Origin of the sequence: Aquimonas voraii, from assembly GCF_900101825.1 — a bacterium.
Classification (GTDB): Bacteria; Pseudomonadota; Gammaproteobacteria; order Xanthomonadales; family Xanthomonadaceae; genus Aquimonas; species Aquimonas voraii.
In genome coordinates this window covers 57,672-114,678 of the sequence record NZ_FNAG01000004.1, presented here as the reverse complement: position 1 = coordinate 114,678, position 57,007 = coordinate 57,672, and the positions used below count along the sequence as shown (strand labels likewise).

Genomic DNA, 57,007 nt, shown 5'->3' with positions numbered 1-57,007 from the left:
GTGGCTGACCGCGAGTACTTCCGGGTCGCCTGGTTCGAGCGTCGGCCCTATCTCAGCGATGTCTTCATCGGCCGCGGCCTGTGGAGCGAGCCGGTGGTCGCCCTCTCGGCGCCGATCCTCGACGGCGGGGGCGAGCCGATCGGCGTGCTCCAAGCCACCCTCGACCTCGAGGTGATCCAGCGCCGGCTGGGCGCGCTGGTCGATCGCCAGCGCCTCGGCCTGCTGCTCGACCGCAGCGGCCAGGTGGTGTTCGCCAGCGCCGGGCTTGGCCTCAAGCCCGGGATCGCCGCCGAGGCCGGCCTGCGCGAGGCGCTGGCCACCCTGCAGGACCGGGAGGAGCCCGGCGGCCTCGAGATCGGTGAGGTGCGCTACTTCGCCATGGCTGCCGCCACCGAGTTCGGCTGGACCGCAGTCGCCCTGCTTCCGGAGCACGCCCTCGAGAGCGCACTTGGCCAGGGCTTGCGCGTTGCCCTGCCGGTGCTGTTGCTGTCGCTACTGGGCGTGTGGATGGCCGCGCACCACGGGGGCGTCTGGCTGACCCGTCCGGTGTTGTCGCTCAGCCGTGGAATCCGCGGCCTGCAGCCCGGGCAATCGGCAGATGCCGGCGAGGCCCTGACCCGCTCGCTGCCACGCGAGCTGCAGCCGATCGCCAACGAAGTCGCGGCCCTGTGGCGGCGCGAGCGCGAGGCTTTCGCCCAGCTCGACGCGGCCCTGCGCGAGCGCGAGCACGAGATCGAGCGGCGCACCTCGGCCTTGCGCCGCGCCGTCGCCGCCCTGCGCGACGAAAGCCGCACGGACTCATTGACCGGCATCGGCAACTACCGCGCCTACCGCCAGGCCATCGAAGAGAGCTGGCAGCGCATCAGCGGCACCCGCGAGGCGATGGCGGTGCTGCAGATCGATGTCGATCACTTCAAGCAGTACAACGACAGCTACGGCCATCCCGCCGGCGACCTCTGCCTGCGCCGGGTGGCGGAGGTGCTGCAGGCGGTCGCCCGCGAATGCGGCGCCCAGCTGGCGCGCAGCGGCGGCGAAGAGTTCTCGATGGTGGTTGCGGGCGGCGCCATCGAGCGTTTCATCGCCACCGCGCGCGAACTGCTCGCGCGCGTCGAGGCGCTGGACCTGCCGCATGCGCGGGCGCCCTCGGGCCGGGTCACGCTGAGCGCCGGCCTCGCCTGGGGCTGGTGGCAGCCGGGCACGGGCCCGGAGGACATCGTTTCGGCCGCCGACCGCGCGCTCTACGTCGCCAAGAACAGCGGCCGTAACCGCTTGGAGCTGGCGCCGGGCCCGGTCTGGCAGCTGCAGCCGCGCCCCCCTCGAAGTGCCGATGAACGCCCGCTGGCAGGCTGTTGAAATGCAGCCTGCTAGACCGGCCATGGATGGCCGTAGCGAGGAATCGAGCGTGTAAGCGCTTGATTCGTGGCGCGGCGGCACCGACCTGCGCCGGACCGCCGACTCGAAGCACGCCCGGCATGGGCGTTTTTCGACAAGCGGCCAGAGCCGGGCGCGGCCGCCAGTCCACCCAACGCCGCCGCGCTGCCGGATGCGTGAAAGGACGGTGACGCGTACATTAGCGGCCTAGCATATGAGCACCCGCCATGTCCGCCCTGCCCCACGCCCACGCCGCGCCCGGCGCGCTTGAAGCCCATTTCGCTCCGTTCCGCGAACGCACGCTGGGCAGCGCCCAGCGTCTGCGTACGCCGTATGGCGAGATGCCGATCGTGTACGCCGACTGGATCGCCAGCGGCCGGCTCTACGCGCCGATCGAACAGCGCATGAGCGCGGTGATCGGCCCCTTCGTGGCCAACACCCACACCGAGACCTCGACCACCGGCACGCTGATGACCCGCGCCTACCACCAGGCGCTGAAGAAGATCAAAGCCCACGTCGGCGCCTCGCCCGAGGACGCGATCATCTGCTACGGCTCGGGCATGACCGCCGTGGTCAACAAGTTCCAGCGCATCCTCGGCCTGCGCGTGCACGAGAGCTACCTCGAGCGGGTCAGCCCGGCACCGGACCAGCGACCGATCGTGTTCGTCACCCACATGGAACACCACAGCAACCAGACCTCATGGCTGGAAACGCTGTGCGACGTCGAGGTGATCCCGCCGGATGCCAACGGCGAAGTCGATCTGGCCGCGCTCGACGCGCTGCTGGCGAAGTACGCGCAGCGGCCGGTCAAGATCGCCAGCATCACCAGCTGCTCGAACGTCACCGGCCTGTTCACGCCCTACCACGACATCGCCGAGCGCATGCATGCCGCCGGCGGCCTGTGCTTCGTCGATTTCGCCTGCAGCGCGCCCTACATCGACATCGTCATGCACCCGCCGGGGCGGCCGCAGGCCGGGCTGGACGCGATCTATTTCAGCCCGCACAAGTTCCTCGGCGGCCCCGGCACTTCGGGCGTACTGGTGTTCAACACCCGGCTGTACCGCAACCGCGTGCCGGACAACCCCGGCGGCGGCACGGTCGATTGGACCAACCCCTGGGGCCAGCACAAGTACGTCGACGACATCGAGGCCCGCGAGGACGGCGGCACGCCGGGCTTCCTGCAGGCGATCCGCACCGCGCTCGCCATCCAGCTGAAGGAACAGATGGGCGTGGCCAACATCCTCGCCCGCGAGCACGAACTGCTGGACATCGTCTGGCCCGCGCTGTCGGCCATCCCCGGCTTGCACCTGCTCGCCGCCGACCACCCGGACCGGCTCGGCGTGCTGAGCTTCTACATCGAGGACCTGCACTACAACCTCGCGGTGCGCCTGCTCAACGACCGCTACGGCATCCAGGTGCGCGGCGGCTGCTCCTGCGCCGGCACCTATGGGCATTACCTGCTGCAGGTCAGCTACGAGCGCTCGAAGTCGATCACCGACAAGATCAACGCCGGCATCCTCTGCGACAAGCCCGGCTGGGTGAGGCTGTCCCTGCACCCCACCATGACCGACGCCGAAGCAAGGTTCATTGTCCACGCGATTCGCGAACTGGCTGCCCACCATCGCGCGTGGGCGCAGGACTACCGTTACTGCGAGCGCCGCAACGAGTGGTTCCATCGCGACGACTGCGACTTCGTCGACAGCACCGCGGCGGGTTTCTTCGCACCGCTGTAAGCGAAGCTCAGTAGCGCTCGACGCGCAGTTCGACGCGCCCATCCGCTTCGATGCGGATGAGGCTCAAGCGGTCGTACTCGGTCTCCGGCATGGCTTCGGCTTCCTCGCCGGACAGCGCCTCGACGATCGCCGGCACGGTATTGCTGTGGCCGACCACCAGCACCGCCTCGCCGCGGTGCTCGCGCAGCAGGGTCTCGCGCAAGGCCAGCGCATCCTCGTCGGGATCGCGACTGACGAACTCGCGCACCTCGATCTCCAGACCCTGAGCCGCGGCGCTGGGCTGGGCGGTGAGCTGCGTGCGCCGGAACGGCGTGGCGTAGACCGCCGCCAGCGGCAGCTCGTGCAGGCGCTCGGCAAGCGCTGCGGCGCGCGCCAACCCGGCATCGCTGAGGCCGGGATCGCGCGGATCGTCCTGCGCCTTCTCGGCATGGCGCACTACAACCACCAGCAGGCCATCGGCAGGCACCTGCGGGGCCTGCGACCACGCGGCGGTGGGCAGGGCCAGCGCCGCCAGCAGCATCCATCGTCCGCTCATCGACACCTTCCTTTGCTCGTCCGAAGGCGACAGCCTGGGCCATCCTTCGGCGAGGTCAAGCCCGCAGGTGTCGGCCGGCGCCGGCATCGGTATCCTTGCGCGCCCCTCCATAACCCCGGAACCCCCATGAGCGACCAGCCCCCCGACCGCATGTGCGCCGATCCGCGCAGCCGCTTCCACAACGCCGAGGCGCTGGAGCGCGGCATCGGCGTGCGCTTCAAGGGCGTCGAGCGCACCGACGTCGAGGAGTATTGCGTCAGCGAGGGCTGGGTGCGCCTGCCGGTGGGCCGCAGCCTGGACCGCCGCGGCCGGCCGATGTGTTTCAAGCACAGCGGCGAGGTGCAGGTGTGGTTCCTCGACCAGGACGCGCCGGCCTGAGGCCGATCGGGGAGCCTCGCTGACGCCACAGCGCGTCCGCCATCGACATCGCCGGGCCCGGTGCCTGCTAGTCTCGCCCGCAGGGGTCGCTCTCCGGGCGACCAGGAGTGCTCGCCATGGCCTGCCTCGCGCGTCTGCTGGTGCAGTTCCTGTGTTGCGTCCTTGCGTCAGTCGCCAACGCCGGCGCCCAGCCAACCGTGCCGGCGCGGCTCGCAGCGACTGAAGAACAGTCTGCCGATGCCCAGCTGTTGCAGGTGCCCGAGGCCCTGCGCCAGCAGCTGCAGGCGAGCGTACGACCCAACCCCGACCCGGCGCGAAGCCTGCAGGCGCTGGCGGATTTCCTGCTCAAGCCCGAAGGCCTCGGCCTGCGCTACCGGCATGACGCCACCCTGAGCGTGGCCGAGGCCTTCGAGCGGCGCGAGGGCAACTGCCTGACCTTCACCCTGGTCACCGTGGCGCTGGCCCGCGAGTTGGGCCTGCAGGCCTACGGCCAGGACGCCGATGCGGTCAGCTGGTACCAGGAAGGCGGCAGCGTCTACCGAACCCTTCACGTGAATGCGGGCGTGCGCATCGATGGCCGCCGCTTCACCATCGATATCGCCTCGAACCAGGTCATTACCCGCGAGCCGCCGCGGCCGATCGACGACGCCCGCCTGTTGGCCCACTTCCACAGCAACCGCGCCGCCGAACTGCTCGCGCTGGGCGCTGCGGGGGCAGCGCTGACACACGCACGCCAGGCCATCGCGATTGACCCGCGGCACGCCGCCGCCCACAGCAATGCAGGCGTGATCGAAGGCCGCCTTGGCAACCCGAACGCCGCCGAGCGCGCCTACCTGGCGGCGCTCGCCATCGAGCCCGACCACGCGGGCGCGCTGTTCAACCTCGGCGAACTGTATGCGCGCGAGCAGCGCGGCGGACTGGCCAGCGATATGCGTCGTCGCCTTGCGCATGCCCAGCAGCGCGATCCCTTCCACCACTTCCTGCTCGGCCTGCAGAGCGAGGCGGCGGGCGATGCGGCCGGCGCCGTCGATCACCTGCGGCGCGCGATCCGCCTGCATCGCTACGACCACCGCTTCCATTTCGCGCTGGCGCGCGCCTGGGCCCAGCTGGGGCGTGTGGACCGTGCCGCACGTGCGCTGGAGGCCGCGCGCAGCACCAGCGAAGGCGCGGAGCACACGCGCTACCAGGCCAAGCTGGAGGGCCTGCGCCAGCGCGGCCATGGCACCGTATCTCTGCAGGCGCGGCGCTCGGGCTGAGGCTCAGGCCGCTTCGGCAAGCCGGTGCTCGTAGACGTCGTAGAGCCCGCTGCGATGGCGGACGCTGAACAGTTCGGTCTGCAGCCACAGGCTGGCGTGCACCGGCTTGAAGTACAGCACCAGGGCCCGTCGCGGGGCGGCGCGCAGGGACGCGGACAGCTGCGCCAGCACGCGGGCCATCACCACCTCGTCGAAGGGGTGGTACATGAACACCACCAGATCACCCGCGGGAAAGTCGTATTCGCCGGCATCGCCTGTGTGGACTTCGATGCGTCGCGCCTGGCGCGGGCCGCGGTAGCGGTCGAGGTTGGCGCGCGCGACCTCCGACAGCGCCGGCGAATACTCGACCCCGATGATCCGATCGAAGGGCAGCGCCGCGGCCATCAGCAGCACGCGCCCTTTGCCGCAGCCGAGGTCGACGAAGCTGCTGCGCTCCGGCGCGAGCGAGAATGGCGCCAGCACGGCGGCGAAGTCGACCGGGCTGGTGGCGACGTAGGCGGAGCCGTGGACCCAGCTGTCGCGCTCGACATCGAGATCCGCCTGCGGGATCACGCCTGCCGTGTCGACGCCGTAACGGCGATCGAAATCGTCATCGGCGGCAAACTCCTTGTCCGAGCGCGCCCCACCAAGGCGGGCGAGCAAGCTGCGAACCGCATGGCCCAGGCTTCCCCACAGGCCGCGGGTGCGCAGGCTGCGCTGGACTCTTCGCGAAAGGCGATGGACGACGGTCGGCACGACGACGAGCTCCCGCTGACGTTTCGAAACCGGCGCGGATGCTACCAGCCTGCTGGCGACCCCTCGGCGCGGCAGCGCATACGGAACCGCGATGCGCTGGCAGACATTTCCGATGTGTCGGTGCTCAGGCGACGTGTGGCAAGCCATTCGCCAGCTGAACGAGGCGCACAGGCCGGCGCGTGGGCCACCTCGCGTACAGCTTGCAGACTCGATGCTCTGCCTCGCGACGGTCGCTGCCGATCGTCGCCTCCCGGCCTCTGCGCCGGGGGCCGGGCGGGACGCCCGGCAGAGTTCAAGCCCGGCAGCGCGGTGCGAGGCCATCCCGCGGACGGGACCTCGACCCATCGACGGATACGAAGTCATGAGAACCCAGCTCAGCGGTCGCTTCCTCAGCCACGCCACCCTCCTGATCGGCCTTGCGCTGGCCGCCGGCAGCGCCCACGCCGAGCGTCCGGATCGCGGCGCCGACTATGGCGGTCGCGGCAGCGACAGCGGGGTCGAACGCGGCGATTCCGACAAGGGCCACGGCGATGGCGGCTGGGGTGAACGCGGCGGTGGCCGCGGCGAACGCGAGCAGAGCTGGCAGGCAGGCTCGCAGGACCGCCGCGACAGCTGGCAGGAGCGCGGCAGTTCGCGCAGCGAAGGCTGGCGCGGGGAGTCGCGCGGCGAATCGAGCCAGATGCAGCGCATCGCCGGCTGGCAGGGCGGCCATCGCGAGCCCGAGCATCGCGGTGGTCGCGAGCCGCAGTGGCAGGGCGACCGCTGGGGCCAGGATCGCCGCGATCACTGGAACTCCGGCACTCGACGCGACGACGCGAGGCACTGGCAGTCGGACCGCGACTGGCGTGAGGAACACCGCGGACGCGGCGACTGGCGCCGCGATGATTTTCGTCGCAACGATTGGCGCCACGATGATCGCCATCGCGGCGACTGGCGTGGTGACTGGCGCCACCCCGAGTGGCGCCGCCACTGGCAGCACGGCTGGGGTGGGCATCGCTACCGCGCCGAGGTGCGCTACGTCTATCCGCGCGGCTATCGCGCGCAGAGCTGGCGCATCGGCTATCGCCTGCCGCCGGTGTTCCTGGTCAACGACTGGTACGTGGACTGGCGCTACTACCGCCTGGCTGCGCCGCCTTGGGGCTGCCGCTGGCTGCGTGTCGACGGCGACCTGCTGCTGGTCGATGAGCGCAGCGGCGAGATCGTCGACGTGCTCTACGGCTTCTTCTACTACTGATCGGCGCGAGGCCGATCCCGCAGTCGCCTCCGGCCTCGCGCCGGAGGCGTGCTGCCCCGGCGATGCAGCCTGCTGCCCGCGTTTCGCCATCTCTGCCGGGCAGGCTCAAGCGCCCTGAACCAGAGCGCTTCCGAATGTCCCGACTTGGACTCCGCCGCCGCCTGCTGGGCGGCCTTGCCGCCGGTGGTGGCCTCGCCCTGCTGCCAGCAGCCGCCATCGCGACGCCAGCCACATCCACCCCCGCCTCCGCGCGGCTCAGCACCGAAGCCGCGAGCCTGCGCCTCGCCCAGCTGGAAAGCGCCCATGGTGGGCGCTTGGGCGTGGCCGTGCTCGACACCGGCAGCGGCCTGGGCTTCGGCTGGCGCGACGGCGAGCGCTTCGCGCTGTGTTCGACCTTCAAGCTGCCGCTGGCGGCGCTGGTGCTGCGCGAGCATGCGGACGGGCGCCTCGATGGCCATGCCCCGATCGCGCTTGACAGCCAGCCAGACGTACCGCACCAGCCCGCCGTCGACGCCGCGCGCGCCTCGGGACGCACGCACCTGAGCGCGCTCGAACTGGCGCGGGCGATCCAGACCACCAGCGACAACCTCGCCGCCAACCTGCTGCTTCGGCTGTTCGACGGCCCCCAAGGCTTCACTGCGCGCCTGCGCGCCCTCGGCGAGACCGATCTTCGCGTCGACCGCTGGGAGCCTGAGATGAACGAGGTGCCGACGGGCGAGCAGCGCGACACCGTCAGTCCGCGCGGCATGGCCAGACTGTGCGCGCGACTGTTCGGGCCCGGCCTTCTGGATGCCAGCAGCCAGCGCGTCCTTGCGCATTGGATGATCGAGACCCGCACGGGTCTGAAGCGCCTGCGCGCCGGCCTGCCGCCCGACTGGCGGATCGGCGACAAGACCGGCACCGCGATCGGCGAGGGCTTCGCCAACAAGCACAACGATGTCGCCATCGCCTGGCCGCCACGTCGGCCGCCGACCTTGATTGCGGCCTACTACGAAGCGGACGCGCCCTATCCGCACATGCGCCCACAGGACGATGCCGTGCTGGCTGAGGTCGGTCGCATCGTCGCCGCCTGGGTGGGGTAAGCCGCCGACGCCTGCGGCGGCCAATCGCGGCGAGTTCGGGTTTCCCGTTTCCCGACCCGGCCTGCGGTCAATCAGCGGTGTTCCGCGCGCAGCTCACGTGCGCTCCTGCCGCACCAGCGCCGCAGACAACGGCTGAAGTTGCTGGCGTCGGCATAGCCCAGTCGCTCCGCAATCCGCTCGACCGGCAGATCGGTCTCGCGCAGCAACTGCAGGGCGCGCGCGTAGCGCGCCTCATCCAGCAGGCTACGCCAGCGCAGTTCCTCGTCGGCCAGGCGGCGGAAGAAGCTGCGCAGCGAAAGGCCCAGCTCGGCGGCCATCTGTGGCGCGTCGGGATAGTCGCCTTCGCAGGCCTGCAGGCGACGGCGAATGGCCGCGACGAAATCGAGGCGCGGGCTGGCCGCGGCCAGCCGCCGCTCGCACTCGGCGCGCGCAAACGCCAAGGCGGCCGGATCGGCCGACAGGCAGGGTGCCTGCGCCAGCGTCTCCGGCAGCCACAGCCGTGCCGCGCGCGCATCGAAACGCAGCGGCGAGGCAAGGAAGGCCGCGTAGTGGCGCGCCCAAGTCGGGCGCGGCCACGGCAGCTCGATGCCCGCGGCGGCGAAGTCGCGCGCGCACAGGCCCTGCAGCAGGCGCTCCAGCATCACCAGCGCGGCTTCGAGCACGAACGTGCGCGCCTCGCCGAGATCCGCTTCGGTCTCGAAGCGGGCCCACAGCCCGCCCGCGGCCTGCGAGACCTCCAGCCGCAGCAGTGGCGCGCGCAGGGCGAGGAAGCGCGCGATCAGCGCCAGCGCTTCGCCCAGAGTGCCGCTGGCCGAGGCGGCCAGGCCCAGCGGCCCGTGGCTCAGCACCGGCACCGCGGCGCCGAACTCCAGCCCCAGCCAGGGCCGACCGCTGGCGCGCAACGCGCCGAGCACCAGCCGGCGCAGCCGCTCGCGGTCGAGCAGGCGCTCGTCACCCTCCAGCTCGGACATGACCAGGCCCGCCTGGGCGAGGACGGACTCGGCCTTCAGCCCGTGCCGGCGCAGCTGCAGCAGCAGCAGGCGTGCGTAGGCCGGATGCAGGGCGGGCGCGGACGATGGCGACATGCGCGGCATGCTGGCACGAATTGACGAGTGGCTGGCAGCTGTGACGCTGGAAGCCTGCCGCCCGGGGCGACACGCTGCACCGGACCCTCCGTTCGAGCCTTCCCCGTGTCCACACCCTGCGCCTCGACCCCGACGCTTGAAGCCCAGCCTTGGCACGACCGCAAGCGCCCGCTTTGGCTGCTGTCGCTGGCTGTGCCCAGCCTGATCGGCGCCGGCCCACTGCTGGCCGAAGCGCTGGACACACCTCTCGCGCTGTGGGCACCGCTGCTGCTGGTCTACGTCGCCCTGCCCCTGCTCGACTGGGCGGTCGGCGAGGACCGCGGCAATCCGCCGGAGGCACTGGTGCCGGCGCTGGAGGAGGACCGCTACTACCGCTGGATCACCTGGGCGGTGGTGCCCCTGCTCTGGTTCTGGTTCATCGTCGGTGCGTGGTACGCCACGCGCGCCGACCTGCCCTGGCACGGCTGGCTGGCGCTGGCGCTGTCCACCGGCGTGGTCGGCGGCTTCTGCATCAATGCGGGCCACGAGCTGGGCCACAAGAAGTCGCGCCTCGAACGCGCGCTGGCGCAATGGGTGCTGGCACCCACCGCATATGGCCACTTCGTGGTCGAGCACAACCGCGGCCATCACCGCGATGTCGCGACCTTCGAAGATCCGGCCTCGGCGCGCCTCGGCGAGTCGATCTGGCGTTTCGTGCTACGCGAATGGCCCGGCGCGTGGCGACGCGCATGGGGGCTGGAAGCCGGGCGACTGCAGCGCGCAGGCCGCAGCGCCTGGCATCACGACAACGAGATCCTGCAGACCGGCGCGATCACTCTGGCGCTATGGGCCGGGCTGGTGCTGTGGCTGGGCGCCGGCGTGCTGGGCTTCCTGCTGCTGGCCTCGGCCTGGGCCAACTTCCAACTGTCCTCGGCCAACTACATCGAGCACTACGGCCTGAAGCGGCGGATCGACGCCGAGGGCCGGCTGGAGCGCTGCACGCCGCGCCACTCCTGGAACAGCAACTCGCTGGTCTCGAACTGGGTGCTGTTCCACCTGCAGCGGCACGCCGACCACCACGCCCATGCCGCGCGCCGCTACCAGAGCCTCCGCCACTTCGAGGAGGCGCCGCAGCTGCCGACCGGCTACTTCGGCATGTTCCTGCTGGCCTATGTGCCGCCGCTGTGGTTCCGGGTGATGGACCGGCGGGTGATCACTGCGGCGGACGGCGACGCCGCGCGCGTCAACTTCGACCCGCGGCACGAGGCAAGGCTGCGCGATCGCTTCGGGATGGCGAGAAACGCCTAAGCTGCGAGTGGCGCGCTGTCCTGAGCGGGCGCGCGATTCGGGGCTTTGCTAAGGTCCGCGTCCCCTCGCCTGCGCTGGACACCGGCTTGACCCACTACCGCGGCCCACTGCTCACCCGATCCCTGGCCGAGGCCCTGCGCCGCGCGCAGGAGTCGGGCCAGTCGCGCCTGCGCGCCAGCTTCGACCTCGGCCGCAGCGAGGCCGAAGCTCTGCTCGACGCCGACGGCTGGACGCTTGATGGCGCGCACTATCCCTGGCCGGGCGAGCTCAAGGACCGCACGCTGTACTGGTTCGACGGGCAGGCGTTCAGCGTGGTGTCGCGCTTCGCCGGCGCGCTGATCAAGCTGGTGCCGACCGAGTGGGGCGCGCCGACCTTCGAGATCGATGGCATCAAGATGCTGCCGACCGCGAAGCTCTCGCCCTTCGAGGACGCGCGCCGCAAGGTCGAGCTGGTGCAGCCGCGCGGCAAGCGCCTGCTCGACACCTGCGGGGGCCTCGGCTACTTCGCCGCCTGCGCGCTGGCGCAGGGCGCCGCGCAGATCCTGAGCTTCGAGAAGAACCCTTCCGTGCACTGGCTGCGCAGCCTCAACCCATGGTCGCCGGACCCGTCGGCACCCGAGGCCGGCGGCCGGCTGGAGCTGCGTCAGGGCGACGTATCGCTGGCGATTACGGGACTGCCCGAATCCAGCTTCGACGCCGCCCTGCACGACCCGCCACGCTTCGGCATCGCCGGCGAACTCTACTCGCAGGCCTTCTACGACCAGCTGGAGCGGGTGCTGAAGCCCGGCGGCCGCCTGTTCCACTACACCGGCGCACCGAACCGCCTGACCAGCGGTCGCGACGTGCCGCGCGAGGTCGCCAAGCGTCTGGAGACTGCTGGCTTCAAGGCCGAACTGGCGCTGGACGGCGTGTTCGCGGTCAAGCGCACCGGCCGGGGACGCTGAGCCTCGCTGCGCTCAAGGCGCGAGGATCCACAGCAGGCCGCCGCCGATCAGCCCCACGCACAGCAGGCCCAAGGCCAACGCCCACAGCCGCTTGGTCTCGGTGCGCGTCAGCGCGCCGACCACCGCGCCGATCAGCAACAGCACCAGCAGCAGGGTGATCCACAGTCTCAGCATGGCGGGCACCTCGGGTGCGATTGGGGTGACAGCGGCGTCGATCCCGCGCGCCGCGGACGCTGATCCGTAGCCGGCATGCAGGCGAAAGCGCAGGGGCACGCCGACTGCAAGAGCGCGAACGTACTCGACTGCGAACCCGCCCGACGCGATGCGCGGCGGCACGTGACCCGCGCGCATGACTTTTGGCACTGATTGGTGTTGTAGTTATCTACAACACTAAATCCACCTGCTGCCCCGGACGCCCACCGCAACCGTTGCCGAGCAGGGCCTGCTGCGAGCGGATGACGGCATGCAGGACACTGACCCCCGGCCGGCAGGAGGCCAGCCGGGAGTCTCGATCGGGACACGCGGCCACGGCGATCCGCCCGGCGCCGCACAAGGAGGATGCCCATGCGCAGCACGATGCTCACCCTTTCACTGCTGGCCTGCCTGGGTCTGGCCCCGCAGACCCTGCCGGCACAGCCCCCCATGGCCGTCGCGACCGCCGCGGTCGCTGCGGCGGATCCCAGCCTTCAGCTGCAGGAACTGGTCAGGCACTTCCGCAGCAATGACCTTGTGGGTCTCGTTCGCGGCAGCGTTCCGCCAGCGCACTACCAGACGCTGTTGGACAAGTACGAGCAGGCTCGCCAGCGACCGACGACCGAGTCGCAGCGCGCCGAGTTTGCAGAGAGCGTTCAGAAGCTGATCGCACCTGACGCGGTCGACACCCTGATGGCGGAGATCGAGCCGAAGTTGACCGAGCGTGCCGCGCAATCGGAAGGCATGATTCTGCTGGGACTCGGCGCCCTGAACATGGCCGTCACCTCGCCCGACTCGGACCTGACCGAAGAACAACGCGCCATGCTCAAGGCGGCGTTGCCGGGCATTGAGGCCTGGGTGATCCAGACCGATTTCTTCAGCGTGGATACGCTCCGTCAGGCGCTGACCCTGGTGGCCGATGCCGCGCGGCGGACGGGCATCAGCGAACTGGAACAGTTCAAGATGCTGAGTTTCGAGCAGGTTCTGGGACACGGCGGACGAATGCTGGCCGCGGGCAAACAAGCGGTGAAGCTCTACGGCATTGATCTCGACGCCATCGCCTCGACGGCACGCATGGACGTGCTCGAGGTCGATGGGGATGAAGCACGTGTGCGCACCACCTTCACTGTCTTTGACGCCCCCTTGCATTTCGAGCAGACGCTGGTCCAGGTCGATGGTCGCTGGTACACGCGTGAGGCGGCGCGCGAGTGGAACGAGCACGTGCACATCGAGTTTGGCGACGAAGACTCAACCGGTCCCGCATCAGAAGGTTGAGTTCGTGCTGCGGCCCCGGCGGGCGCCCGGAACCCCGCCGGGGCCGCGCCGGCGGCAAGATCGGTGGGCCGGCCCACGCTCAGGGCGGTGATCCGGCGCCAGATCCCAGCCCATGCAAGGCCTCTCTTCGCGCTGAGCGCTACAGGGCGCTTGTCTTGCTCAGGGGCATAGCTCGGATAAACGCCGTCCAATTGACCGGGACTTTCGGGGCTGTCGGTGCGTCCTGCGGCGGACAAGACTGAGGGCGTGTTCCACTACTTTCTTCTTCCCCATGACCCGATCGCTGCGTGCCCCGCTGCTGGCTGTCTTGTGCCTTGCCACATCGCTGCCCTGCCTTGCGCGCGAAGCCCGCGACGTCGGGGAGAGCGAGGCCCGCAGCCTGCATTCGCGCGTACTCACGCTCGACACCCACGTCGATATCGGCCGCGGTTACGCCACCGAACAACTCGACCCCGGCCGCTTCACGCGCGCCCAGGTCGATCTGCCGAAGATGCGGGCGGGCGGCCTCGATGCGATGTTCCTGATCGTGTTCACCGGCCAGGGCGCGCGCGATGAAGCGGGCTATGCCAAAGCCGCGGCCAGCGCCGAAGACAGCTACCGCGCGATCCGCCGCGCCATCGAGGCCTATCCGGATCAGATCGCGCTGGCGAAGACGGCCGAGGAGGTCGAGGCCATCCATGCCAGCGGGCGCAAGGTCGCGCTGATCGGCATGGAGAACGCCTATCCGCTGGGGCCCTCGATCGAGAGCATTCCGCTCTGGGCCGAGCGCGGCGTGCGCTATGTCGGTCTCACCCATATGGGCCACAACCAGTTCGGCGGAAGCTCCAATCCGAATCCGGCGCTGGGCGATGCGCCCGAGGACGGCGGCCTCACCGAGCTGGGTCGCGATCTTGTCAAGGCACTCAACGATCACGGCATCCTGGTCGACATCAGCCACGTCGGCAAACGCTCGATGCTGGAAGCCGTCGCGCTGTCACGCGCGCCGGTCATCGCCTCGCACTCCGGCGCCGCCGGCCGCTATGAGAACGCCCGAAATCTCGATGACGAGCAATTGAAGGCGATCCGCGACAACGGCGGCGTCGCCCAGATGGTGGCTTTCCGTTCGTACGTGGCGGCGCTCGCGCCAGAGGTGGCCGCCGGCATCGCCGAACTGCGCGCCAAGCACGTCGCCAAGGGTTGGGATGCCGCCAGCGAAGCCGACATCGCCGCGTACAACCAGGGCGTGCTCGACCTGCGCGCGCGCTACGCCGACGTGGGCCTCGGCGCCTTCGTCGACCACATCGACTACGCCGTTGACCTGATCGGCGTTGACCACGTCGGCATCGCCTCGGATTTCGACGGCGGCGGCGGCGTGGTTGGCTGGGACAATGCCGCCGAGACGCTCAACGTCACCTGGGAGCTCATGCGCCGCGGCTATAGCGAAGAGGAAATTCGCAAGCTCTGGGGCGGCAACGTCTTGCGCATCCTGCGCGCAGCGCAGGATGCGGCCGAAGCGGACTGAGCCCGTCCCCGCCAACTCGCTGGCCCATCGGCTGGCGCGCCCTCACCCCAACCGCCTGATGCCCCCGCGGGTAGCGACACCGCGGGCAGACCTCGCCGCTGAGCGCCGGCGCTTCGCCTCTTCAGGCCGAGACATTATTGCGATCTATTCGCATTTGCATCTAAACTGAGCATCCGCCGCGACGCTCTGAAGCTCGCGGCCCCGCGGGTACCCAGCCGTTCGAGTGGGACTGTGCGGCGGGCTCCGGATCGACCGTACGTTCGTGTCATGCACGACCGATCGCGTCCGCTTCGGAAGCCAGTCTCCACGGTCCACAGCCAGGCCCTCACGACCACACGCCTGCCTTTCGACCGGAGTTCCGCAATGCCCTCCTCCACCCACAGTGCACCGCTGTATGCGGCGCTGCTCGCTGCGTTTGCCCTTCCCGCCCAGGCCGAATCGGTCCTTATCGAAACCGCCGACGGCGCCAGCGCCCACGCTGAACAGCTGGACCGCGTCGACGTGCAGGGCAGCGCGCCCGATCGCTACCGCGCGGAGGCCGGTGGCCTGAAGATGCCCGAGCCGCTGCGCGATGCCCCGCGCGCGGTCAGCGTGGTGCCGAATGCGGTGATCGAGACCCAGGGCGCGATCAACCTGGCCGATGCCTTGCGCAATGTGGCCGGCCTTACCCTGGCTTCGGGCGAAGGCGGGTTCAGAGGCGACAACATCAGCCTGCGCGGCTTCGGCGGGCGTACCGACATCTACCTCGACGGCGTGCGCGACAACGGCCAGTACGCCCGCGACACCTTTGCCACCGAACAGGTCGAAGTGCTGAAGGGTGCCGCCGCCATGCAGTTCGGTCGCGGCGCCGCCGGTGGCGTGGTCAACACCGCCTCGAAGCGCCCGCAGCCGGAGGACTTCCAGCGCATCGACCTCAGTCTCGGCGCGAACCGCCTGCAGCGCGCCGTGCTTGATGTGAACGAGAGCGTCAACGAGGCCGCGGGCTTGCGCGTGGCCGCGCTGTATCACGATGCCGACAGCTTCCGCGACGAGGTGTTCCTTGAGCGTCGCGGCGTGGCGCCCAGCCTGGGCCTGCGCCTTGGCGAAACCACGCGGCTGGACGCCAACCTGCTGTGGCAGACCGAAGACGGCGTGTCCGACTACGGCATTCCCTGGCACACGCCGTCGGGCACGCCGGTGGATGTGCCGCGCGGCAACCACTACGGCCTCGGCCGCGACTCCTTCGTCCAGTTCGACGTCCTCAGCAGCCGCGTGGCCCTGAGCCACGGCTTTGCGAATGGCGCCGAGCTGCGCCACACCCTGAGCTTCAGCGAAGTCGAGCGACTGCATCGGATGGTGCGGCCGAATGCGGTCACCGTCGCCAACCCGGACGCGAGCACGCTGGTGACCCGCAATCATTCGCTGTCCGGAACGACCCAGAATAATCTCTACAACCAGACCGATCTGGTCTTCAGCGCGAACACGGGAGCGGTCAGCCACGACTTCGCGCTCGGCCTCGAATTCGGCCGGGAGGACTTCAGCAACCGCTCGCGCGCGGGCCTGCCCGCGCTACCTCCGGTGCCGCTGCTGAACCCGGGCTCGGTCCGCGTCACCGAGCCGCTGCCCAGTTCGCTGGAGGGCGCCGCGCTGGCCGGCTACAGCAAGACGGCCACCGACACTCGCGCGCTCTATCTGCAGGACAACCTCAAGCTGAGCGAGCACTGGCGTCTGCTGGCCGGACTGCGCCACGACCGCTTCGAGGCTCGGGTCAGCAACCAGCTCACCGGTGCGGTGCTCGAGCGCGAGGACAACATGACTGCCTACACGCTGGGCGCGGTCTACCAGCCGAGCGAGAAGACCGCCTGGTATGCCAATGCTTCCAACGCCTTCAACCCCTCAGCAGAAACCTTCGGCTTGAGCGAGAGCTCGGCCCAGCTCGACCCGGAGGAGACGCGCAACCTCGAGCTCGGCTTCAAGTACACGCCCTTCGGCGATCGCCTGCTGGTCGATGTGGCGCTGTTCGCCCTCGACAAGTTCAACGCCCGCGATGTCGACCCGAGCAATACCGCCGTGCAGACCCTGGACGGTCGCCAGCGCAGCCGCGGCGTGGAGCTCGGCATCTCCGGTGCCATCACCGAGGCGTGGCACGTGTTTGGCGGTGTGGCCCTGATGGACCCGGAAATCGTCGAATCCAACCTCACCAACGGTGGGCTGCCGATCGAGGGCAACCGACCCTCGAACGCGCCGAAGCGCAGCGCCAGCCTGTGGACGGTCTACGAGTTCGGCCGGGGCTTTGAGCTGGGCGGCGGTGCCTTCCACGTCGGCGAACGCTTCGCCAACACGGCCAACACCCTGGCCGTGCCGGCGTACACGCGCTGGGATGCCTACGCCGGCTATCGCGCCAAGCAGTGGCGGATCGCTCTGAACGCCTACAACCTCGCCGACACCGAGTACTTCGAGTTCGCGCACCCGGTGTTCCTCACCCCGGGCGAAGGCCGCAGCTGGCGCCTGAGCTTCAGCTACGCGCTCTGATGCCCCGCGCAGCACGCCGGGGACGTGCCCGGCGTGCTGCGCCCCCTCCCTACGACAAAAGCCGGAGCCGCCATGCTGCTGCCCATCCCCGACGTGCTCACCGCTGATGAACTGACCCTCGCCCGCGAGCAGCTTGCGCGCGCGCCCTGGGCGGATGGGCGCATCACCGCCGGCCACCAGTCGGCCCAGGTGAAGCGCAACCAGCAGCTGCCCGAGGACTGCGAGGCCGCCCAGGTGCTGGGCGCGCTGATCCTGCGCAAGCTCTCGGCGCATCCGCTGTTCATTGCCGCAGCGCTTCCCCACGCCATTTTTCCGCCATTGTTCAACCGCTACGGCGAAGGCATGGACTTCGGCCACCACATCGACAATGCCATCCGCGGTGAGTCGCACAAGCTGCGCACGGACCTCTCCTGCACGCTGTTCCTGAATGCGCCCGAGGACTACGAGGGCGGCGAGCTGCTGATCGAGGACTACCAGGGCACCCAGCGCATCAAGCTGGCCGCCGGCGCGATGATCCTGTATCCGGCAACGACCCTGCATCGGGTGGCGCCGGTCACCCGCGGCGAGCGCATCGCCTCGTTCTTCTGGGTGCAGAGCCTGGTGCGCAGCGGCGAACAGCGCCGCCTGCTGCTGGATCTCGATCTCAACATCCAGGGCCTGCGCCGCCGCCACGGCGAAAGCGCGGAGCTGGTGCAGCTGTCGGGCGTCTATCACAACCTGTTGAGGCAGTGGGCGGAGCTGTGACGCGTAAGAGCGCGTCCGGACATGTGCCGGACTCGCGACCACTGATCAAGGCCAGGAGGGACTTGATCCTTGGTGCCCTAGGATTCGAAGCCGTCGCGGAACAAGCTGGCGCGTGGCAGCACCACCGCGGCGCCCTGCCAGCCCACGGCCTGCGCTGCGGTGAGCACCAGGCTCGGAGCGATCGCACTGCCGGTATCGCCCTGCGCATGCGCCAGCGCAAGGCAGGGCGTCCCACCGCTGGCGCAGATCGGTCCCAGCACGGCGAGATCGCCGGCCGCCGTCAACGCGCCCGGGCTCGACTCGAAGGCGAACACCGCCAGCGCGGCCTGGGCCACGGCAGGCGTCATGTTCACAAGGCCGAGGCTCGGCTGCGCGTCCTGTCCGTGCGCGGCGTTTGCCGCACGCAGGCTTCCCGGCACAGCCAGCAGATCGCCATAGCCCAAGGCCAGCACGCAGGCCCGGGTGTCGGTGACGAGGCTGTCCAGACGCAGCTGCAGGCGATCGCCCGCGCTCAGCCCCTGCTGTAGGCGACCGGCCCAGACCAGAGCGGCCGCATCGTGCTCGCGGCCACGGCTGGCCGCCAAGGGCAGATAGACATTGCCGCGGCTGTCGCCCAGGCTCAGCCCACTGACCAGGCCCGGCCCCACCGCAAGCGCGAGGCTCAGCGTCTGACCCGCGCTGACCGGCGCGGCGAGGGTGAACTCGAGGCGTCGCTCCTCATCGAAACTGCCGCAGCCGCCAAAGCCGGGGGTCACCACCTGCTGCGCCAGTGCGGGCGCACACGCCAGCAGCCAGCCGCAAGCGATACCGCGGAAGACGCGCACGCACGATCCGCTGACACGCATTACAGCCGGCCCAGTGTGCCGGTCGGCGCGCCATTGCTCAGGTTGCCGCTGACCCGGTTGTCGCCGTAGGAAAGCAGCTGTCCACCCGCCACCGATTGCAGGCCCAGCGCATTGCCGGTCACCGTGCTGCCCGAAAGCCGCAGCACGCCGCCGACGCCTTCCACGCGCACGCCGGCCTCCGCGCTGTCGATCACGCTGCAGTTGCCGATGTGCAGATCGACGGCGGCCGCGGCGCTGGCGAGCGCGTGCACGCCGTAGAAGGCAGCGCCCTGGATCGTCGAGTCGCGCACATCGCCGCTGACCGGCCCCTGCAGCAGCAGGCCGACCTCGGCCTCGGCGATCTGCAGGCGCTCCAGCTGGATCGCAGCCGAGCCCGCGACACCCGGCTTGATGTGCACGGCCGCGTCCGCGCCGGCGGTGCCGCCGACGCTACGGATCTGCACCTTGCGCATCACCAGACTGGCGGGGCCCGCAGGCTGGAAGTCCACCCCGTGGGTGGTCATCGACTCGATGCTCAGGTCTTCGATGATCAGCGCCTTGCCCGCGAGGAAACGGACGCCGCTGAGGCCCGTGCCGGCGCCGTTGAGGCTGAGCCCGCGCAGGCTGACGACGTCATTGGCGCCTGCGTTGATGACGATGCCATTGCTGCCCGAAAACAGCACGCCGGCGATGTCGCCCTCCGATTCGATGGTCATCGCCTTGGTGATGGTCACCGTGCCGTAGGCGCCCGGATCGAGCACCGAGATCAGGCCGCCCGCAGCCGTTTTGCCGATCGCGCCGGCGAAGGTACGGCAAGGCGCGGTACGGCTGCAGGGGTTGGCGTCGTCGCCCACGCCGGAGACCCAGGTGCGGGTGGCCTGGGCCTGCGCGAATGCCGGCAGCAGACACAGCAGGAGCAGGCCGAGCAGAACAGCCGGACGGACGGGAAGGCGCATGAGGGCAACTCCGATGGCGGTGGCGCATGCTAGCGCCGAAGTGCAGGCAGCGCTTGGCCTGAACGAATGTGACGATGCGCGGGTCGCGGCGCTCTGCTACGGTCCCGCGCCTGCCACCTTCCGAGGACCTCAACGATGAAGCTTCCGTGCCTGGCCCTGCTGCCCGCCCTGTGTCTGCTCACTGCCTGCGGCGGCGATGCCCCACCCGCCAGCACCGAAGCATCGCCGCCACCCGCTGCCTCCGGGCCGGTCGCAGCGGAAGCGCCGGTCGCGCAGGTCGTGCGTGCCGCGCCCGATGTCTTTCTCGATGCCCTGCGCCAGCACTGCGGCCAAGCCTTCGCCGGCCGCATCGTCGCCAACGTACCGGCCGAGCCGAACGATCCCTTCGCGGGCAAGGCGCTGGTGATGCATGTACGCGAGTGCGGCGACACCGAGGTCAAGCTGCCCTTCCATGTGGGCGACGACCATTCGCGCACCTGGGTCATCACCCGCACCGACACCGGCCTGCGCCTCAAGCACGACCATCGCCATGCCGACGGCAGCGAGGATGTGCTCACCCAGTACGGCGGCGACACCGCCGGCGAAGGCACGGCGCAGCGCCAGGAGTTCCCGGTCGACCCGTTCAGCATCGACCTGTTCAATGCGCAGGGCCGCTCGGTTTCGACGACCAATACCTGGGCGATCGAGATCGAGCCCGGCAAGCGTTACCTGTATGAACTGTCGCGACCCGGCGGCCGCCTGTTCCAGGTCGAGTTCGACCTGAGCACGCCCGTCGACCTTCCGCCCACGCCCTGGGGCCACCCGCCGCTGGAAGGTGATGGCGCGAGGATCGTGGAGAGCTGATCGCGTCGTCGATGTCTCGCGGCAGGCTCGCCCCCGCGCACACACCTCGCCTTGGCTGGGCCTGCGCCGCGAAGAGCGGCCCTGCAACATCAACACAGGCCTCGCCACTCGAACGCGCCGGTGCGCGTCGGCTTCAGCGTGGCCGCTTGGCCAGCAGAAGCACGCCCGCCACCGGCTCACCCTTCTCCAGCCGTATCTCGGACGGCTGCTCGGCGATGTCGATGAAGCCGCAGGCCGCCAGCTGCGCGCGCAGGGCCTGCGGCGCATGACGGTAGCGGCCGGTCTCGGCCGGCAGCTCGGTGGCATCGCTGGCGCTGCGCTCGATCGAGAAGGCGAGCACCCCGCCGGGGGGCAGGCGCTCGAAGGCTGCCGCGAACACCGGCGCAAGTTCAGCGATGTAGACGAACACGTCGGCGGCGGCGATCAGATCCCAGCGCTGGTCGAGCCCGCGCAGGAACTCCAGCACTTCGGACGCGTACAGCGAGCGATAGAGGCCCTTGTCGCGCGCCACATCGAGCATGCGCGTGGACAGGTCGACGCCATCGATGACGCGGCCCTCGGCCGCCAGTTCGACGGCCATGAGGCCCGTGCCGCAGCCGAGGTCGAGCACGCTCGCGAAGCGGTCGCCAGCGTGCTCGCGAATGAAGGCGGCGAGGCGCGCCGGCGTCGCATAGCCCAACTTGCCGACCAGGGTGCTCTCGAAATGGCCGGCGAAGTCATCGAACAGGCGACGGATGTAGTCGCTCTCGACGCCGCTCGGCAGCTCGCCGGTGAGCGCAGCGAGGAAGTGCGCCGCGACCTGGTCCTGCGGGTCGCGCTTCTGCGCTTCCACGAAGGCGGCGCGCGCAGCCTCGCGCTCGCCGCGCTTGAGCTGGGCGCGGCCCAACCAGGCCCAGGTCTGGGCATCGTCGTGGCCATCGGCGATCAGGGCCTCGATCGAGCGCACCGCGGCTTCCACCTGCTCGTGCAGCAACTGGGCGATGGCGTGTTCGAGCCGCAGTTCGGGATCGGCGGGCTGCAGCGACAGCGCGCGCGTCCGGCATTCCAGCGCGAGGTCGTGGCTGCCGAGGGCGGCGTTCACCATCGCCAGCCCGCGCCAGCCCTCCAGCAGGGTCGGGTCGGCCTGCAGCAGTTCAAAGAAGGCCTGTCCGGCCTCGTGGTAGCGCCCCAGTCGGCGCAGGCACTGGGCGCGGTGCAGGCACAGGGCCGGATGCCCTGGGCTGAGCTTCAAACCGCTTTCAAAGGCAGCCAGCGCCTCATCGAAGGCGGCGCTCTCCATCGCCGCCAAGCCCAGCGCATTCCAGGCCGACATCCGCTGTGGATCGGACGCCGTGGCGCAACGCGCGGCCAGCAGGGCGGGCTCGACCTGACCGCTGCGGCGCAGGGCCAGCGAGGCGTTCACCGCCAGCTCGGCGTCGCGCGGCTCGGCCTGCGACAGCGGCGCCAGCACAGCGGCGGCCTCGGTCCAGCGCTCGCGCTGCAGAAGCAGCACGCCAAGCAGACGCCCGGCGCTGGCCGGCTGGGTCGGCAGCAGGGCCCGATACGCCTGCTCGGCCTCGTCGAGGCGTCCGGCGCGGTGAAGGTTCAGGGCAGCTTCCAGCTGGGGGGTGCTCATGCGGCGACAGGTTCCTGGGCCAGGCGAAAGCCGGCGAGAATAGCCGGGATGCCGCATTGCCGCAGGCGGTCCGCGGGCCTACGCTATGCGGCCCGCGAGACCGGCTGCAGGCCGGCAGCCGCGCCTCCTCTCTTTCCCTGTTGATTGCGTCCGCGCCCGCCGCGGCGCCCCGGAGCTGCCATGCGTACCCATTTCTGCGGTCTCGTCGACGAGACCCTGCTCGGCCAGAGCGTCACCCTCTGCGGCTGGACCGATGTCGCCCGCAACCTGGGCGGCGTCTGCTTCATCGACCTGCGCGACCACGAGGGCGTGGTGCAGGTGGTGGTCGAGCCCGACCAGGCCGCGCTGTTCGAAGTGGCAGCCAGCCTGGGCTATGAGGACGTGCTGCGCGTGGTCGGCACCGTGCGGGCGCGCCACAGCGTCAACGAGCGCATCCGCTCGGGCCGCGTCGAGATCGTCGCCAGCGAAATCGAAATCTTGAACAAGGCCGGCAAGCTGCCCTTCTACGGGCATGAGAACCCGGGCGAGGATTCGCGTCTCAAGTACCGCCACCTCGACCTGCGCCGCCCGGAAATGCAGCGCATGATGCGCACCCGCATCAAGCTCGTGCAGGCCCTGCGCCGGCATCTGGATGCCGCCGGCTTCCAGGACATCGAAACGCCGATCCTGACCAAGGCCACGCCGGAAGGCGCGCGCGACTATCTGGTGCCCTCGCGCGTGCACGGCGGCCAGTTCTTCGCCCTGCCGCAGTCGCCGCAGCTGTTCAAGCAGCTGCTGATGATGGCCGGCTTCGATCGCTACTATCAGATCGCCCGCTGCTTCCGCGACGAGGACCTGCGCGCCGACCGCCAGCCCGAGTTCACCCAGCTCGACATGGAGTTCGCCTTCGTCCGCGAGCGCGACGTGCAGGACTTCGTCGAGGACATGATCCGCAAGGTCCTGCGCGAGGTCGACGGCATCGAGCTGGCCAATCCCTTCCCGCGCATGAGCTATGCCGAGGCCATGCGCCGCTACGGCTCGGACAAGCCCGATCTGCGCATCGACCTTGAGCTGGTCGACATCGCCGAGGCCGTGCGCGGCTGCGAGTTCAAGGTCTTCGCCGAATGGGCCGAGCACGCCGACGGCCGCGTGGTCGCGCTGCGCGCGCCGCAGGCCCAGCTTTCGCGCAAGCAGATCGACGACTACGCCGCCTTCGTCGCCCGCTACGGCGCCAAGGGCCTGGCCTGGATGCGGGTGGACGACATCGCCAAGGGCCGCGAGGGCATCAACTCGCCGATCGCCAAGTTCCTGGCCGATGACGCCATCGCCGCGATCCTCAAGCTCGCGGGTGCGGAGAATGGCGACCTGCTGTTCTTCGGCGCCGGCACCTACAAGGTCGTCAGCGACTTCATGGGCGCGCTGCGGCTGAAGCTCGGCCGCGATCTGGGCCGCGTCGAGAACGCCTGGAAGCCGCTGTGGGTCACCGACTTCCCCATGTTCGAGTGGGACGAAGAAGGTGGCCGCTACGTCGCCCTGCACCACCCCTTCACCGCGCCGGCGGTGGACGACATCGCCGACCTGCGCGCCAACGCGAAGATCGCGGTCAGCCGCGGCTACGACATGGTGCTGAACGGCAACGAGATCGGCGGCGGTTCGATCCGCATCCACCGCACCGACATGCAGGCGGCCGTGTTCGAGCTCTTGGGCATCGAAGCGGAAGAAGCCCAGCTGAAGTTCGGCTTCCTGTTGGAAGCGCTGAACCACGGCGCGCCGCCGCACGGCGGCATCGCGTTTGGCATTGATCGCATCGCCGCGCTGATCGCCGGCACCGAGTCGATCCGCGACGTCATTGCCTTCCCGAAAACCGCCAGCGCACAGTGCCTGCTGACCTCGGCGCCCTCGCCGATTCCGGCCGCACAGCTCAAGGAGCTGTCGGTCAAGGTCGACCTGCCGCAGGCCTGATCGACGATGACCGAGGCACCGCGCCCGCGCGTGCTGCTGCTGCACGGGCTGTGGCTGCGTGGAATCACCCTGCTGCCGCTGCGCGCGCGCCTGCGCGCAGCGGGCTTCGACGCGGAATGCTTCGACTACCGCTCGGTGTTCGCGAGCCCGCGCGAGCACCTGGCGCGACTTGAGCGACGCATCCGCGACTGGCCAGGCGAAGGTCCGATCCACCTGGTCGGCCACAGCATGGGCGGACTGCTTTCGGTGGAGTGCGCGCGCGCGCATCCCGAACTGCCGATCGGGCGGATCCTCTGCCTCGGCTCACCGCTGGCCGGCAGCAGCACGGCCGCCGGCGTCGCCGCACGCGGACCGCTGGGCCGCGTGCTCGGCCGCGCCGTGCACCTGCTGCGCGCGGGCGTGCTGCCCCTGCCCGAGGGCTTCGAGGTCGGTGTGATCGCTGGCACCATGCCCCTGGGGCTGGGCCACTGGTTCGGACGTTTCGAGGGCGCGCACGACGGCACGGTGACGGTCGCGGAAACGCGGGCGCCCGGCCTGATCGATCACCTGGAAGTGCGCACCAGCCATACCGGGCTGATCTACTCGCGAGGGGTGGCGCAGCAGACGGCACGCTTCCTGCGCGAAGGTCGGTTCGAGCGCCGGGGCTGATCGGAGTCACGCGGGGGGTCGGCAGACCGCAGCAGGTTCGAGGCCCTGGTGGGCCGGGGCCCAGCCTAAGCGAATCGACGCACTCCGCGCGTTCAAGCAGCAGCGTCGCGCGCCATCTTTGGATTCGCCCGTGGTGCGCCTGAGCTGAGATCGATGAGGCACCCAGCGCGCACGGATGGGTGGCTCGCGGCCTAGGCAGGCTCGACCCACACCAGGCTGGCCATGCGCCCACTGCGGCCATCGCGGCGGTGCGAGAAAAACCGGTCGGGCTCGCTGATCGTGCAGCGGCCGCCGCCGTGGATCGCCGTCACGCCGACGGCAGCGAGCCGCAGCCGCGCCAGCGAATACAGATCGCAGAGCCAGTGCCCCGGGCGCGTCGCGACGAAGGCGGAGGCCGCCGCGGCATCGCGCGCCACGAAGGCCGTGCGCACCTCATCGCCAACCTCGTAGGCCTCGGGACCGGCGGCCGGACCGAGCCAGGCGATCACATCGACCGGCGCGCTGCGCATCGCCGCCACCGTGTTTTCCAGCACGCCCGCGCACAGCCCGCGCCAGCCGGCGTGCGCAGCAGCCACTTCGCTCCCGTCTCGTGCCGCGAACAGCACGGGCAGGCAGTCGGCGGTGAGCACGGCCAGCACCACGCCGGGGGTCGAAGTCACCGCGGCATCGGCTTCGATCTCGACGGCACTCGGTGTCTCGAAACGCCAGACCCGCGTGCCGTGCACCTGCCGCAGCCAGCAGGGCGCCGAGGGCAAGGCGCCGGCCCAGCCCAGGGCCGCGCGATTGGTGGCCACCGCCTGCGGCTCATCGCCGCAGTGCGCGCCCAGGTTGAAGGTGTCGAACGGCGGCTTGGACACACCAACGTTCAGCCCGCGCCGCAGGCTGCAGAAGCCACGCACGCGGGCAGGCACGGGCCAGTCGGCGTCGAGCCGCACCGAAGCCCGCGCCTGCGCGTCGATCGCGCGTTCCAAGGGCTGGCCGATGCGCGGATCGATCACGCCCGCCTCAGCGCTTGACCGAGGCCTCGGCCAGATCGGCCGCCAGCGCCTCCAGCAGGGCCTGCAGATCTGCCGGTCGCGTCGCTTCCACGTCGACAGTCTCGCCGCTGCGCGGATGCGCGAAGGCGATGCGCTCGGCGTGCAAGGCCTGGCGCTTGAAGGCGCGCAGGGCCTCGACGAATTCGGGGGACGCCGCCTTGGGCAGCTTCAGGCCGCCGCCGTACAGCGGATCGCCCAGCAGCGGATGGCGGATATGCGCCATGTGCACGCGGATCTGGTGAGTGCGCCCGGTTTCGAGATTCACCTGCAGGTGGGTGTGCGCGCGGAAGCGCTGGCGCACGCGGTAGTGGGTGACCGCCGGCTTGCCATCCTCGACCACGGCGCGGCGCAGACGGTCGACCGGATGGCGGTCGAGCGGCGCGTCCACCGTGCCGCCGGCCACCAGCACGCCGTAGACCACGCATTCGTACTGCCGATGCACCTCGCGCGCGGCCAGCTGCTCGACCAGCCCGGCGTGGGCCTGCGGCGTGCGCGCGATCACCAGCGCACCGCTGGTCTCCTTGTCCAGACGATGGATGATGCCGGCGCGGGGCAGCGCGTTCAGGCGCTCGTCGAAGTGCAGCAGGGCATTAACCAGGGTACCGGCCGGGTTGCCGGCGCCCGGGTGCACCACGAGGCCAGCGGGCTTGTTGACCACCAGCAGGTCGGCGTCCTGGTAGAGGATGTCCAGCGCGATGTCCTGCGGTGCTGCGTGCTCGACCGTCTCCATGCGCACCGTGAGGCGCACCCGCTCGCCGCCGTTGACCGGCTCCTTCGGTTTCGCGGTGCGACCATCGATGAGCGCATCGCCGGCCTTGATCCAGGCAGCGAGGCGCGAGCGCGAGAATTCGGGCAGGGCCTCGGCCAGGGCCTGGTCGAAGCGCAGGCCGGCGGACTCGACCGGCAGCACGAGTTCACGGACCTCGATCGAGGGCTCAGCAGGTATTCCGGAGGGATTCATCGATTGCGCGCTTAAGTGGGCGCTTCGTGCGTATCGGACCAGACTCGGTCGCACCTGAAGCGGGCTGCTATGATGCCCGACTCGCCTTGGCCCCGAACAGGAACGCGTTCCGCATGACCCTGACCGCCGGACTGCCCCGCCTGCTGCTGCTCAGCCTGCTCGTTCTCCTGCTCGCCGCCTGTGGCCGCTTCGGCAAGGACGATCCGCTGGAAACGCTGCCGGTCGAAGGCCTGTATGCCGAGGCGAAGAACTCGCTGGAGCGCGGCAACCTGCCCAAGGCCGAGCGCTACTACAAGCGCCTGATCGCGCGCTTCCCGTTCGGGCCCTACACCGAGCAGTCGCAGCTCGAACTGGCCTATGTGTACTACCGCAACCGCCAGTCGGAAGAAGCCACCTCGGCGGTCGGCCGCTTCATCCGCACCTATCCGACCCACCCCAGCATCGAATACGCCTACTACCTGCGCGGTCTGATCAACTTCGATCGCGAGCGCAGCGTGTTCTCGCGCATTGGCGGCCTCGACATGACCCGCCGCGACCAGGGCGCGCCGCGTCAGGCCTTCAACGATTTCGCCGAGCTGATCCAGCGCTACCCCAACGGCCGCTACGCCGCCGACGCCCGCCAGCGCATGATCTTCCTGCGCAACCAGCTGGCCCGCTACGAGATCAACGTCGCCACCTACTACCTGAAGCGCCGCGCCTATGTCGGTGCGATCAACCGCGCCCAGTTCATCCTCGAGAACTATCCGCAGTCGGAGTTCACCGGCGACGCGGTCGCCGTGCTGGCCGAGAGCTACCGCCAGCTCGGCCAGACCACGCTGGAAGCCGATGCCCGCCGCGTGCTGGAGCTGAACCACCCGAACCACGCCTACTTCCAGGGCGGCTGGCCGCGAGAACAGGCCAAGTGGAAGCAGCTGATCCCGTTCATGGGTGAGACGCGCGGCTGAGGTTTCGACCTGCGATGGTGTTGAACAGGAGGGCCGCGCTTTGCGCGGCCTTCTTGCGTTGGGCCCCTCCCGTGCGCCTGGCTTAGACTCGGCGTCGCCCAACCGCCTCGGACGGACGATCCGCATCCATGAGAACGCATGCAGAAGCGATTGGGCGCCTGCTGACGGCTGTACTGCTGAGCGGCGGCGCGTTTGCGCCAGCGCAGGCAGCCGCGGACCTTCGCGGTGAGGTCTTCCTGCCCGGCGGAGCCTTGGTACCTCCCGGCGAGGTGGCGACGGTGGTCCTGACCGTGACGAACTTGGGGCCGGTTCCAAGCTCACGCAGCCCGGGCATGGCAGCAGTGTTTACTCCGAACGTCGGCTTCCGGAACTTTGCGGTGATCCCGCTGCCGGAAACCGCGCCCTGCACCGTCCGTTACCTCGATTTCGTGGCCCCGCCAGGCCAGCTTTCCTCGATAGGCGTCAGCATTTCGACAGAGCGTGTGCTGGCGCCGCTTGAGTCCACGTCCTGCATGGTCGGCCTGCTGACCTTCCCCGAATCCCCTTCACCGCAGGTCGTGACCTTCGGGTTCACGCCGGTCGTGGACGATCCCGACCCTTCGAACAACCTGGTGGAGACCGTCATCCGCACCGGCGTGCGTCCACCCGTGACGCGCCCAACCCCCATTCCCGTTTCTGCATCGCCCGCGCTGCTGCTGTTGGCTGGCGGGATGCTTGCGTTCGGCGCGGCGGCCTTGCGGCGCGTCGGATAGATCGAGCAAAGAACCGGACCCGTACCGCGTTCCGACGGTCAGCCCACGGATCCGCCCAGCTGCCGCACAGCGCACGGTGAAGTGCGCGACTCCCCGCTTGGCCCATGCATCGCAAATGCGATACCGTGGGGCCATGAAGACGGCAACCATCCCTTCGGTCCGCGTCGAGCCAGAGTTTCGGGCCGAAGTCGAATCTGTGCTCGCTGAAGGCGAGAGCCTGTCCGAGTTCGTCGAGGCCTCGGTGCGCGCCAGCGTCGAGCGCAGGCGCACGCAGGCCGAATTCATCGCTCGTGGCCTACGCTCGCGCGAAGAGGCAAATCGCACGCATGACTACGCCGATGCCGACGATGTCCTCGCAGGTCTGCAGCGCAAGCTCGAGGCTGCGCGCGAGCGCATACCCGAACGCCGCAAGTGAGCTTCAGGCTTAGGCTGACCCGAGGCGCTGAAGCCGACCTTGATCGCCTTTTCGACTTCGTACTTGAACGCGAGCTGGAGCGAGGCGGTGATCTGTCACTGGCCGAAAAGGCTCTGTCTGCGATTCATGCGGGTTTCGCGACGCTGAAGAGCTCGCCATTCACCTGTCGCAAGGCCGCACAGAGCCCGTTCCTGCGCGAACTGATTATCCCTTTCGGGCGAACCGGCTATGTCGCGCTGTTCGAGGTTGAATCGGCCAACGATGTGCTGATCCTGGCCGTCCGCCATCAGCGCGAGGACGACTACAGCTGAGAGCGACCGTCAGCGTCTAGCGCATCTCGCGTGTGCAGCATTGAACGGCAGCACTGCCGCTCACATCCACCCCGAACAAATCGGATACCGCCGCTCCCGTCCGAACGCGCGTCGCGACACCTTGGGGCCCGGTGCGGCCTGGCGGCGCTTGTACTCGCTGCGGAAGACCAGCCTGGCGACGCGCTCGACGGTGGCGGCCTCGAAGCCCTGGGCAGTGATCTCGGCCTGCGACTGCTCCAGATCGATGAAGCGGTAGAGGATGGCGTCCAGCAGGTCGTACGGGGGCAGCGAGTCCTGGTCGACCTGGCCGGGCTTGAGCTCAGCGGATGGCGCGCGCTCGATCACGCCGCGCGGAATCACTTCGCCATCGCGGTTGCGCCATTCGGCCAGCGCGTAGACCTCGGTCTTGTAGACGTCCAGCAGCGGCGCGTAGGCGCCGCACATGTCGCCGTAGATGGTGGCGTAGCCGACCGCGTACTCGCTCTTGTTGCCGGTGGTGAGCAGCAGGGCGCCCTCCAGATTCGACAGCGCCATCAGTAGCGCACCGCGCGAGCGCGACTGCAGGTTCTGTTCGGTGAGGTCGGAATCGCGGCCGTCCAGCAGGCCATCGAGGCTGCTCAAGAAGCCCGCAAACGGCGGCTCGATCGGCAGGGTCAAGAGACGCACGCCCTGGCGCTGTGCCTGGTCCGCGGCGAGGTCCTGGCTGAGCTCCGAGGTGTAGCGCGAGGGCAGGCGCACGGCGCTGACGTTCTCCGCACCGAGCGCATCGACAGCGATCGCCAGCACCAGGGCCGAGTCGATGCCGCCGGACAGGCCCAGCAGCACCTTCGAAAAGCCGCTCTTGCGCACGTAGTCGCGACTGCCGCGGACCAGCGCCCCCCAGGTCTGGGCGGCGCGCGAGGTCTCAGTGTTCTGCGGCCAAATCATGGGCACCAGCTGGCGCTTTGCCGGATCGAAGCCGGCCAGCAGCAGGTGCTCGGCGAAGCTCTCCGCCGGCGCGTGCACGCTGCCGTCGCCGTCGGCGAGCTGGCTGGCGCCGTCGAACACGACTGCATCCTGCCCACCCACCGCATTCGCATAGGCGATGGCGACGCCGCTCGCCGCCGACTGACGCGCCAAGAGCGCCGCGCGCTCGGCCAGCTTGTCGGCCTCATAAGGCGAAGCATTGGTGACCACGCACAGCTGCACGCCTTGGCGCGCGCGCTCCGCCAGCGGCGCGTCGTGCCAGACGTCCTCGCAGATCAGCAGGCCGACGCGCACGCCGGCGACCTCGAACACGCCGGCGCCCGCGGCGTCGTCACTGGCGTGCTCGAAGTAGCGCTTCTCGTCGAACACCGCGTAGTTCGGCAGACGTTGCTTGAGGTAACGGGTGATCAGCCGCCCCTCGCCGATCACGCTGGCGACGTTGTACAGCGCGCCGTCGATGCGCTGCGGGTGACCGACCACCGCGGCAATGCCCTGCACCTGCGGGATCAGCGTCTCGACGGCGGCCTCGCAGGCCTCCACGAAGCTGGGCCGCAGCAGCAGGTCCTCGGGCGGATAGCCGCAGATCGCAAGCTCGGGGAACACCACGAGATCCGCCGCCAGCTCGTCGCGCGCGCGCTGAATGAGCTCAAGGATGCGCGCGGCATTGGCGGCGACGGCGCCGACGGGGAAATCGTATTGGGCGATGGCGAGGCGCATGGAGTCGTGGGTTCTTCAGTAGGTTGCGGGCAGCGCCGCGCTTCGCCCGATCACAAGGTGTGGCGCGGCAGACAGGGTTGGCAGTAGGGCGGTGTGAGCACTCATCGCCACAGCCGCTCGAAGGCGAAGGACAGCTGGCGGTGGTGGCGGATGGACAGCAGATAGACGCAGCGGCGCTCAGTATCCAGGGTGTAGAGCAGCAGGTAGTCGCCATGGAGGTATTCACGCAGCGCGACCGCGGCTCCGGGGTTCAGCGCGGAAAGCAGCGCCAAGGCTTCCGCCGATTGCGGCGGATGATCGAGATAGCGGCGTCCGATCCGTGGAAACCGGGCGAGGTTGGGCAGCAGTGTCTGGCGCAGCTCGATCAGCAGCACGTCGAAGGCAGCCGTCGCATCGGCTTCGGCAGGAAAGGCCTCGATCGCGTGCAGGCGCTCCAGGAAACTGGCCGTCAGCTCGATGCGCCAGAGCAAGGCTTCCTGCGGATCCATCGCGCGGATCAGCCTGAAGCAGGGGCGGCGCGGCGGGCCTGCAGAGCGGCCAGCGCGATATCCGCGGGCTCGGTGCGGCCGGCTTCGATGTCCGCGAGGCCGCGGCGAGCGTCTTCCAGCAGCAGCAGGTGGATACGTTCGCGCTCCAGCCGGTGGTAGTAGTCGAGGCGCTCGGCGTCAATCAGGGCGACGTAGCTCTCGCCGTTCTTGGTGATGATCTTCTCGGCGCCGGCCTTGGCCTGGTCGGCCAGCTCGGACAGGCTGGCACGGGCCTGGGTGAGGGGAACGACGTCGGCGGAGGTGATACCCATCTGCGGCTCCCATCGGTTTGCTGCACAGAATTCTGCACAGGATACACCCGGCAGCCGGGCAGGCCGAGCCCGCGATTCGTCCCCGTCAGGGCCGGCACTCGGGTATCTGCGGAATCGTGGGGCCTTGCCAAACGCCCCGTCTGCCCGCCCGGAAAGACAAAGGCCGCCCGAAGGCGGCCTTTGCACGTCAGCGCGATGCAGACAGCGCTTACTTGTTCATCAGTTCGAACAGCGCCTTGCCGAGATCGGCCGGGCTGCGCACGGTCTTGACGCCCGCGGCTTCCAGCGCGGCGAACTTGCCGGCCGCGGTGCCCTTGCCGCCCGAGGCGATCGCACCGGCGTGGCCCATGCGCTTGCCGGCCGGGGCCGAGGCGCCGGCGATGAAGCCGACCACGGGCTTGGTGACATAGCTCTTGATGAACTCGGCGGCCTCTTCCTCGGCGCTGCCGCCGATCTCGCCGACCATGATGATGCCCTCGGTCTGCGGGTCGTCCTGGAACAGCTTCAGCGCATCGATGAAGTTGGTGCCGTTGATCGGGTCGCCGCCGATGCCGATGCAGGTCGACTGGCCCAGGCCCACGTCGGTGGTCTGCTTGACGGCTTCATAGGTCAGGGTGCCGGAGCGGCTGACGATGCCGACCTTGCCGGGCTTGTGGATGTGGCCGGGCATGATGCCGATCTTGCACTCGCCGGGGGTGATCACGCCGGGGCAGTTCGGGCCGATCAGCACGACGTCGTCGTAGCCGTTCAGCACGTTCTTGACCCGCAGCATGTCCAGCACCGGGATACCCTCGGTGATGCAGACGATGACGCGGATGCCGGCATCGGCCGCCTCAAGAATGGCGTCGGCCGCGAACGGCGGCGGCACGTAGATGACCGAAGCATCGGCGCCGGTGGCGTCGACCGCTTCCTGCACGGTGTTGAACACCGGCAGGCCGATGTGCTCGCTGCCGCCCTTGCCCGGGGTGACGCCGCCGACGACCTTGGTGCCGTAGTCCAGCATCTGCTGGGCGTGGAAGGTGCCCTGCTGGCCGGTGAAGCCCTGCACGATCACCTTGGTGTTGGAATTGACCAGAACGCTCATGGGTCTTGGATCCTTGGTGGTGGCCCGCGGCGCGCGGCGCGCCGTGCGGGCGCGCGATTACTTGCGGATGGCGGCGACGGCCTTGCTGGCGCCGTCGTTGAGGTCGTCGGCCGGAGTGATGGCAAGCCCGCTGTTGCGCAGCAGCTCCTTGCCCTTCTCCACGTTGGTGCCCTCAAGACGCACGATCACCGGCACCTTGACGTCGACTTCCTTGACCGCACCGATGATGCCCTCGGCGATCATGTCGCAGCGGACGATGCCGCCGAAGATGTTCACCAGGATCGCCTCGACCTTGGGCGAGGACAGGATCAGCTTGAAGGCCTCGGTGACGCGCTCCTTGGTGGCGCCGCCGCCGACGTCGAGGAAGTTGGCCGGCTCGCCGCCCGCCAGCTTGATCACGTCCATGGTCGCCATGGCGAGGCCCGCACCGTTGACCATGCAGGCGATGTTGCCGTCCATGGTCACGTAGTTGAGGTCGTACTTGCTGGCCAGCACCTCGGTCTCGTCTTCCTGGCGGATGTCGCGCATCGCCACCAGCTTGGGCTGGCGGAAGCTGGCGTTGTCATCCGAGTTGACCTTGCCGTCGAGCGCGACGAGGTCGCCCTTGGTGTCGATCGCCAGCGGGTTCAGCTCGACCAGCGACAGATCACGCTCGTTGAACAGCTTGTACAGGCCCAACATCAGCTTGGTCAGCTGGCCGACCTGCTTGGGGTTCAGGCCCAGCGCGAAGCCGAGCTTGCGGCAGTGGTAGGGCTGCACGCCTTCGACGAAATTGACGATCAGGGTCTGGATCGCTTCGGGGGTTTCTTCCGCGACCTTCTCGATCTCCACGCCGCCCTCGGAGGACGCGATGAAGGTGATCGCCTTGGCGCCGCGGTCCACCAGCACGGAGAGGTAGAGCTCCTTGGCGATGTCGGTGGCTTCGGTGATCAGCACGGTGTCGACCGGCAGGGCGACGCCGCCCGACTGGTAGGTTTCCATGCGGGTGCCGAGCATCTTCTTGGCGGCTTCGCGGACGTCGTCGTAGGTCTTGACCAGCTTGACGCCACCGGCCTTGCCGCGGCCGCCGGCGTGGATCTGCGCCTTCACCACCCAGTGGTCGCCGCCCAGTTTCTTGGCGGCATCGACGGCTTCTTCGGGGGTGCGGGCGATATAGCCAGCGGGGACGGCGATGCCGAATTCGGCGAACAGCTCTTTGGCCTGATACTCGTGGAAGTTCATGCTGCACCTGGCTTCGGGGGAGGGCCCGGCGCGCAGGATCTCAGCGCCGGAAGGGGCGACGCGCCGTGGGGCAACCGGCGCGAGTCAGCGCGACATTGTCGCCGTTCAGGCTGCCGATGCCAAGCAAACCATGGTCGGAGGGTTTCCGACGGCGGCGCGGAAAGCGCACGTGGACGGCGGATTGGGCCACGCATGCAGCGCCGGGAGGCCAGCTTGAATACCGCACGGCGCCCCCCTGCCGCACCGTTTCGAGACTTCATGGGGTAGGCCCTGACCCACCGTTCCAATGCCGCCGGGCTGCGTTTCAACGCGTATAGGGTGGGCCCTGGCATACCGTGGCCCCCACGCTTGCCCCGGTTGCGGCGCGTTGGACAGCCACGGAGTTCAAGGTCCACCACGGTGATGACCTGCCCGACCGGGGCGCGGGTGAAGCCCTAGGTGGGCCGGAGCCCACCCTATGCGAGCGTCGCTGTGTTGCCGCTGCCGCAAACGACAACGCCCGGCACAAGGCCGGGCGTTGTGGGAACTACAGGCTGGCGCTCGCCTCAGAAGGTGAAGCGCGGGCCGACGAAGTACTGCTCGGCGCCGTCACCGAAGCGAACGTCGGCCACCAGACCCCAGCTCGGGTTGAAGTTGTACTGGCCGCCGATGCGGCCGTAGTAGTCGCCACCACCGCCCTGCGGACGCTCGTAGCCGGCGTAGAGATAGCCCTCGAAGCTGGGCGCCAGCTGGCTGCGCACGCCGACTTCAGTGAAGTAGGACTCGCCGTCGAAGGACAGGTCGAACGGGCCGCTGAAGTCGAAGTTGCGGTAGCCGAGACGGGCCACGAGGTCGGTGCTCTGGCTCAGCTCCTGGTTGTAGCCGAAGCCCAGAGTCCAGCTGTCAACATCGGACTCCACGAGATCGATGTCCAGAGTCTCGTAGCCGCCGAACGCATGGAAACGCGAGCCGAGCGCAACCGAACCGTTGAGGGCGGCGCCGTCGACCTTCGCGCCGAGGCCGTTGACGCGGGTATAGCCGCCTTCAACGTAGCTGTAGGACAGATCGCTGGCGCTGGCGGCCACCGGCAGGAGAGCCAGCAGACCGAGGGTGACGAGGGAACGCTTCATGGGTGAAACCTCCGTGTGTTTGTCAGGTGGCCTCTGCGGGTGCAGAAGCACGGCCCGGATTCATTCCGGGCGCTGCGGGGATGGCGGGGACACTTGGCTCGCCGCCGTCCCGAGGGGCAGCGGGGCGGAGTCTTGCCATCGGCAATTGACGACCGGCTGAACACGCAGGCGCGCGCCTGATTCACGATCACTTCTGATTCAGACTGCCGCGCTGGGAACCGCACGACCGTTGCCTCGGGCCGCAGCGCGCTCCGAATCTTCGTGCCCCCAACAGGCAGCTGGCTGCCGCAGCCGGCAGAACACGCCGTCGCCGCCGCCGCAACGGGCCGGATCGGGCAGGATGCGTTCCCCACCTCCCAGCGCATGCGCCCCATGGAAAGCGAGGATTTCGCCGAGCGCCTGCAGACCCGCACAGCCGTGATGCTGGATCGCCGCTCCCCGCCCGGGCTGCTGCGCTCGACCTGCGAAGACCTGTTCAACGAATGCATGGCACTCGCCGGCGAGCTCTCGGAGCAGGCCAGCGCGCTGGCCTCGGGCAAGGCCCTGTCGGCGCTGGAGGCGGCGCGCTGCCTGCTCGATTTCCAGCGCAGCGTGGTGCTGCTGCGCGCGGCCGATGCGGCGATCCAGCGACGACTGCAGCAGGCGGACACGGCCTGCCTGCTGTATGCCGGCTGCGGGCCGTTTGCCAGCCTGGTGCTGCCGCTGCTGGCCCGCTATCCGGCCGAACGCCTGCGAGTCTGCCTGCTGGACGTACATGCGGATTCGCTGGCCAGCGCCGAGGCCCTGTGTGCTGCGGCGGGCGTGGCCGACCGGCTGCTACCCAGCCGCTGCGGCGATGCGGCGACGCTCCGGCTGCCAACCGACATGGCGGTCGACGTGCTCGTCGCAGAGCTGATGCAGCGCGCGCTGGCCCATGAGCCGCAGCTGGCCGTGCTGGCGAACCTGCTGCCGCAGTGCGCGCCGAATGTGGCACTGGTGCCTGCGCGTATCCGGGTCAGCGCGGCGCTGGCCGACCTCGCGCGCGAGTTCGACCCCGATGCCGAGCGCCTGCGGATCGCGCTGGGCGAACTCGTGGAGCTCTCGCAGCGCAGCGTGCCTGATCTGGCAGAGCGCCTCGCCGATGGCCGCGTCGACTGCCCGGACGTGCTGATTCCGCGCGCGATTCCGCAGGGCTTGTCGCTGATCCTGCGCACCCGCATCGAAGCCAGCGAGGTCGATGTGCTGGACGACTACGACTCGGGGCTCACCCATCCGCTGGTGCTGCACGCACTGGGCGCCATGCGCGGCGGCGAGCGCTTCGCCTGCCGCTATCGGCTGGGCAGCGATCCGGGCTTTGAGATCGTGCGCACGGTGGACGCAGAGCCGGCCGACGCATGAGTCACATGCGCCGGCCGGCCAAGCTCGATAGGGGCGAAGTCGGCCTGTAAGCCGGGTTCTGTCGAGGACCGTCATTCCTCTAGGCCCTGCATCACCGCAGGGCTCAAGCAACCTACCCGAAGGCAACGCGGGCCGCGCCAACGCCTTCCTATTTGGTCTTGCTCCGGATGGGGTTTGCCGTGCCGTCCCTGTTGCCAGGTCCGCGGTGCGCTCTTACCGCACCGTTTCACCCTTACCACGCATGTCTTGCGACACCGTTCGGCGGTCTGTTCTCTGTTGCACTTTCCGTCGGCTCGCGCCGCCCAGGCGTTACCTGGCATCCCGCCCTGTGGAGCCCGGACTTTCCTCGAAGGTGGCAAGCACCCTCGCGACGATCCGGCCAACTTCGCGGCGCGCAGTGTACGCGCTAAAGTGACGCAGCCGCTGAACCCGCGGCTCCGCCTTCGCTGGCAGCCGCGTACAGCGCCTTGCGCGGCGCGCCCGAGAGCTCGGCCGCGAGCTTGGCGGCCTTCGAAGCCGGCAGGTGCTCGCGCAGCACCGCGAAGATGCGCTGGCCCTCGCGCAGCGCGGCATCACTGTCTTCGGGCGCGCCCTCGATCATCAGCACGAACTCGCCGCGCTGCTGGTTGGGATCGGCCCGCAAGGCCTCGACCAGCTGCGGCAGGCGGCCGTCGAGCACGGTCTCGAAGAGCTTGGTGAGCTCACGCGCGATCACCGCGCGACGGGCCTCGCCGAACACCGTGGCGGCGTCCTCCAGGGATTCGAGGATGCGGTGGCTGGACTCGTAGAACACGAGCGTACGTGGCTCGCCCAGCAGGGCCTGCAGGCGCTCTCGGCGCGCGCCGGACTTGGCCGGCAGGAAACCTTCGAAAGCGAAACGATCGGACGGCAGGCCCGCCACCGACAGCGCGGCGATCGCCGCGCAGGGCCCGGGCACCGGGCTCACCTTCAGGCCGGCCGCACGCGCGGCGCAGACCAGGCGGAAACCGGGATCGCTGATCAAGGGCGTGCCGGCATCGGAGACGAGCGCGATCTGCTCGCCCGCGCGCAGCCGCGCCAGCACCGCCTCGACCTGGGCCGACTCGTTGTGCTCGTGCAGGGCCAGCAGGGGACGCTTCAAGCCCTTCGCAGCCAGCAGTTGCTGGGTGTGGCGGGTGTCCTCGGCGCAGATCAGGTCGGCCTCGGCCAACACCTGCTGCGCGCGCGGGGACAGGTCATCGAGATGGCCGATGGGCGTGGCGACGACGTGGAGGCAGCCGTTTGAAGGCACGGGATTGGGGATTCGGGAGTGGGGATTCGTGGGGCGCGGCGACAGGCTCAAGGCTGCGCTGCGAGGGACCGCCATGCTAACCGTTGCGGGCGCATGCATGGCTCGGAGACGATCCTCGTGTGCACGAAAGGCATCGGTTCCTGAATCCCGAATCCCCAATCCCCAATCCCCGCTCTTACACTCCGCGTTCCGAGTCTGCCGCCGAGCCCCAGCCCATGCGCCGTCTGCGCCCCCTGTTCTGCGCCCTTCTGATCGCCACCGCCCTGAGCGGCTGCGACAGCACGCCGACCCGCGCCTCGACCTCGCCCGAGCAGGAGATGGCCGAGCGCCTGTATGCCGAGGGCGACTTCCCGATGGCGGCACAGGCCTTTCTCGATGCGGCCAAGCGTTCGCGCGCGCAACGCGATCTGCTGACCCTGCGCGCCGCCGAGGCCTGGCGCGAGGATGGGCAGATCGAGCAGGCGCGGCCGCTGGTGGCGAACGTCGGCGAGCGTCGTCTCGATGCCGATGGTCTGCTGCGCCTCAATCTGCTGCGCGCCGAGCTGGCCATCGCCGACCGCAATCCGCAGCGCGCGCTGGACGTGCTCGGCCAGCCCATCGAGGCGGTGCCGGAAGCGCAGCGCGATCGGGTGTATTTCCTGCGCGCCCAGGCCTATGCCGGGCTCGACCGCCCCTTCGAAGCGGCGCGTGAGCGAGCTGCGCTCGAAGCCTGGCTGCCGGAGGGCGAGCGCGCCGAGAACGCCCAGGCCATCACCTCCCTGCTCGGCCAGATGCGCCCCGCCGAGCTGCAGCGCGCGAGTGCCGCCCTGCGCCGCGGTGAGCCGCTGTACGACCACGCCGCGCGCCAGCTGCGCTCGCTGGGCTTGGCGATGCCGTCTGGGTCCGGCGTTGCCATCGTCTCCCCGGACCAACGCGCCCGCCGCGTCGCCCTGCTGCTGCCGCGCAGCGGCCCGCTGGCGGCCGCCGGCGAAGCCGTGCGCGACGGCTTCATGTCCGCCTACTACGCCGATGCCGGCGAACGCCCCGAAGTGGTGCTGTACGACGCCGGCGACAGCGTCGAGCAGAACCTGCAGGCCTTCCGCGAGGCCAGCGCCGACGGCGCCGAACGCATCGTCGGCCCGCTCTCGCGCGAAGCCGTGGGCGCGCTGTTCGAGATGGGCACCCTGCAGGTGCCGGTGCTGGCGCTGAACCGCGGCACGGTCACCCCGCCCCCCGGCAGCCAGAGTTTCGCGCTCAGCCCCGAAGACGAAGGCGTCGCCGCGGCCGAGCGCCTGCTGGCACTGGGCTACCGTCGCATTCTTGTTGCCAACGGCGGCGACGAGCATGCGCGTCGCGTGCTGGCCGCTCTGCTGCCAACCTTCGCCCGCGGCGGCGGCAGCGTGGTGACCGAGATCCAGCTGCCCGAGGGCAGCCCGGACTACTCGGCGGAGATCCAGCGTGCCATCGCCACAGCCGGCACGCGCACACCGGAGATCCAACCGGAAACCCCGGATCGATCGGGTGCCGTGCTGGTGGATGTGGACGCCATCTACCTCGCCCTGCGCTTCGAGCAGGCGCGCCTGCTGGTGCCACAGCTGCGCTCGGCCGGCATTTTTGATCGCCCGCTGCTGGCCAGCTCGCAGATCCGCGGCGCCGATGCCGGCGCCCGCCCCGAGCGCGATTTCGACGGCATCGAGTTCACCGAACTGCCCTGGCTGCTGGGCGCCAGCGGCCCCGGCCTGCCAGCGCAGGACGACACCCGCCGCCTCGGCACCGCGCAGGGCGCCTCCGCACGGCTGTTCGCCTTCGGCCTCGACGCCTACCGCGTGCTGGCCGCGCTGCCGGCGCTGGCGCGCATGCCGGGCAGCGCCATCGAGGGCGCCAGCGGCAGCCTGAGCCTCGACGAGTTCGGCCAGATCCAGCGCCGCCCAGGCTGGGGCCGATTCCAGGGCGGCCGCGCCCAGCGCATTCCTGGCGAAGAGACGGGCCTGCTGCTCGATGGCAGCGCCGGTCACCGCTGAGGGCGCACGCCGCGAAGCCCAGGCACGCGCGCATCTGGAGGCGCAGGGCCTGCGCTTCCGCGCCGCCAACGTGCGCTACCGCTTCGGCGAGCTTGACCTGGTGATGGAGGCCGGCGAGATGCTGGTCTTCGTCGAGGTGCGCTACCGCCGCAGCGGCAGCCACGGCGGGGCGCTGGCCTCGATCGGGGCGGCCAAGCGCCAGCGCCTGTGGCAGGCCGCCCAGGCCTATCTGGCGGCGAACCCGGCGCTGGCCAAGCGTCCCTGCCGCTTCGACGTGGTCGCCATCGAAGGCCAGGGCGCGAGTGAGCGCCTGCACTGGCTGCAACATGTGCTCGAATCGGCCTGAGAATCGCGCTTCCGACGAACTCTCCGCGATGACCTTTGTCGCCTTGCCGCACCACTGAACGCTCGCGCATCATCCGGGGCCCTTCTCAAGCCCCGAAGCACGCGCCCATGAGCACTCCGCAGTACCCCGAATTCATCTGGCAGAACGGCGCGATCAAGCCCTGGGCCGAGGCCACCACGCACGTGATGGCACATGCCCTGCACTACGGCTCGTCCGTGTTCGAGGGCATCCGCAGCTACGAGACGCCGAACGGCCCGGCGATCTTCCGCCTCACCGACCATCTGGTGCGGCTGTTCCATTCGGCGAAGATCTACGACATCCCCATGCCCTACGACCTCGCCACGCTGGCCCAGGCCTGCCGTGAGGTGCTGAAGCGCAACGGCCTTGGCAAGGGCTATCTGCGGCCAGTGGCCTATCGTGGCCTGGGCGGCTTCGGCCTGTCTGCCGACTGCCCCACGGACGTCGCCGTGGCCGCCTGGAACATGGGCGCCTACCTCGGCGCCGGCGTGCTGGAGCAGGGCATCGACGCCTGCGTGTCGAGCTGGCAGCGGATGGCGCCGAACACCATCCCGACCGGCGCCAAGGCCGGCGGCAACTACCTTTCCGGCCAGCTGATCGCGCGCGAGGCGCGGCGTCTGGGCTTCGGCGAGGGCATCGCCCTGGCCTCGACCGGCCTGCTCAGCGAAGGCGCGGGCGAGAACCTGTTCCTGGTCTTCAACGGCGCCCTGCACACGACGCCGGCCTCGGCGGCGATCCTCAACGGCATCACCCGCCACAGCATCATGACGCTCGCCCGCGAGCACGGCATCGAGGTGGTCGAACGCGACATGCCGCGCGAGTACCTGTACCTGTGCGACGAACTGTTCATGTGCGGTACCGCCGCCGAGATCACCCCGATCCGCAGCGTTGACGGCAAGCCGGTTGGCAGCGGCAAGCCCGGCCCGGTCACGGCGCGCATCCAGGAGCTGTTCTTCGGCCTGTTCAATGGCCGCACGCCGGACCGCTACGGCTGGCTGGAAGCGGTGGGCTGAAGCCCGCCGCGGCCGCGACGGCCCCGCCTCCCGCCGCCGCGGCCGGCTTCACAACGTCACCGTCGTTGACGGTTCAGGTCTTGCATGCGACAGGGGCTCGCTGACCTCGACATTTGCCTGCCCCTGATGCCCTGCCCTGCCTGCCTTGCGGTTCCGGCTTTCTCCCGCACATCGCCGTGGCGCCTCGCGCTGCAGGCCTTGGCGAGCCTCGCCCTGGTATTGGGCCTGATGCGGGGCGCGCTGGCGGACAGCCCCGTGCCGCGACCGCTGGACCAGTACAACCTCGAGGTCTGGACCACCCGCGAGGGCCTGCCGCACAACACGGTCAACGCCATCGTCCAGAGCCCTGACGGCTACCTGTGGCTGGGCACCTGGGAGGGCGCGGTGCGCTACAGCGGCCTGCGCTTCCAGAATTTCGACTACAACGCCGGCACCGGCATGCTCGATTCGGGGGTGCGCGCGCTGGCGCTGGAGCCCGGCGGCGGGCTACTGGTCGCGGGATCACGCGGCGGCATCGTGCGCTTGGCCGATGGCCGCTGGGAGCGCCTGCCGGCAGCCCCCGCCCTGGTCACCGAAGTGCTGCGCGACCGCAGCGGCCGGCTCTGGGCCGGTACCGAGAACGGCGGTCTGATGCGGGTCGGCACCGACGGCACCCGCGAGCACTTCAGCGTCTCGCCCGAGACCGGCGGCGGCAGCGTCTACGCGCTGGCGGAGGATGCGCTGGGGCGGATCTGGGTCGGCACTTCGCGCGGCCTGATGCGCGCCCAGGACGAGCGCCTGCTGCCCGCACCGGATCGCGAAGGTGCGATCGGCGAGCGCCGCGTGCTCTCGCTGCTGCTGGGTCCGCAGGGCCACCTGCTGGTCGGCACCGAGCGCGGCCTGTTTTCCTCACGACAGCCGGTGGCGGCGGCAGCCGACCCTGACCTTGCCTTCGAGGCCATCGAGCCCGAGCTGGCCGCCTCGTCGATCAGCCGCCTGCTGCGCGACCGCCACGGCCAGCTGTGGATCGGCACGATCTCCGAGGGCCTGTTCCGTCGCAGCGGCGCAGTGCTGGACTCGCTGGACACGCTCAGCGGCCTGCCCAACAACCGCGTGCTGGCGCTTTTCGAGGACCGCGAGGGCAACCTCTGGGTCGGCACCAATGGCGGCCTGGTACGGCTGGGCTCGGCACCGTTCTCATCCCTGGTGCGCCGCCATGGGCTCGCCGATGACTTCGTGCGCAGCCTGCTGGAGCTGCCCGACGGCAGCCTGCTGGTCGGCACCAGCCACGGGCTCAGCCGCATCAACGGCCACGGCGTGCGTCCCTGGCCCGAGCCCGGCCGAGGCAGCGGCCAAGCCGGCGAGCTGGCCGAGCTCTCGGTGCTCAGTCTCGCCCGCAGCGCGCGCGGCGTTTGGATCGGCAGCTACCAGAGCGGCGCCCTGCGCGTGCAGGACAGCCGCGTGGCCGAACGCCTCGACCGCGCCTCGGGGCTGCCCTCGAACGAGGTTCGCGCCCTGCTCGAAACCGAGGACGGAGCGCTCTGGATCGGCACCACCCACGGCCTGGTCCTGCGCCGGGGCGGTGCGCAGCAGCTGTTCCTGCGCAGCGACGGCCTGCCCGGCGACTACATCGTCAGCCTGTTCGAGGATTCCGAAGGCGACCTCTGGGTCGGCACCGGAACGGGCCTCGGCCGCATCCGCGCTGGCGAGGTCGAGACCATCGACCTCGGCGGCGAGCTCGGCGTCGAGTCGGTGTTCGCCATGCACGAGGATCAGCGCGAACGCGCACTGTGGCTGGCGACGGATCGCGGCCTGCTGCGCTGGCGGCGCAGTGACGGCCGCATCGCAGCGGTGGGCCACGCCGCTGGCCTGCCCTTCGAGAAATTCTTCGCGGTGCTGCAGGATGCCGCCGGCGACCTCTGGCTGACCGGCAACCGCGGTGTGCTGCGCGTACCGAGCGCCGCAGCCCATGCCCATGCCAACGGCAGCGGCGAAGCGGTGCCCTACGAGCAGTTCACCGAGGCCGACGGCATGGCCAGCGCGCAGTGCAACGGTGGCTCCTCGCCGGCCGCCGTGCGCCGCGGCGACGACAGCCTGTGGATCGCCACCGCCCAGGGTGTCGCCTACATCACCCCGGCCCGCCTCGACGACTTCGCCGAACAGGCCCCGCCAGTGGTCATCGAGTCGGTGCTGGTCGATGGCCATGCGCTGGCGCCGTCCCCCGCACTGCAGCTGCCGGCCGGCACCGGCCGCATCGAGATCGGCTTCACCGGTTTGGCCTTCGTGATGCCCCAGCGCGTGCGCTACCGCTACCGGCTGGAGGGCTTCGACGAGGACTGGGTGGAGCGCGGCGAACAGCGCAGCGCGGTGTTCACCAACCTCGGCCCCGGCGAGTACAGCCTGCGCGTGCAGGCCGCGCATCCCAACGGGCCCTGGAGCGAAGGCTCCGCCCGCATCGACTTCGAGATCGCTCCGCAGCTGTGGCAGCGCCCCTGGGCCTGGCTGCTGCTGGCGGCCGGCGCTGCCCTCTTCGTGCAGCGCCTCCTTCAGCGCCGGCTGCGACGGGTGACGCACAACGAACTGCGCCTGCGCGAGCTGGTCGAGCAGCGCACCGCCGACCTGCGTCTGCAGGCGCAGCGCCTGCAGGAAGCCGATCGCGAGAAGAACCAGCTGATGCAGCAGCTGCGCCAGCAGGCCGACGCTTTCGAGCGCCAGGCCCGCGAGGACGCGCTGACCGGGCTGGCCAACCGCCGCGCCTTCGACGAGCTGCTGGCCTACGAGTTCGCCCGCGCCGGCCGCAGCGAGCAGCCGCTGTGCGTGGCCCTGGTCGATCTCGACCAGTTCAAGCGCGTCAACGATGAGCTCTCACACGCCGCCGGGGACGCTGTACTGCGCGCTGTGGCAGAGCGCATGCGCGCGCTCTGCCGCGACATCGACACGGTGGCGCGCTGGGGCGGCGAGGAGTTCGCCCTGCTGCTGCCGAACACCCGCCTGTCGGACGCGCTGGCGGTGTGCGAGCGCGTCCGCGCCGGCATCGAGCGGCTGGAGCTCGACATGATCGCCCCGGGCCTGCGCATCACAATCAGCATCGGCCTGGCCTCGCACGAGGGCCACGCCGACTACGACCGCATGCTGTCGCAGGCCGATGCGGCCCTGTACTCGGCCAAACAGTCCGGCCGCAATCGCGTGGCCTGCTGAAATGCACGCGAACGCGCCCCTCACTACGCCGGTCCGCCACGGCCTTTCGGCAGTCGACAGGGCGTGGCGATTCGGGGGTAGCATGCCTGCCGATTGGCGTATCAGTGAACTTTCCATGCAGACCGGATCCGAGTTCGCGCCATGAGCCCACATCGCACGCCTAACGGCACCGAGCCGACCCGCGGCGCCCCCTCCGAGCTCGCCCGCGAGACCCTGAAGCGCCTCGCCAGCCTGCGCCTGCCGCCCACGCCCGAGAACTACACCCGCATCTACCAGCAGATCAGCGGCGAGACGCCTGCGGACGCGTTTCCGGAAGAATCCCTGCGCGCCCTGGTGAACGCCTTGCCCCGCGGCACCCCGGCCCTGCTCAACCTGGCGCGCCAGTGCGAGCGCGCCCTGGTTCAGGGCAGCTGGAGCGAGCTGCGCAGCGCGCTCAGCCAGGGACTGCTGGAAGTGGTCGACGCCGAACTGCCTTGGGCCTCGCTGCTGCTGGAAACCCTGCGCGAATTGGACCCCGATCGCGCCGGCGCCCAGCGCGGCCTGCGCCAACTGCAGTTGCTGCAGCTGCTGGCCCAGCCGATGGAGGCCGCCCAGCTGCACCGGCGCATGGATGCCCTGGTCCGCGACTGGCGCAGCCGCCGCCAGAGCGAGCCGCGCGAGGAAGCCGCGAATACCCCCACCGAAGGTCTGCACGAGCTGCTGGCCGGCCTGCTGCGCGAGGGCATCGCACCCCTGCTGGAGAGCCAGCCGGCGCTCGCCCACGAAGCGCGTCTGCTCGCCGCCCAGCTGCGCGATTCCCAGGGCGAGTTCGACCTGCAGGCGCTGGGCCAGCAGCTGCACCGCTTCCAGCGCGGGCTGGAGCTGGCCGGGCAAAGCGAAGCCGCCCTGCGCGACGCCCTCATCGACCTGCTGCGACTCATCATCGACAACATCCGCCTGCTGGTCACCGACGACCACTGGCTGCACGGCCAGCTCGGCCTGCTGGCCGAATCCCTGCAGGGCCAGCTCGACGTGCGCGTGCTGGAGGAAGTCGGCCGCCGCCTGCGCAAGGTCATCGAGAAGCAGCGCCATCTGGCCCGCCAGATCTCCGATGCCCAGCAGCGACTCAAGGCCCTGCTCGCCGGCTTCATCAGCCGCTTGGGCGAGTTGACCGACAGCACCTCCAGCTACCACGAGGTGCTGGACGACTGCGCCACCCGCATCAGCCAAGCCGACAGCCTGGATGCTCTGGCCGACGTGGTCAGCCTGCTGCTGGTGCGCACCCGCGAAACCCGCGAAACCGCGGCACGCTCGGCCGCCGAACTCTCCGAACTGCGCGAACAGGTCGAAACCGCCAACCAGAGCGTGCTGGTGCTGCAGCGCGAGCTGGAGGAAACCAGCCAACTGGTGCGCCTCGACCCGCTGACCGGCGCGCTCAACCGCAAGGGCCTCGACGAAGTACTTGAGCGCGAGATAGCGCGCATGCAACGCCTCGGCACCCAGCTCTGCCTGGTCGTGCTCGACGTCGACAACTTCAAGGCGATCAACGACAGCCACGGCCACCTGGTCGGCGACGAAGTGCTGCGCCACATCGCCACCGTGCTGCGCGAAACCCTGCGCGGCAACGACTCGGTGGTGCGCTTCGGCGGCGAAGAGTTCGTGCTGCTGCTGCCTGGCGTCGGTGTGGAAGAAGCGAGCAACGTCGTGCAGCGCCTGCAGCGCGAACTGACCCGCCGCTTCTTCCTCGCCAACACCCAGAAGCTGCTGCTCACCTTCAGCGCCGGCATCACCGCTTTCGCTCAGGGCGAACACCCCAGCGAAGTCATCGACCGCGCCGACAAGGCCATGTACGCGGCCAAGCACGCGGGCAAGAACCGGGTGATGGTGGTGGAGGCTTGAGAGTGAGGAAGCTCGTCTGCGCGGCACTGCCGCGCGAGCCGACGACCGCCCGAGCGCTGCGCGCGAAGGCCGCGCGGGGATTGGGGATTGGGGACTCGCAGCTCACCCCTGCCGCAACGGTGAGACGCACAGGCGGTCAGTAGAGCGTGATTGCAGGCGACCACCCTCAACCAGTCGAAGGTCGGCTGACACCAGCCTCAGCGGACGCGCTGAAAATAGTCCCACCAAGACTCTTTTCCCCAACTGGTGTTCCGATCGAGAAGACCGGCGTCGCCTGCGCAATCACGAACGGCACGGGTTTCAGTAGATTCGGGAACGCTACTCCATGCCTCATCGAGCCGTGCGCCTTGGCAGTCGATTGCCGCGCAGGGCAACGGTGCGATCAAAGCGGCGGCTGCGAAGAGGTATCTCATTTCGCCCAACTACTATTAGACGAAAGCCGTCCTGATAACACCGCCGCACAATCTGGAGCCATGCGCGCAGGCCTGAGAAATCTCCTAGCTCAATCAGGGCCTCATGCCGGGCATTCTGCCTATCACGTCGGCCTAATCTGGCGGCCTTTCGTGGAAGCCCTGCCGGCGCGGGATGCTTGCATCGCGATGTGACGAAGGCAAGTGCGCTGGCTGCGCGGGTGGGCTTCAGATGCGCGGATGCCATGCCCGCCTACGCCGCCGAAGCGCCTTGGAGCGGGCGCCGGCGCTGGCCCCGGTCGATCCCGCGCCACCAAGTCACATCTGGGCAGTGACAAGCCCGCTCGCCAGCTGCGCCCAAGCCAGGGCTCGAGCCTTATCTCTCAGTCCGCGCTCGTCAATCAGACCTCCGGCGGAAACACGTGGCCTTTCTCGCAGCTCACCGGGCTCAGCCGTCCATCGTGGCGGTCACGGATCTACCGGTCCATCGCCAAGCCAATGCCGAATGCAGCCGGGCCTGACGATGGAGATGGGCACGCAGAGAGCGGCGCTTCCAGACACAGCTGGCCGCGCGCCAAGCGTTTCGGAGGGCGCCTTACCACCACCGGAGTGGGCGCCGATCTCGACGTTGGTTCTTCGGGTTCCGGATGGCCCCCCGGAATCACCGGCGAATGGCGAAACGCCGGTTTCGATTTCGACGTTTTGGGTCCTGGACCCATCGCTTGGCGCGCGAAGCTTGGGCAGCGCGCCTCGCCCCACTCGAGAGGGATCCGTTTGCTTCCGGGAGGGGGCCTCGCGAGGTCGCGTTGATCTCGCAAAGCAGGGAGCGAGCGCATCAAGCGCTCGCTTGCGCCGCGTCAGAACGCGTAGCGCGCACCCACGCTCAAGGTGGTGATCTTGCCCAGCTCGTAGCCGGCGAAGACCGCGACATTGGGTCGGACATACCAGCGACCGCTCAGGCCGACCAGGACGTCAGCGTCGAAGACATCGGAGCCCTCGCTGGCGACGTCGCCCACCGAGGTGTAGCGAGCGTGGCCCTGCAGGTGGACGCTGGGGCTCGCCGCCCAGATCACGCCGACCTCGCTACCAAAGCCATCTTCGGCGCCGTCGGCCGGGAAACGGAAGTTGGCGACTTCAAGATTCTTCAGCTCGGCGCTGTCAAAACTGAGGCGGCCGTAGAGGCTGGTGCGCGGCGAAAGCGCATGCGCGTAGCCGACGCCGATGCGCCAGCGCACGACGTCGAACTCACCGTCGATCGTCTCGGGGCCGCCTCTGACCTCCAGTTCCTGGCCGGCGTTGGAGTACTCGCCGAACACGTGCATGTTCTCGCCGAACTCCCAGGCGCCACCAACGAAGAGACCGCCGCCGGCATCGGCCTCGAGTTCAAGCGGGGTGCCGCTTCCGGTGAAGGTGCCCGCGCCCTCGACGTCGTTGACGAAGCCACCGACGATGCCACCTTCGATGTAGTTGAAGCCGATGTCCTGCGCGCTGGCAGCCGCCGACGCACCGAGCGCGAGCGCCACTGCAAGCGCGATCATCCGTTGTCGCGTGGTCATGTGTTTCTCCTGCGTGTGTTCGTGAGTGCGACCGGCCGCTGCGGACCGGGCTGTGGGTCTCGGCCTGCCAGCGGCCCGCCAATGCTGTTGACGCCAAGCCGAGAGCGGATCGTTCGCCACGACGCCGCGGGCCGCGGAATCGGCCATGCGCAACATCGATGGTTAGCTGTCCGCCTTGCGATCGGTATCGAAGCCGGGTGTGACGTATTCGGACCGCGCCACCAGACTCAGGCGGCGGCAAGCCTAGGCTGCAGTTCGCGAATTTCGCGTGTCGATGCGGTCGCTACGCGCGCGTCCGCGACACCCGTTCGCGCAGGGGTGTTCGCCGGGCATTCCACTCGCCCAACACATCCGCTTCGCAGACACCACTCGGCCAACTCTCGCCGCCCCAGTCGGCAGCTCAATCCCCACTCCCCAATCCCGAATCCCCGCTCTCCAGCCACACCTCCGCCCGACACCCTTGGGTGTCCTCACGGTTCTGCAGGCTCAATCGGCCCCCATGACCTTCGATGATCTGCCGCGCCAGAACCAGGCCGATGCCGGAGCCGCCGGGCTTGGTGGTGAAGAAGGGCACGAACAGGTTGTCGCTGCCGGACAGGCCGAGGCCCTCGTCGAGGATTTCGATGTGCACCTGGCTGCCGTCGGTGCGGGCGCGGATTTCGACGCCACCGCGCTGGGCCAGACTGGCTTCGGCGGCGTTCTTGACCAGGTTGATCAGCGCCTGCTCCAGCTGGTCGGGGTCGGCGGCGAAGCGCAGTTCGGGCAGGGCGCCGAGCTTGACCGGTACGCGCTGCTCGAGGGCGGCCACGCGACGCAGCAGTGGGGCCAGCTCGACCTCGCGGCGCTGCGGCGGCGGAAGGCGGGCGAGTGCGGTGTAGCCGATCATGAAGCGGTTCAGGGCTTCGGCGCGGTCGCCGATCACCTGCAGGCCGGCGTCGACGTCCTCGCGCCAGTCTTCAGGCAGGGGCTCGCGCGCGAGCACGCGCACAAGGGTGCCGGCCATCGATTTGATCGGCGCCAGCGAATTGTTCAGCTCATGGCCGAGTACGCGAATCAGGCGCTGCCAGGCCTGACGCTCTTCTTCGCGCAGGGCGCGCGAGAGGTCGGTGATCACCAGCAGGTCCTGCGGGCGGCCGGCCGAGCGGAAGCGGAAGCGGCGCACGTCGAAGCGGCCCTCGCTGCCGCCGAAGCTGCGCTTCAGCACCGCGGCGGTTTCCACGGCGAGGCAGTCCTCCAAGCCAAGTTCGGCGGCACTGCGGCCCGCCGCGTGGCTGCGGCCGAGCAGGCGCAGGCCGGCGGCGTTGACCAGCTGCAGGCGCGACTCGGCGTCGAAGCTGAAGAGGGCGATGTCGATGGCTTCGATCACTTTGGCCAGCAGCGCGCTCGATTCCTCCACCTTGAGGCGCTGCTCGCGCAGGGTGGCGGACAGCGCATTGACCTCCCAGATCACTTCACCGATCGCATCGCCGCGCTGGGCGCGCGAGCCGCGCAGGCTGAAGTCGCCTTCGCGCAGGGCTTCGAGCAGGTTGGCCAAGGTGTACAGCGGGTAGACCACGCGCTGCTTCAAGCGCAGGGCCAGCAGCAGGCTGGCGATGGCGGCAGTGACCAGCAGCGGCGTGCGCAGGCGGCTCAGGGTGTCGGCGGGCAGCCACAGCAGCAGGCCGATGCAGAGTACGGCCGGCAGCAGCAGCAGAGCGGCATCGAGCAGCAGGCGGCGCTCGAAGTTGGGCTTCAGCATGCGGGCGCTGCGCTGTGGAGCGGCACTTCGGACGAACCTGCGGCGAACACCGCCTGCGCGAACACGGGTGCAGCGAATGCGGCGGGCGGCGCCCGCATCGCAGATCGCTGCGATGGCGCGAGGCGCTTGGCGCGTGCGCCCATCGATTACTCCTCCGTCGCCAGGCCGTACTTCTCCAACCGCCGGTACAGCGCGCCGCGGCTCAAGCCCAGCACCTCGGCGGCGCGCTGGATGTTGCCGCGGCACTGATCCAGCGCGTTGCGGATCATCGCCTGCTCGGCCTGCTCCAGGGTCATGCCGTTCAAGGCGGGCGCGGCTGCGCTGGCGGCGGGCGCATCCGCGACCACGGCGCTGCCGCTGCCGAGGTCGAGACTGTCGATCTCGCTGCCGCGCGCCATCAGCACGGCACGTTCGATCACATGCGCCAGCTCGCGCACGTTGCCCGGCCAGGCGTGCTGCTCCAGCGCACGCAGGGTCGAGGGTGCGAAGCGCAACCCGTCGCGTCGGTAACGCAGGGCGGCGCGGGCGAGGAAGTCGCGGGCCATGGCGGCGATGTCCTCGCGGCGCTCGCGCAGCGGCGGCAGGCGCAGCTCGACCGTGTTCAGGCGGTACAGCAGGTCCTTGCGGAAGCGGCCGGCGGCGACTTCGTCGGCGAGGTCGGCATTGGTCGCCGACACCAGGCGCACATCCACCTTGAGGGTGCGCGAGGAGCCGACCCGCTCCAGCTCGCCGTCTTCCAGCACGCGCAGCAGCTTGGGCTGCTGGCTGGGCGGGATGTTGGCGATCTCATCCAGGAAAAGGGTGCCGCCGTCGGCCAGCTCGAAGCGGCCAATGCGGTCGGCCTTGGCGTCGGTAAACGCACCGCGCACGTGGCCGAACATTTCCGACTCGAAGACCGTCTCGGCGATGCCGCCCATGTTGACCTTGACCAGGGGTGCTTCGGCCCGCGCCGAGCGGCGGTGCAGCTCGCGGGCGAGCAGGCCCTTGCCGGTGCCGTTCTCGCCGAGGATCAGCACGTTGGCATCGGACGGCGCGACGCGGTCGAGCAGGTCGAGCAGGGGGCGCATCGAAGGCGCTTCGGCGATGAAGGGCTCGGCGCCCTCGCCCTGCTTCAGCATGCCTTCGAGCTTGGCGGCGCGGCGCTGGCTGCGGCCCAGCGCAACCTGGGTGGCGAGGATGCTGAGCAGGCGCGCGTTGTCCCAGGGCTTTTCGATAAAGTCGCCGGCGCCTTCGCGCATGGCGCGCACGGCCAGATCGATGCTGCCCCAGGCGGTCATCACCACCACTGGCAGGTCCGGCGCCAGCTTCTTCAGCTCGGCGAGCAGGGCCAGGCCCTCTTCGCCCGAGGTGGTGTCGCGGGTGTAGTTCAAGTCGATCAGCGCGGCGTCGAAAGCCTCGCGGCGCAGCTTCTCGATGGCCTCGCGCGGGCCGTCCGCGCAGACGCAGGTGTGGCCTTCGGATTTCAGCAGCAGGCGCAGGGCCTGCAGCACGTCGGCCTGGTCGTCAGCGATGAGGATGCGGGAGGTCATGGGGGCAGGAACGCGTGGAAGGTTTGGAGGAACGCGTGGTGCGCGATACGACATGGAGACGCGTGGCTCATAGGGTGGGCCCTGGCCCACCGTGAGCTCAAGCCTTGCGCCGGTGAGGGTGGGCGTAGCGGGGCTCAAGCCTTGCGCCGGTGTGTCTTGGAGTATCAGGGCGAGCGTCGAGCCCAGGGTGGGCCAGGGCCCACCCTATGCGAACGCTGTTGTTGTGGCGATGTCGGGTTCGCAGCTTGTCGTGGGGCGAGGCATTCGATCAATGACCGGGGCGAGCGTCGATCTCATGGTGGGCCGGGGCCCACCCTATGGGGCGCGTTGCTGGTGGGTTGGGCGGTCTGCCATGCATCGCCCTGCGCTCAAGCCACCTGCTTCATCCAGCCGTCGAACAGCTCGACCTGGCGGCCACCGCGCGCGGCGTACTCGGGGTTGTGGGTGACCTGCACGATGGTGGTGCCTTCCTTGTTCAACTCGCTGAGCAGGTCCATCACCTGCACGCCCTGGCTGTAGTGCAGTGCGCCGGTGGGCTCGTCGCAGAGCAGCAGGCGCGGCCGCGCAATCACCGCGCGCGCCACCGCGACGATCTGCTGCTGGCCGCCGGAGAGCTGGCGCGGGTACAGGTCGCGGCGCGCCGCCATGCCGAAGCGATCGAGCAGTTCGGCCACGCGGGCCTGCCGCTCGCTGCCGCGCACATTGCGGTAGGACAGGGGCAGCTCCAGGTTCTCGGCGACGGTGAGGTCGTCGAGCAGGTGGTAGTGCTGGAACACGAAGCCGATGTGCTCGCGGGCGAAGTCCTTGCGCGCGCGCTCTTTCAGCGTGTGCAGGTCGGTGCCGGCGAAGCGGTAGCTGCCCGACCAGTCGGAGTCCATCAGGCCCAGCACCGACAGCAGGCTGGTCTTGCCCGAGCCGGATGGCCCCATGATGGAAAGGAAATCGCCCTCGTGGATGTCGAGGCTGATCTTGCGCAGCACATAGTGGCGCTGGGCGGCCAGCGGGTAGGACTTCTCAAGCTCGCGGAGTTCGATCATGGCGTGGGCGGTTCCAGTTTTTGTTTAGTCATTGAACAGGGTGAGCTTCGTGCTGTCACCGTTGCCCCGCGGGCAAGGGTTCGGCTGTCACTGCCCTCTCCGCGCGAGGAGTCGAGATCGTCCGCCCCTCTCCTGGCTGCGCAGCGCGCCGGCTTTCACTCCCCTCTCCCCTCGTGGGAGGGGGTTGGGGGAGAGGGGGAGAAACCTTGCGGCGGGCGGCGCACACCGCTTCCTGCCGCACACGCATCACTCGCCTCAACGGCGCTTCTTCTGCGTAAAGCGCGCCCCCCATGCCTAGTCCTGCCTCAAGGCCTGCATCGGATCGATCCGCAGCGCGCGCAGCAAGGGGCCGGCGAAGGCCGCAACAGCGGCCAGCAGCACCACCAGCAGGGCCGCGATGAACACCGCCGGCTCGGCGCTGCGCGTGTGGAAGTTCTCGCTGGCGAGCATGCCCGACCAGGGCAGGGCCAGGGCCAGGCCGATCGACAGACCAATCGTCAGCTGCAGGCCGACGCCACCGCCGACCAGACGCAGCACACTGCGCGCGTCGGCGCCAATCGCGCGGCGGATGCCGATCTCGCGCGAGCGCGCCAGCACCGCCTGGGCCAGCACGCCGTAGAGACCGGTGGCCGCCAGCACCAGGCCGAGCAGGCCGATCGCGGTGAACATCTGGCTCAGGATCACCGGGCCGATGCGGCCCATCTCGATGGCGCGCTGCTGGGTCCGCAGCCAGTAGACCGGCAGGTCGGCATCGAGCTGGCGCACGCGCTCGGCCAGCAGCGGGGCGAAGTCGAGCGCATCGCCCTCGGTGCGGATCGCCACGGTCACGAACTCGCGCGGGTGCTGGGCCAGTGGCGCCAGCAGGGTCGGCTGCACCGGGTCATCCGCGTCTTCCAGATGCAGGCTCGCGATCACGCCGACCACGGTGTAGGCCTCGGGCTCGGCGCGCTGCGGATTCACCCACAGGGTCTGGCCCAGCGCAGTGCCAGCGGGCCACAGTTCCTGGGCGAGTCGCGCATCGACCACCACCACGCGCGCGCTGTCGGCGGTGTCGCGCGCGTCGAGCAGGCGCCCTTCGAGCAGTTCCAGCCCATAGACCTCGGCAAAGCCGGGATCGACATGCGCCGCCAGCGCCTGCGGCCAGCCGCCGTTGGGCTCTGCCTGGCCCGCGGCGCCGATGGTTTCCGTGGCGCCGGCCATGGTGCCTGGCAGGGCCGAGGAGACCGAGGCCGCGCGCACGCCGGGCTGGGCTTCGAGGTCCTCGACCAGGGACTGGTAGAAGAGCTGCTTCGCGGGCGCGTCGGCATAGCGCGCATCGCGCAGGCCAAGGCGGCCGGTCAGCACTTCGGTGGGCGGCGTGGCGGTGCCGAAGTCGAAGGCGAAAGTCCGCTCCAGCCCGCGCAGGAAGGTGCCGGCGCCGACCAGCAGCAGCACGGTCAGCGCGATCTCGGCCACGACCAAGGCGCGCACGGCGCGGCCCGCGCCGGCATCGGCGCCGCTGCGGCCGCCCGCGCGCAGGCCCTGCTGCAGGTCGAGCCTGGAGGCCCGCAGCGCCGGCCACAGGCCCGAAGCCAGCGCGGTCACCAGCGCCGCCAGCAGGGCGAAGCCGAACATGCGCAGGTCGATGCCGAAGTTGACGAAATAGGCCGGCGCATCTTCGTTGGCGATGAACACGGCAAGCAGCCAGCGCCCGGCGGCATCGGCGATGACCAGGCCGACGGCGGTTGCCGCCAGCGCGAGCAGCACGCTCTCGGCCAGCAGTTCGCGAAGCAGACGACCGCGGCTGGCGCCGAGCGCGCCGCGCACGGCCAGCTCCTGCTGGCGCGCGAGTGCATGGCCGAGGCGCAGGTTGGCGGCATTGAGGCAGGCCAGCAGCAGCACCAGCGCGCCGGGCACGAAGATCATGCCGACGATGCCGCGGGTGTTCTCGTTGACGAAGCGCAGCACCAGCGGCTTCAGGCTCAAGGGCCGCTGGTCGCGGTGCGCCATCAGCGCCGGCCCCAGCCGCTCGACCACGGTGTCGAACTCGACGCGCGCCTGGCTGAGCGACACGCCCTCGGCGAGCTTGGCGATCACCTGCCCACCGTAGGGGTCGTCGCTGCGCAGGCGGCGCGGCATCCACACCTCGGCGATGAAGGGAAATCGGAAGCTCTCCGGCAATACCCCGACCACCGTGGCGGCTTCGCCGTTGAGTTTGAGCACGCGGCCGACCACCGCTGGATCGGCGCCGAAGTCCTCGCGCCAGACGCGCTCGCCGAGCAGCAGTACGGCGGGCGCGCCGGGCTGGTCATCGGCGGCGATGAAACCCCGGCCGAGGATCGGCTGCACGCCCACCAGCTGCTGCGCCTCGATGCTCATCTGGGCGCCGTCGTAGCGCTGCGGCAGACTGCTGCCGCCGCGGCTGATGTTGGCGGTGGCCTCGTCGTACATGCCCATGCGCTCGAAGCTGCGCAGCTCATCGCGCAGGCGCAGGTAGTCGTTGGCATGGATGCCGCCCACCCCGCTGTCGCGGCGCTCGCCCATGGCCACCAGGCGATCGGCCTCGGGAAAGGGCAGCGGCCGGATCAACAGGCCATTGACCACCGACAGCAGGAACAGGAAGGCGCCGAGCCCAAGGCCGAGCACGCCCACCACCAGCGCACTCTGGGTGGGCCGGCGCAGCAGGCGGCGGGCGGCGTTGTTCAGTTCAAGCATCAGCATGCGAATCTCCTTTTCCATGCAGCTCCAAGCCGGACCTCAGCCTGCAGCGAGAGGTGCGCCGGCCTCGCGGGCCATAAAGTCCCACCGTTCGCACGCGCCCGGCGCGCGGCCTAAACATGTCGCAGCACTTCGGTCGGCGGCGTGCGCGCGGCCCGCAGCGCGGGAGCAGCGCTCGCCGCCAGGGCCACGAGCACCATCAGAACTGCGCCGACGGCCAAGGCATCCAGCGGAAGTCCGGCCTGTATTCCGAGGGCGTCCAGCTCGGCCAGGTGAAATCCGAGGGTGCTCGCGACGGCCCCGACCAGCACGCCGACCAGGCAGATCACCAGACCTTCGCCAAGCGCCCGACCTGCCAGTTGGGCGGGCCGGGCGCCGACCGCCAGGCGCAGGCCGTACTCGGGCAGGCGGCGCCGCTGCTGCAGCGAGGCCACGGCGTAGACGCCCGCGGCCGCGAGCAGCAGAGCGAGCACGGCGAACAGCCCCACGGTGGCGGAGAACACGCGCGCTGGCTGCAGCTGATCCGCCAGCCGTTCCTGCAGCAGGAACTGGTCCGTCACCGGCTGACGGGGGTCCAGCGCCTGCAGAGCGGCGCGGACCTGCGCATCGATCTCGGACCCACCGCTGCGACTGCGCACGAGAAAGCTCATGCCCATCCGCGGCGATTGCGCGAACGGCACCAGCACTTCGGGTGCCGGCGCGTTGCGCACGCCCTCGTTGCGTATGTCGGCGACCACACCCACCACTTCGTGACGCAGCCATCCGCCCTGCCCATCCGGCAGTTCGACCTGGCGGCCTACCGCGTTCTCGGTCGCGAACAGGCGGCGTGCGGCGGTCGCGCTCAGCAGAATCACGGGCGCCGATCCGCGACGATCCTCCGGGCTGAAATCGCGACCGCCCAGCAGGGGAATGTCCAGCAGATTCCGATAGCCGGCCGAGACGCGCCGGACACCCGCCTGCAGCGCTGCGGCATCGCTGCGGCCCGCCGGCCGCAGTTCGGCCTGGGCACTGCCGATGTTGGACAGCGGCACGGCGCTGGACAGCGCCACCTGCTCGACCCCCGGAACGGCCGCCAGCGCTTCGAGCATCCGCTCGGCGAAGGGCACGAAAGCCTCCTGGCCCACGCGGAAGATCTGCAGCACGTGCACGCGCTCGGTCTGGTAGCCGGGCTCGATCCGCTGCAGGCGCCACAGGCCGTTGGCAAGACCGAGGGCGCTCACCAGGCTGACGGTGGCCAGGGCGACCGCCACGGTCGGTAGCCAACGCTGGGCGCCGGCCGGAGCCAGCAGGCCGCGTCCCGCGCCGCGCACCGCCCCCGCCTCGAGCGCGCGCCCACGCACCGCGCCCGCCATCACCACAAGGCCAGGCAGCAACAGTCCGAGGACCGTCGCGAACAGCAGTGCGCCCGAGTCCAGCTGGATCTGCTCCGAGCGCGCCAGGCTGGCTTCTGCGACGGACCGCAGCAGTCCGATGACCGCAGCTGCCAACAGCACGCCCACCGCGACCGCCGCCGTGGAAAGCGTAACCAGCTCAATGAGCCCGGCGCGCCAGAGCTGCGACGGGCTCGCGCCCAGGGCGAGCCTGACGGCGTGCTCGCGCAGGCGGGCGCTGCGCCGCGCATCCAGCATCAGGGCCAGATTGCTGGCGCCAATCAGCAGCACCAGCAGGGCCAGGGCGAATGCGCCCCACAGGGCGCCACGCAGATCGCCGACCAGTTGATCGAGCAGGCTGCGCGTCGACGCGGACCACTCGGTTTCATGCGCGCTGCGTGCAAGTGCCGCCATGCGCGCGGCCAGCGCAGCGTCCGCCTGCTGCGTCGTCGTCGAACCCAGCAGGCGGCCGAGCAGCATGAGGGCACGCACGTTGCGTCGCGGCTCACCCTCGGGGAGAAAGCGCGGCGACAGCGGTCGCCACAGCGCGGTATCGCCTGCGAACACGCCGATGTCCGCGGGCAG

Annotated in this window: 47 protein-coding genes and 1 other RNA gene (2 of these 48 only partly in view); 25 read left to right on the top strand and 23 right to left on the bottom strand. The window is 69.7% G+C overall.

What is annotated here, in order from left to right:
* Both BLP83_RS09265 and BLP83_RS09260 read left to right on the top strand, forming a co-directional pair.
* Positions 1-1,353, top strand: partial view of a diguanylate cyclase gene (locus tag BLP83_RS09265; RefSeq protein WP_091241736.1) — the 3' portion only. Its footprint begins 438 nt before the window's first position; only the last 1,353 of its 1,791 coding nucleotides appear in the window; its start codon lies off the left edge, out of view; the stop codon is at positions 1,351-1,353.
* A gap of 245 nt (positions 1,354-1,598) precedes the next feature.
* Complete coding sequence (locus BLP83_RS09260; RefSeq protein ID WP_091241735.1) at positions 1,599-3,104, top strand: aminotransferase class V-fold PLP-dependent enzyme; 1,506 nt, start codon at positions 1,599-1,601, stop codon at positions 3,102-3,104.
* 7 nt (positions 3,105-3,111) lie between these two features.
* On the opposite strand, the gene BLP83_RS09255 is transcribed toward BLP83_RS09260, so the two are convergent.
* Complete coding sequence (locus BLP83_RS09255; protein ID WP_176764094.1) at positions 3,112-3,639, bottom strand: phosphoglycerate mutase family protein; 528 nt, start codon at positions 3,637-3,639, stop codon at positions 3,112-3,114.
* Between the two features lie 126 nt (positions 3,640-3,765).
* On the opposite strand from BLP83_RS09255, the gene BLP83_RS09250 reads away from it, so the two are divergent.
* Both BLP83_RS09250 and BLP83_RS09245 read left to right on the top strand, forming a co-directional pair.
* Positions 3,766-4,017, top strand: coding sequence for a DUF3297 family protein (locus tag BLP83_RS09250; protein WP_091241730.1), 252 nt, complete (start codon positions 3,766-3,768; stop codon positions 4,015-4,017).
* Between the two features lie 116 nt (positions 4,018-4,133).
* The gene (locus BLP83_RS09245; RefSeq protein WP_091241728.1) at positions 4,134-5,273 is read left to right on the top strand and encodes a tetratricopeptide repeat protein; all 1,140 of its coding nucleotides are present in this window, start codon (positions 4,134-4,136) and stop codon (positions 5,271-5,273) included.
* A 3-nt stretch (positions 5,274-5,276) separates the two neighbouring features.
* Here the strand turns inward: BLP83_RS09245 and BLP83_RS09240 are convergent, their stop codons facing one another.
* Entirely contained in the window at positions 5,277-6,008 is a 732-nt protein-coding gene (locus BLP83_RS09240; RefSeq protein WP_176764093.1) for a class I SAM-dependent methyltransferase, read from the bottom strand.
* A 361-nt stretch (positions 6,009-6,369) separates the two neighbouring features.
* Between BLP83_RS09240 and BLP83_RS09235 the strand changes: the two genes are divergently transcribed.
* A complete protein-coding gene (locus BLP83_RS09235; RefSeq protein WP_176764092.1) occupies positions 6,370-7,242 on the top strand; it encodes an RcnB family protein in 873 nt (290 codons plus the stop codon).
* 134 nt (positions 7,243-7,376) lie between these two features.
* Entirely contained in the window at positions 7,377-8,324 is a 948-nt protein-coding gene (gene bla, locus BLP83_RS09230; protein ID WP_091241724.1) for a class A beta-lactamase, read from the top strand.
* Positions 8,325-8,395: 71 nt separating this feature from the next.
* Here the strand turns inward: bla and BLP83_RS09225 are convergent, their stop codons facing one another.
* Entirely contained in the window at positions 8,396-9,409 is a 1,014-nt protein-coding gene (locus BLP83_RS09225) for an AraC family transcriptional regulator (RefSeq protein ID WP_176764091.1), read from the bottom strand.
* A 105-nt stretch (positions 9,410-9,514) separates the two neighbouring features.
* Here BLP83_RS09225 and BLP83_RS09220 point away from each other — a divergent pair, with 105 nt between their 5' ends.
* On the top strand, positions 9,515-10,696 hold the full coding sequence (locus tag BLP83_RS09220; RefSeq protein WP_091241719.1) for an alkane 1-monooxygenase: 1,182 nt from the start codon (positions 9,515-9,517) through the stop codon (positions 10,694-10,696).
* An 86-nt stretch (positions 10,697-10,782) separates the two neighbouring features.
* The gene (locus BLP83_RS09215; protein ID WP_091241717.1) at positions 10,783-11,640 is read left to right on the top strand and encodes a class I SAM-dependent methyltransferase; all 858 of its coding nucleotides are present in this window, start codon (positions 10,783-10,785) and stop codon (positions 11,638-11,640) included.
* 12 nt (positions 11,641-11,652) lie between these two features.
* Here BLP83_RS09215 and BLP83_RS18655 read toward each other — a convergent pair whose 3' ends face one another.
* Positions 11,653-11,814: a hypothetical protein gene (locus tag BLP83_RS18655; RefSeq protein WP_176764090.1), complete on the bottom strand. Its 162-nt coding sequence runs from the start codon at positions 11,812-11,814 to the stop codon at positions 11,653-11,655.
* A gap of 390 nt (positions 11,815-12,204) precedes the next feature.
* On the opposite strand from BLP83_RS18655, the gene BLP83_RS09205 reads away from it, so the two are divergent.
* The 4 genes from BLP83_RS09205 to BLP83_RS09190 all read left to right on the top strand — a co-directional run bounded on the left by BLP83_RS09205 (position 12,205) and on the right by BLP83_RS09190 (position 17,863).
* Complete coding sequence (locus BLP83_RS09205) at positions 12,205-13,107, top strand: hypothetical protein (RefSeq protein WP_091241713.1); 903 nt, start codon at positions 12,205-12,207, stop codon at positions 13,105-13,107.
* Positions 13,108-13,378: 271 nt separating this feature from the next.
* A complete protein-coding gene (locus BLP83_RS09200) occupies positions 13,379-14,608 on the top strand; it encodes a dipeptidase (protein ID WP_091241711.1) in 1,230 nt (409 codons plus the stop codon).
* Between the two features lie 363 nt (positions 14,609-14,971).
* The gene (locus BLP83_RS09195; RefSeq protein ID WP_176764089.1) at positions 14,972-17,119 is read left to right on the top strand and encodes a TonB-dependent receptor; all 2,148 of its coding nucleotides are present in this window, start codon (positions 14,972-14,974) and stop codon (positions 17,117-17,119) included.
* A 72-nt stretch (positions 17,120-17,191) separates the two neighbouring features.
* The gene (locus tag BLP83_RS09190) at positions 17,192-17,863 is read left to right on the top strand and encodes a Fe2+-dependent dioxygenase (protein WP_091241705.1); all 672 of its coding nucleotides are present in this window, start codon (positions 17,192-17,194) and stop codon (positions 17,861-17,863) included.
* 77 nt (positions 17,864-17,940) lie between these two features.
* Here the strand turns inward: BLP83_RS09190 and BLP83_RS09185 are convergent, their stop codons facing one another.
* Entirely contained in the window at positions 17,941-18,687 is a 747-nt protein-coding gene (locus BLP83_RS09185) for a hypothetical protein (RefSeq protein ID WP_143006628.1), read from the bottom strand.
* 20 nt (positions 18,688-18,707) lie between these two features.
* Entirely contained in the window at positions 18,708-19,643 is a 936-nt protein-coding gene (locus BLP83_RS09180) for a right-handed parallel beta-helix repeat-containing protein (RefSeq protein WP_091241699.1), read from the bottom strand.
* 135 nt (positions 19,644-19,778) lie between these two features.
* Here BLP83_RS09180 and BLP83_RS09175 point away from each other — a divergent pair, with 135 nt between their 5' ends.
* Positions 19,779-20,486: a hypothetical protein gene (locus BLP83_RS09175; protein ID WP_091241697.1), complete on the top strand. Its 708-nt coding sequence runs from the start codon at positions 19,779-19,781 to the stop codon at positions 20,484-20,486.
* Between the two features lie 133 nt (positions 20,487-20,619).
* Here BLP83_RS09175 and BLP83_RS09170 read toward each other — a convergent pair whose 3' ends face one another.
* On the bottom strand, positions 20,620-22,101 hold the full coding sequence (locus tag BLP83_RS09170; protein ID WP_176764088.1) for a tetratricopeptide repeat protein: 1,482 nt from the start codon (positions 22,099-22,101) through the stop codon (positions 20,620-20,622).
* 180 nt (positions 22,102-22,281) lie between these two features.
* On the opposite strand from BLP83_RS09170, the gene aspS reads away from it, so the two are divergent.
* Positions 22,282-24,042, top strand: a complete 1,761-nt coding sequence (gene aspS / locus BLP83_RS09165; RefSeq protein WP_091241692.1) for an aspartate--tRNA ligase — start codon at positions 22,282-22,284, stop codon at positions 24,040-24,042.
* A gap of 6 nt (positions 24,043-24,048) precedes the next feature.
* Positions 24,049-24,690, top strand: a complete 642-nt coding sequence (locus tag BLP83_RS09160; RefSeq protein ID WP_091241691.1) for an esterase/lipase family protein — start codon at positions 24,049-24,051, stop codon at positions 24,688-24,690.
* A 191-nt stretch (positions 24,691-24,881) separates the two neighbouring features.
* Here BLP83_RS09160 and pgeF read toward each other — a convergent pair whose 3' ends face one another.
* On the bottom strand, positions 24,882-25,649 hold the full coding sequence (gene pgeF / locus BLP83_RS09155; RefSeq protein WP_425389002.1) for a peptidoglycan editing factor PgeF: 768 nt from the start codon (positions 25,647-25,649) through the stop codon (positions 24,882-24,884).
* A 46-nt stretch (positions 25,650-25,695) separates the two neighbouring features.
* Complete coding sequence (rluD, locus tag BLP83_RS09150; protein WP_091241688.1) at positions 25,696-26,688, bottom strand: 23S rRNA pseudouridine(1911/1915/1917) synthase RluD; 993 nt, start codon at positions 26,686-26,688, stop codon at positions 25,696-25,698.
* Positions 26,689-26,801: 113 nt separating this feature from the next.
* Here rluD and BLP83_RS09145 point away from each other — a divergent pair, with 113 nt between their 5' ends.
* From BLP83_RS09145 to BLP83_RS09130, 4 genes are all read left to right on the top strand, one after another.
* A complete protein-coding gene (locus tag BLP83_RS09145; RefSeq protein ID WP_091241685.1) occupies positions 26,802-27,632 on the top strand; it encodes an outer membrane protein assembly factor BamD in 831 nt (276 codons plus the stop codon).
* Positions 27,633-27,964: 332 nt separating this feature from the next.
* Entirely contained in the window at positions 27,965-28,384 is a 420-nt protein-coding gene (locus BLP83_RS09140) for a hypothetical protein (protein WP_143006627.1), read from the top strand.
* A 133-nt stretch (positions 28,385-28,517) separates the two neighbouring features.
* The gene (locus BLP83_RS09135) at positions 28,518-28,799 is read left to right on the top strand and encodes a YlcI/YnfO family protein (protein WP_091241681.1); all 282 of its coding nucleotides are present in this window, start codon (positions 28,518-28,520) and stop codon (positions 28,797-28,799) included.
* Complete coding sequence (locus BLP83_RS09130; RefSeq protein WP_091241678.1) at positions 28,796-29,110, top strand: type II toxin-antitoxin system RelE/ParE family toxin; 315 nt, start codon at positions 28,796-28,798, stop codon at positions 29,108-29,110. The genes BLP83_RS09135 and BLP83_RS09130 overlap by 4 nt, the downstream gene beginning before the upstream one ends.
* Before the next feature lie 60 nt (positions 29,111-29,170).
* On the opposite strand, the gene BLP83_RS09125 is transcribed toward BLP83_RS09130, so the two are convergent.
* The 6 genes from BLP83_RS09125 to BLP83_RS09100 form a co-directional block, all read right to left on the bottom strand.
* Positions 29,171-30,793, bottom strand: a complete 1,623-nt coding sequence (locus tag BLP83_RS09125) for an NAD+ synthase (RefSeq protein ID WP_091241675.1) — start codon at positions 30,791-30,793, stop codon at positions 29,171-29,173.
* 101 nt (positions 30,794-30,894) lie between these two features.
* On the bottom strand, positions 30,895-31,281 hold the full coding sequence (locus BLP83_RS09120; RefSeq protein WP_091241673.1) for a type II toxin-antitoxin system RelE/ParE family toxin: 387 nt from the start codon (positions 31,279-31,281) through the stop codon (positions 30,895-30,897).
* Between the two features lie 8 nt (positions 31,282-31,289).
* Positions 31,290-31,592 (bottom strand): type II toxin-antitoxin system Phd/YefM family antitoxin, encoded by a 303-nt coding sequence (locus BLP83_RS09115; RefSeq protein WP_091241670.1) that lies wholly within the window; start codon positions 31,590-31,592, stop codon positions 31,290-31,292.
* A 208-nt stretch (positions 31,593-31,800) separates the two neighbouring features.
* Complete coding sequence (sucD, locus tag BLP83_RS09110; protein WP_091241668.1) at positions 31,801-32,676, bottom strand: succinate--CoA ligase subunit alpha; 876 nt, start codon at positions 32,674-32,676, stop codon at positions 31,801-31,803.
* A 57-nt stretch (positions 32,677-32,733) separates the two neighbouring features.
* Entirely contained in the window at positions 32,734-33,897 is a 1,164-nt protein-coding gene (gene sucC / locus BLP83_RS09105) for an ADP-forming succinate--CoA ligase subunit beta (RefSeq protein ID WP_091241664.1), read from the bottom strand.
* A 545-nt stretch (positions 33,898-34,442) separates the two neighbouring features.
* Positions 34,443-35,006 carry a diffusible signal factor-reguated Ax21 faimly protein gene (locus BLP83_RS09100; RefSeq protein ID WP_091241661.1) on the bottom strand — a complete coding sequence of 188 codons (564 nt, stop codon included), beginning with the start codon at positions 35,004-35,006 and terminating at the stop codon, positions 34,443-34,445.
* 372 nt (positions 35,007-35,378) lie between these two features.
* Here BLP83_RS09100 and BLP83_RS09095 point away from each other — a divergent pair, with 372 nt between their 5' ends.
* On the top strand, positions 35,379-36,383 hold the full coding sequence (locus BLP83_RS09095; protein ID WP_091241658.1) for an SAM-dependent methyltransferase: 1,005 nt from the start codon (positions 35,379-35,381) through the stop codon (positions 36,381-36,383).
* 31 nt (positions 36,384-36,414) lie between these two features.
* Here BLP83_RS09095 and rnpB read toward each other — a convergent pair.
* Positions 36,415-36,770, bottom strand: an RNA gene (rnpB, locus tag BLP83_RS09090) — RNase P RNA component class A.
* Positions 36,771-36,789: 19 nt separating this feature from the next.
* Entirely contained in the window at positions 36,790-37,653 is an 864-nt protein-coding gene (rsmI, locus tag BLP83_RS09085) for a 16S rRNA (cytidine(1402)-2'-O)-methyltransferase (RefSeq protein ID WP_176764087.1), read from the bottom strand.
* A gap of 215 nt (positions 37,654-37,868) precedes the next feature.
* Between rsmI and BLP83_RS09080 the strand changes: the two genes are divergently transcribed.
* The 5 genes from BLP83_RS09080 to BLP83_RS09060 all read left to right on the top strand — a co-directional run bounded on the left by BLP83_RS09080 (position 37,869) and on the right by BLP83_RS09060 (position 46,085).
* Positions 37,869-39,653, top strand: a complete 1,785-nt coding sequence (locus BLP83_RS09080; RefSeq protein ID WP_091241652.1) for a penicillin-binding protein activator — start codon at positions 37,869-37,871, stop codon at positions 39,651-39,653.
* Entirely contained in the window at positions 39,631-39,999 is a 369-nt protein-coding gene (locus tag BLP83_RS09075; protein ID WP_091241649.1) for a YraN family protein, read from the top strand. Before BLP83_RS09080 ends, BLP83_RS09075 begins: the two co-directional genes overlap by 23 nt.
* A 107-nt stretch (positions 40,000-40,106) precedes the next feature.
* Positions 40,107-41,030: a branched-chain amino acid transaminase gene (locus BLP83_RS09070; RefSeq protein ID WP_091241646.1), complete on the top strand. Its 924-nt coding sequence runs from the start codon at positions 40,107-40,109 to the stop codon at positions 41,028-41,030.
* A 198-nt stretch (positions 41,031-41,228) separates the two neighbouring features.
* A complete protein-coding gene (locus BLP83_RS19235) occupies positions 41,229-44,207 on the top strand; it encodes a ligand-binding sensor domain-containing diguanylate cyclase (RefSeq protein ID WP_143006626.1) in 2,979 nt (992 codons plus the stop codon).
* A 141-nt stretch (positions 44,208-44,348) separates the two neighbouring features.
* A complete protein-coding gene (locus BLP83_RS09060; protein WP_091241640.1) occupies positions 44,349-46,085 on the top strand; it encodes a GGDEF domain-containing protein in 1,737 nt (578 codons plus the stop codon).
* 1,267 nt (positions 46,086-47,352) lie between these two features.
* Here the strand turns inward: BLP83_RS09060 and BLP83_RS09055 are convergent.
* The 6 genes from BLP83_RS09055 to BLP83_RS09030 all read right to left on the bottom strand — a co-directional run.
* Positions 47,353-48,051, bottom strand: a complete 699-nt coding sequence (locus tag BLP83_RS09055) for an outer membrane beta-barrel protein (RefSeq protein ID WP_091241637.1) — start codon at positions 48,049-48,051, stop codon at positions 47,353-47,355.
* 400 nt (positions 48,052-48,451) lie between these two features.
* Positions 48,452-49,789 (bottom strand): sensor histidine kinase, encoded by a 1,338-nt coding sequence (locus BLP83_RS09050; RefSeq protein ID WP_091241635.1) that lies wholly within the window; start codon positions 49,787-49,789, stop codon positions 48,452-48,454.
* A gap of 146 nt (positions 49,790-49,935) precedes the next feature.
* Positions 49,936-51,318, bottom strand: coding sequence for a sigma-54-dependent transcriptional regulator (locus BLP83_RS09045; RefSeq protein ID WP_091241631.1), 1,383 nt, complete (start codon positions 51,316-51,318; stop codon positions 49,936-49,938).
* Between the two features lie 368 nt (positions 51,319-51,686).
* Positions 51,687-52,355, bottom strand: coding sequence for an ABC transporter ATP-binding protein (locus BLP83_RS09040; protein ID WP_091241628.1), 669 nt, complete (start codon positions 52,353-52,355; stop codon positions 51,687-51,689).
* 294 nt (positions 52,356-52,649) lie between these two features.
* Positions 52,650-55,073, bottom strand: coding sequence for an ADOP family duplicated permease (locus tag BLP83_RS09035; RefSeq protein ID WP_091241625.1), 2,424 nt, complete (start codon positions 55,071-55,073; stop codon positions 52,650-52,652).
* 92 nt (positions 55,074-55,165) lie between these two features.
* A protein-coding gene (locus tag BLP83_RS09030; protein ID WP_091241623.1) for an ABC transporter permease crosses the window boundary here: on the bottom strand, positions 55,166-57,007 show its 3' portion. Its footprint extends 558 nt past the window's final position; the window shows 1,842 of its 2,400 coding nt (coding positions 559-2,400); the start codon falls outside the window, past its right edge — the gene reads right to left on this strand; its stop codon occupies positions 55,166-55,168.

Bases quoted from the DNA above. Each gene is read 5' to 3' on its own strand.
- BLP83_RS09195 (WP_176764089.1), top strand. From the start codon at position 14,972: ATGCCCTCCTCCACCCACAGTGCACCGCTGTATGCGGCGCTGCTCGCT.
- BLP83_RS09040 (WP_091241628.1), bottom strand. From the start codon at position 52,355: ATGATCGAACTCCGCGAGCTTGAGAAGTCCTACCCGCTGGCCGCCCAG.
- BLP83_RS09125 (WP_091241675.1), bottom strand. From the start codon at position 30,793: ATGCGCCTCGCCATCGCCCAATACGATTTCCCCGTCGGCGCCGTCGCC.
- BLP83_RS09035 (WP_091241625.1), bottom strand. From the start codon at position 55,073: ATGGAAAAGGAGATTCGCATGCTGATGCTTGAACTGAACAACGCCGCC.
- BLP83_RS09045 (WP_091241631.1), bottom strand. From the start codon at position 51,318: ATGACCTCCCGCATCCTCATCGCTGACGACCAGGCCGACGTGCTGCAG.
- BLP83_RS09095 (WP_091241658.1), top strand. From the start codon at position 35,379: ATGGAAAGCGAGGATTTCGCCGAGCGCCTGCAGACCCGCACAGCCGTG.
- BLP83_RS18655 (WP_176764090.1), bottom strand. From the start codon at position 11,814: ATGCTGAGACTGTGGATCACCCTGCTGCTGGTGCTGTTGCTGATCGGC.
- BLP83_RS09245 (WP_091241728.1), top strand. From the start codon at position 4,134: ATGGCCTGCCTCGCGCGTCTGCTGGTGCAGTTCCTGTGTTGCGTCCTT.
- BLP83_RS09225 (WP_176764091.1), bottom strand. From the start codon at position 9,409: ATGTCGCCATCGTCCGCGCCCGCCCTGCATCCGGCCTACGCACGCCTG.
- BLP83_RS09255 (WP_176764094.1), bottom strand. From the start codon at position 3,639: ATGAGCGGACGATGGATGCTGCTGGCGGCGCTGGCCCTGCCCACCGCC.
- BLP83_RS09070 (WP_091241646.1), top strand. From the start codon at position 40,107: ATGAGCACTCCGCAGTACCCCGAATTCATCTGGCAGAACGGCGCGATC.
- sucD (WP_091241668.1), bottom strand. From the start codon at position 32,676: ATGAGCGTTCTGGTCAATTCCAACACCAAGGTGATCGTGCAGGGCTTC.
- BLP83_RS09145 (WP_091241685.1), top strand. From the start codon at position 26,802: ATGACCCTGACCGCCGGACTGCCCCGCCTGCTGCTGCTCAGCCTGCTC.
- aspS (WP_091241692.1), top strand. From the start codon at position 22,282: ATGCGTACCCATTTCTGCGGTCTCGTCGACGAGACCCTGCTCGGCCAG.
- BLP83_RS09205 (WP_091241713.1), top strand. From the start codon at position 12,205: ATGCGCAGCACGATGCTCACCCTTTCACTGCTGGCCTGCCTGGGTCTG.
- bla (WP_091241724.1), top strand. From the start codon at position 7,377: ATGTCCCGACTTGGACTCCGCCGCCGCCTGCTGGGCGGCCTTGCCGCC.
- BLP83_RS09055 (WP_091241637.1), bottom strand. From the start codon at position 48,051: ATGACCACGCGACAACGGATGATCGCGCTTGCAGTGGCGCTCGCGCTC.
- BLP83_RS09175 (WP_091241697.1), top strand. From the start codon at position 19,779: ATGAAGCTTCCGTGCCTGGCCCTGCTGCCCGCCCTGTGTCTGCTCACT.
- BLP83_RS09135 (WP_091241681.1), top strand. From the start codon at position 28,518: ATGAAGACGGCAACCATCCCTTCGGTCCGCGTCGAGCCAGAGTTTCGG.
- BLP83_RS09250 (WP_091241730.1), top strand. From the start codon at position 3,766: ATGAGCGACCAGCCCCCCGACCGCATGTGCGCCGATCCGCGCAGCCGC.
- BLP83_RS09260 (WP_091241735.1), top strand. From the start codon at position 1,599: ATGTCCGCCCTGCCCCACGCCCACGCCGCGCCCGGCGCGCTTGAAGCC.
- BLP83_RS09200 (WP_091241711.1), top strand. From the start codon at position 13,379: ATGACCCGATCGCTGCGTGCCCCGCTGCTGGCTGTCTTGTGCCTTGCC.
- BLP83_RS09120 (WP_091241673.1), bottom strand. From the start codon at position 31,281: ATGGATCCGCAGGAAGCCTTGCTCTGGCGCATCGAGCTGACGGCCAGT.
- BLP83_RS09115 (WP_091241670.1), bottom strand. From the start codon at position 31,592: ATGGGTATCACCTCCGCCGACGTCGTTCCCCTCACCCAGGCCCGTGCC.
- BLP83_RS09180 (WP_091241699.1), bottom strand. From the start codon at position 19,643: ATGCGCCTTCCCGTCCGTCCGGCTGTTCTGCTCGGCCTGCTCCTGCTG.
- BLP83_RS09060 (WP_091241640.1), top strand. From the start codon at position 44,349: ATGAGCCCACATCGCACGCCTAACGGCACCGAGCCGACCCGCGGCGCC.
- BLP83_RS09080 (WP_091241652.1), top strand. From the start codon at position 37,869: ATGCGCCGTCTGCGCCCCCTGTTCTGCGCCCTTCTGATCGCCACCGCC.
- BLP83_RS09190 (WP_091241705.1), top strand. From the start codon at position 17,192: ATGCTGCTGCCCATCCCCGACGTGCTCACCGCTGATGAACTGACCCTC.
- BLP83_RS09160 (WP_091241691.1), top strand. From the start codon at position 24,049: ATGACCGAGGCACCGCGCCCGCGCGTGCTGCTGCTGCACGGGCTGTGG.
- BLP83_RS09100 (WP_091241661.1), bottom strand. From the start codon at position 35,006: ATGAAGCGTTCCCTCGTCACCCTCGGTCTGCTGGCTCTCCTGCCGGTG.
- BLP83_RS09170 (WP_176764088.1), bottom strand. From the start codon at position 22,101: ATGAGCACCCCCCAGCTGGAAGCTGCCCTGAACCTTCACCGCGCCGGA.
- BLP83_RS09235 (WP_176764092.1), top strand. From the start codon at position 6,370: ATGAGAACCCAGCTCAGCGGTCGCTTCCTCAGCCACGCCACCCTCCTG.
- BLP83_RS09075 (WP_091241649.1), top strand. From the start codon at position 39,631: ATGGCAGCGCCGGTCACCGCTGAGGGCGCACGCCGCGAAGCCCAGGCA.
- BLP83_RS09140 (WP_143006627.1), top strand. From the start codon at position 27,965: ATGGCAGCAGTGTTTACTCCGAACGTCGGCTTCCGGAACTTTGCGGTG.
- BLP83_RS09050 (WP_091241635.1), bottom strand. From the start codon at position 49,789: ATGCTGAAGCCCAACTTCGAGCGCCGCCTGCTGCTCGATGCCGCTCTG.
- rluD (WP_091241688.1), bottom strand. From the start codon at position 26,688: ATGAATCCCTCCGGAATACCTGCTGAGCCCTCGATCGAGGTCCGTGAA.
- sucC (WP_091241664.1), bottom strand. From the start codon at position 33,897: ATGAACTTCCACGAGTATCAGGCCAAAGAGCTGTTCGCCGAATTCGGC.